Source organism: Streptomyces sp. NPDC020299 (genome assembly GCF_044387825.1).
Lineage (GTDB): Bacteria > Actinomycetota > Actinomycetes > Streptomycetales > Streptomycetaceae > Streptomyces.
On sequence record NZ_JBIRWL010000027.1, the window covers coordinates 1 to 57279 of the forward strand.

General features: G+C 70.4%; 50 protein-coding genes, 1 tRNA gene and 2 pseudogenes (1 of these 53 only partly in view). 35 read left to right on the forward strand and 18 right to left on the reverse strand.

Annotated elements, in window-relative coordinates:
- The first annotated feature begins 218 nt into the window (after positions 1–218).
- Complete coding sequence (locus ACH45E_RS41235) at positions 219–725, forward strand: hypothetical protein (protein ID WP_399042634.1); 507 nt, start codon at positions 219–221, stop codon at positions 723–725.
- Here ACH45E_RS41235 and ACH45E_RS41240 read toward each other — a convergent pair.
- Both ACH45E_RS41240 and ACH45E_RS41245 read right to left on the reverse strand, forming a co-directional pair.
- Positions 667–1374, reverse strand: a complete 708-nt coding sequence (locus ACH45E_RS41240) for an IS5 family transposase (protein WP_361454597.1) — start codon at positions 1372–1374, stop codon at positions 667–669. The two genes, ACH45E_RS41235 and ACH45E_RS41240, sit on opposite strands and share 59 nt — an antisense overlap.
- A gap of 436 nt (positions 1375–1810) precedes the next feature.
- Positions 1811–2557: pseudogene (locus tag ACH45E_RS41245) on the reverse strand (DUF1152 domain-containing protein); the annotation flags it as partial.
- On the opposite strand from ACH45E_RS41245, the pseudogene ACH45E_RS41250 reads away from it, so the two are divergent.
- Positions 2557–3093, forward strand: a pseudogene (locus tag ACH45E_RS41250) (site-specific integrase); the annotation flags it as partial. The pseudogenes ACH45E_RS41245 and ACH45E_RS41250 overlap by 1 nt on opposite strands.
- A gap of 135 nt (positions 3094–3228) precedes the next feature.
- Here the strand turns inward: ACH45E_RS41250 and ACH45E_RS41255 are convergent.
- Positions 3229–4473 (reverse strand): restriction endonuclease, encoded by a 1245-nt coding sequence (locus ACH45E_RS41255; protein WP_361454612.1) that lies wholly within the window; start codon positions 4471–4473, stop codon positions 3229–3231.
- Positions 4474–4904: 431 nt separating this feature from the next.
- Positions 4905–4976 (reverse strand) — tRNA-Arg (locus ACH45E_RS41260).
- Between the two features lie 65 nt (positions 4977–5041).
- Between ACH45E_RS41260 and ACH45E_RS41265 the strand changes: the two genes are divergently transcribed.
- The 26 genes from ACH45E_RS41265 (at position 5042) to ACH45E_RS41390 (ending at position 33364) form a co-directional block, all read left to right on the forward strand.
- Positions 5042–5599, forward strand: a complete 558-nt coding sequence (locus ACH45E_RS41265; protein WP_361454594.1) for a response regulator — start codon at positions 5042–5044, stop codon at positions 5597–5599.
- 92 nt (positions 5600–5691) lie between these two features.
- The gene (gene nrtL / locus ACH45E_RS41270; RefSeq protein WP_361454591.1) at positions 5692–6672 is read left to right on the forward strand and encodes an ArgS-related anticodon-binding protein NrtL; all 981 of its coding nucleotides are present in this window, start codon (positions 5692–5694) and stop codon (positions 6670–6672) included.
- Positions 6673–6687: 15 nt separating this feature from the next.
- Positions 6688–8079, forward strand: a complete 1392-nt coding sequence (gene lysA, locus ACH45E_RS41275; RefSeq protein WP_361454588.1) for a diaminopimelate decarboxylase — start codon at positions 6688–6690, stop codon at positions 8077–8079.
- A gap of 212 nt (positions 8080–8291) precedes the next feature.
- Entirely contained in the window at positions 8292–9584 is a 1293-nt protein-coding gene (locus tag ACH45E_RS41280) for a homoserine dehydrogenase (protein ID WP_361454585.1), read from the forward strand.
- A 6-nt stretch (positions 9585–9590) separates the two neighbouring features.
- The gene (gene thrC / locus ACH45E_RS41285) at positions 9591–10649 is read left to right on the forward strand and encodes a threonine synthase (RefSeq protein WP_361454582.1); all 1059 of its coding nucleotides are present in this window, start codon (positions 9591–9593) and stop codon (positions 10647–10649) included.
- A 428-nt stretch (positions 10650–11077) separates the two neighbouring features.
- Positions 11078–12007: a homoserine kinase gene (gene thrB / locus ACH45E_RS41290; RefSeq protein ID WP_361454579.1), complete on the forward strand. Its 930-nt coding sequence runs from the start codon at positions 11078–11080 to the stop codon at positions 12005–12007.
- Positions 12008–12411: 404 nt separating this feature from the next.
- The gene (gene rho, locus ACH45E_RS41295; RefSeq protein ID WP_361454576.1) at positions 12412–14466 is read left to right on the forward strand and encodes a transcription termination factor Rho; all 2055 of its coding nucleotides are present in this window, start codon (positions 12412–12414) and stop codon (positions 14464–14466) included.
- A gap of 187 nt (positions 14467–14653) precedes the next feature.
- Positions 14654–16474, forward strand: coding sequence for a trypsin-like serine protease (locus ACH45E_RS41300; RefSeq protein ID WP_399042607.1), 1821 nt, complete (start codon positions 14654–14656; stop codon positions 16472–16474).
- 206 nt (positions 16475–16680) lie between these two features.
- Positions 16681–17814, forward strand: a complete 1134-nt coding sequence (locus ACH45E_RS41305) for an LCP family protein (RefSeq protein WP_361454573.1) — start codon at positions 16681–16683, stop codon at positions 17812–17814.
- A 123-nt stretch (positions 17815–17937) separates the two neighbouring features.
- Positions 17938–18162, forward strand: a complete 225-nt coding sequence (rpmE, locus tag ACH45E_RS41310; RefSeq protein WP_014675000.1) for a 50S ribosomal protein L31 — start codon at positions 17938–17940, stop codon at positions 18160–18162.
- 112 nt (positions 18163–18274) lie between these two features.
- The gene (gene prfA / locus ACH45E_RS41315; RefSeq protein ID WP_361454570.1) at positions 18275–19351 is read left to right on the forward strand and encodes a peptide chain release factor 1; all 1077 of its coding nucleotides are present in this window, start codon (positions 18275–18277) and stop codon (positions 19349–19351) included.
- Between the two features lie 109 nt (positions 19352–19460).
- A complete protein-coding gene (prmC, locus tag ACH45E_RS41320; RefSeq protein WP_361454568.1) occupies positions 19461–20300 on the forward strand; it encodes a peptide chain release factor N(5)-glutamine methyltransferase in 840 nt (279 codons plus the stop codon).
- Positions 20301–20361: 61 nt separating this feature from the next.
- On the forward strand, positions 20362–21009 hold the full coding sequence (locus ACH45E_RS41325; RefSeq protein WP_361454565.1) for an L-threonylcarbamoyladenylate synthase: 648 nt from the start codon (positions 20362–20364) through the stop codon (positions 21007–21009).
- Positions 21006–21683, forward strand: a complete 678-nt coding sequence (locus ACH45E_RS41330; RefSeq protein ID WP_361454562.1) for a protein-tyrosine-phosphatase — start codon at positions 21006–21008, stop codon at positions 21681–21683. The genes ACH45E_RS41325 and ACH45E_RS41330 overlap by 4 nt, the downstream gene beginning before the upstream one ends.
- A gap of 232 nt (positions 21684–21915) precedes the next feature.
- Entirely contained in the window at positions 21916–23175 is a 1260-nt protein-coding gene (gene glyA, locus ACH45E_RS41335; RefSeq protein ID WP_361454559.1) for a serine hydroxymethyltransferase, read from the forward strand.
- Between the two features lie 117 nt (positions 23176–23292).
- Positions 23293–24648, forward strand: a complete 1356-nt coding sequence (locus ACH45E_RS41340) for an MraY family glycosyltransferase (protein ID WP_361454556.1) — start codon at positions 23293–23295, stop codon at positions 24646–24648.
- A 288-nt stretch (positions 24649–24936) separates the two neighbouring features.
- The gene (locus tag ACH45E_RS41345) at positions 24937–25383 is read left to right on the forward strand and encodes a hypothetical protein (RefSeq protein ID WP_361454553.1); all 447 of its coding nucleotides are present in this window, start codon (positions 24937–24939) and stop codon (positions 25381–25383) included.
- A gap of 210 nt (positions 25384–25593) precedes the next feature.
- Complete coding sequence (gene atpB / locus ACH45E_RS41350) at positions 25594–26430, forward strand: F0F1 ATP synthase subunit A (RefSeq protein ID WP_361454550.1); 837 nt, start codon at positions 25594–25596, stop codon at positions 26428–26430.
- A gap of 74 nt (positions 26431–26504) precedes the next feature.
- A complete protein-coding gene (locus ACH45E_RS41355; RefSeq protein ID WP_361454547.1) occupies positions 26505–26756 on the forward strand; it encodes a F0F1 ATP synthase subunit C in 252 nt (83 codons plus the stop codon).
- Positions 26757–26793: 37 nt separating this feature from the next.
- A complete protein-coding gene (locus ACH45E_RS41360) occupies positions 26794–27339 on the forward strand; it encodes a F0F1 ATP synthase subunit B (protein ID WP_361454544.1) in 546 nt (181 codons plus the stop codon).
- On the forward strand, positions 27336–28151 hold the full coding sequence (locus ACH45E_RS41365; protein ID WP_361454541.1) for a F0F1 ATP synthase subunit delta: 816 nt from the start codon (positions 27336–27338) through the stop codon (positions 28149–28151). Before ACH45E_RS41360 ends, ACH45E_RS41365 begins: the two co-directional genes overlap by 4 nt.
- 131 nt (positions 28152–28282) lie before the next feature.
- Complete coding sequence (atpA, locus tag ACH45E_RS41370) at positions 28283–29872, forward strand: F0F1 ATP synthase subunit alpha (protein WP_361454538.1); 1590 nt, start codon at positions 28283–28285, stop codon at positions 29870–29872.
- Between the two features lie 21 nt (positions 29873–29893).
- Entirely contained in the window at positions 29894–30832 is a 939-nt protein-coding gene (locus ACH45E_RS41375) for a F0F1 ATP synthase subunit gamma (protein ID WP_361454535.1), read from the forward strand.
- Positions 30832–32268: a F0F1 ATP synthase subunit beta gene (atpD, locus tag ACH45E_RS41380; protein ID WP_361454533.1), complete on the forward strand. Its 1437-nt coding sequence runs from the start codon at positions 30832–30834 to the stop codon at positions 32266–32268. Before ACH45E_RS41375 ends, atpD begins: the two co-directional genes overlap by 1 nt.
- Before the next feature lie 116 nt (positions 32269–32384).
- Positions 32385–32759: a F0F1 ATP synthase subunit epsilon gene (locus ACH45E_RS41385; RefSeq protein WP_361454530.1), complete on the forward strand. Its 375-nt coding sequence runs from the start codon at positions 32385–32387 to the stop codon at positions 32757–32759.
- A 158-nt stretch (positions 32760–32917) separates the two neighbouring features.
- Positions 32918–33364, forward strand: coding sequence for a DUF2550 domain-containing protein (locus ACH45E_RS41390; RefSeq protein WP_361454527.1), 447 nt, complete (start codon positions 32918–32920; stop codon positions 33362–33364).
- 9 nt (positions 33365–33373) lie between these two features.
- On the opposite strand, the gene ACH45E_RS41395 is transcribed toward ACH45E_RS41390, so the two are convergent.
- The 3 genes from ACH45E_RS41395 to ACH45E_RS41405 all read right to left on the reverse strand — a co-directional run bounded on the left by ACH45E_RS41395 (position 33374) and on the right by ACH45E_RS41405 (position 37123).
- Positions 33374–35197 carry a glycoside hydrolase family 18 chitinase gene (locus ACH45E_RS41395; protein ID WP_361454524.1) on the reverse strand — a complete coding sequence of 608 codons (1824 nt, stop codon included), beginning with the start codon at positions 35195–35197 and terminating at the stop codon, positions 33374–33376.
- 121 nt (positions 35198–35318) lie between these two features.
- A complete protein-coding gene (locus tag ACH45E_RS41400; protein WP_361454521.1) occupies positions 35319–35960 on the reverse strand; it encodes a response regulator transcription factor in 642 nt (213 codons plus the stop codon).
- A complete protein-coding gene (locus ACH45E_RS41405) occupies positions 35957–37123 on the reverse strand; it encodes a histidine kinase (protein WP_361454606.1) in 1167 nt (388 codons plus the stop codon). The genes ACH45E_RS41400 and ACH45E_RS41405 overlap by 4 nt, the downstream gene beginning before the upstream one ends.
- 165 nt (positions 37124–37288) lie before the next feature.
- Between ACH45E_RS41405 and ACH45E_RS41410 the strand changes: the two genes are divergently transcribed.
- Positions 37289–37822 carry a hypothetical protein gene (locus ACH45E_RS41410; RefSeq protein ID WP_361454518.1) on the forward strand — a complete coding sequence of 178 codons (534 nt, stop codon included), beginning with the start codon at positions 37289–37291 and terminating at the stop codon, positions 37820–37822.
- On the opposite strand, the gene ACH45E_RS41415 is transcribed toward ACH45E_RS41410, so the two are convergent.
- The 3 genes from ACH45E_RS41415 to ACH45E_RS41425 are packed head-to-tail and all read right to left on the reverse strand — an operon-like array spanning position 37819 to position 39950.
- Positions 37819–38391 carry a cob(I)yrinic acid a,c-diamide adenosyltransferase gene (locus ACH45E_RS41415; RefSeq protein ID WP_361454513.1) on the reverse strand — a complete coding sequence of 191 codons (573 nt, stop codon included), beginning with the start codon at positions 38389–38391 and terminating at the stop codon, positions 37819–37821. The genes ACH45E_RS41410 and ACH45E_RS41415 overlap by 4 nt on opposite strands.
- A 13-nt stretch (positions 38392–38404) precedes the next feature.
- Positions 38405–39154, reverse strand: coding sequence for an ABC transporter permease (locus tag ACH45E_RS41420; protein WP_361454510.1), 750 nt, complete (start codon positions 39152–39154; stop codon positions 38405–38407).
- A gap of 10 nt (positions 39155–39164) precedes the next feature.
- Entirely contained in the window at positions 39165–39950 is a 786-nt protein-coding gene (locus tag ACH45E_RS41425; RefSeq protein WP_361454505.1) for an ATP-binding cassette domain-containing protein, read from the reverse strand.
- A gap of 79 nt (positions 39951–40029) precedes the next feature.
- Between ACH45E_RS41425 and ACH45E_RS41430 the strand changes: the two genes are divergently transcribed.
- The 4 genes from ACH45E_RS41430 (at position 40030) to ACH45E_RS41445 (ending at position 44947) form a co-directional block, all read left to right on the forward strand.
- Positions 40030–40671 (forward strand): TetR/AcrR family transcriptional regulator, encoded by a 642-nt coding sequence (locus tag ACH45E_RS41430; protein ID WP_361454502.1) that lies wholly within the window; start codon positions 40030–40032, stop codon positions 40669–40671.
- Between the two features lie 124 nt (positions 40672–40795).
- Positions 40796–41644, forward strand: a complete 849-nt coding sequence (locus ACH45E_RS41435; RefSeq protein ID WP_361454499.1) for a 3-hydroxyacyl-CoA dehydrogenase family protein — start codon at positions 40796–40798, stop codon at positions 41642–41644.
- Between the two features lie 139 nt (positions 41645–41783).
- A complete protein-coding gene (locus tag ACH45E_RS41440) occupies positions 41784–42107 on the forward strand; it encodes an STAS domain-containing protein (protein WP_361454496.1) in 324 nt (107 codons plus the stop codon).
- 278 nt (positions 42108–42385) lie between these two features.
- A complete protein-coding gene (locus ACH45E_RS41445) occupies positions 42386–44947 on the forward strand; it encodes an ATP-binding protein (protein WP_361454493.1) in 2562 nt (853 codons plus the stop codon).
- A gap of 13 nt (positions 44948–44960) precedes the next feature.
- On the opposite strand, the gene nucS is transcribed toward ACH45E_RS41445, so the two are convergent.
- The gene (nucS, locus tag ACH45E_RS41450) at positions 44961–45641 is read right to left on the reverse strand and encodes an endonuclease NucS (RefSeq protein WP_361454490.1); all 681 of its coding nucleotides are present in this window, start codon (positions 45639–45641) and stop codon (positions 44961–44963) included.
- A 298-nt stretch (positions 45642–45939) separates the two neighbouring features.
- Here nucS and ACH45E_RS41455 point away from each other — a divergent pair, with 298 nt between their 5' ends.
- Positions 45940–46332 (forward strand): SCO5389 family protein, encoded by a 393-nt coding sequence (locus ACH45E_RS41455; protein WP_361454487.1) that lies wholly within the window; start codon positions 45940–45942, stop codon positions 46330–46332.
- Positions 46333–46444: 112 nt separating this feature from the next.
- Here the strand turns inward: ACH45E_RS41455 and ACH45E_RS41460 are convergent, their stop codons facing one another.
- Complete coding sequence (locus ACH45E_RS41460) at positions 46445–47473, reverse strand: LLM class flavin-dependent oxidoreductase (protein ID WP_361454484.1); 1029 nt, start codon at positions 47471–47473, stop codon at positions 46445–46447.
- A 224-nt stretch (positions 47474–47697) separates the two neighbouring features.
- Here ACH45E_RS41460 and ACH45E_RS41465 point away from each other — a divergent pair, with 224 nt between their 5' ends.
- On the forward strand, positions 47698–48039 hold the full coding sequence (locus ACH45E_RS41465; protein ID WP_361454481.1) for an ATP/GTP-binding protein: 342 nt from the start codon (positions 47698–47700) through the stop codon (positions 48037–48039).
- Positions 48040–48049: 10 nt separating this feature from the next.
- On the opposite strand, the gene ACH45E_RS41470 is transcribed toward ACH45E_RS41465, so the two are convergent.
- The 6 genes from ACH45E_RS41470 to scy all read right to left on the reverse strand — a co-directional run.
- Complete coding sequence (locus ACH45E_RS41470; protein ID WP_361454478.1) at positions 48050–48964, reverse strand: ABC transporter permease subunit; 915 nt, start codon at positions 48962–48964, stop codon at positions 48050–48052.
- Positions 48961–50232: an ABC transporter ATP-binding protein gene (locus tag ACH45E_RS41475; protein ID WP_361454475.1), complete on the reverse strand. Its 1272-nt coding sequence runs from the start codon at positions 50230–50232 to the stop codon at positions 48961–48963. The genes ACH45E_RS41470 and ACH45E_RS41475 overlap by 4 nt, the downstream gene beginning before the upstream one ends.
- A 163-nt stretch (positions 50233–50395) precedes the next feature.
- Positions 50396–51166, reverse strand: a complete 771-nt coding sequence (locus tag ACH45E_RS41480; RefSeq protein WP_361454472.1) for an ABC transporter permease — start codon at positions 51164–51166, stop codon at positions 50396–50398.
- 4 nt (positions 51167–51170) lie between these two features.
- Positions 51171–52127 carry an ATP-binding cassette domain-containing protein gene (locus ACH45E_RS41485; RefSeq protein ID WP_361454469.1) on the reverse strand — a complete coding sequence of 319 codons (957 nt, stop codon included), beginning with the start codon at positions 52125–52127 and terminating at the stop codon, positions 51171–51173.
- Positions 52128–52215: 88 nt separating this feature from the next.
- Positions 52216–53151 (reverse strand): cellulose-binding protein, encoded by a 936-nt coding sequence (locus ACH45E_RS41490; RefSeq protein ID WP_361454466.1) that lies wholly within the window; start codon positions 53149–53151, stop codon positions 52216–52218.
- Positions 53152–53451: 300 nt separating this feature from the next.
- On the reverse strand, positions 53452–57279 hold the 3' portion of the coding sequence (gene scy, locus ACH45E_RS41495) for a polarized growth protein Scy (RefSeq protein ID WP_361454463.1). Its footprint extends 54 nt past the window's final position; the window shows 3828 of its 3882 coding nt (coding positions 55–3882); the start codon falls outside the window, past its right edge — the gene reads right to left on this strand; the stop codon is at positions 53452–53454.

The following is a 57279-nucleotide window of genomic DNA, read 5'->3' on the forward strand; positions in this document are numbered from 1 at the left end:
CGAAGCGGACGCCCCTGAGTACTGGCACCGCCTGCGCGAGATGGCTCAACTTGTCGCGGAGTCCCCACATGTAGCCACCAAATGAGATGACCTCTAAGAGGTCGTTCTCTTTCCGAACCTGGTGTGCGGATTCCGCTGACCAGACATGAGGTGGCAGCTGTCGCGGAAGTCTCGGCTCGTTGTCGGCCGGGATGTAGTGGGGGTGGCGGATGCCGTCGATGCGGGCGGTTCTGGAAGCGCGGCGGAAGGCCGCGGTGATGCGGGTGGAGGAGCTCGAAGCCGAACTGGAGCGAGTGCGGACAGACTTGGCGGACGCGAAAGAGGTACTCAGACGCCGGGTGATCGGCCTCGAGCAGTATCTGGAGGCGCTGGCCGAGGAGGAAGCGCCCGCCGTGGTGGTCGGCGGGGTGTCGCAGAGGAAGCCGGTCGGACCGCGACGCGCGGTGCCTCACCGGGAGAACGCGGCCGGGGTCGAGGACCTGTCGGTGGATTACCAGGCGGTGATGACTGCCGCGACGGAGGCCGCAGCCGACGGGCTGGATGCCCGGCGGACGGCCGTGGTGCTCGGCTGGGACAGCGCGTCCGCCTCCCGTGTCGAGGGTGCGAGGGCACGTCTGAAGAGACTGGTGGAACGGGGCTGGCTGGTGGAGACGAAGCCGGGAAAATTCACGCTGCCGGCATCACAGCAGGTCGATGAGGTTGTGCGGCCAGGCGGCGGTTCATGAGTGCGATCATCGACCACCGGATGACGGCTTCGCTCGTGTCGGTGCGTCGCTCGTAGTCCCGGACCAGGCGCCGACTGCGCAGGAGCCAGGCGAAGGATCTTTCCACGACCCAGCGGCGGGGCAGTGCCTGGAAACCTTGGACGTCCTCATGGCGACGGACGACGTCGAGGACGAGCCCGAGGTGCTGAATGGTCCAGTCGGCGAGGTGGCCGGTGTAGCCGCCGTCGGCCCAGACCCGCGCCAGGTGCCGGAAGCGGCTGGTTGCTGCCGGCAGAAGTGTCCGGGCGGCGTCCCGGTCGGTCGTGGACGCCGGTGTGACCAGCACGTCCAGGAGAAGTCCGAGCGTGTCGGTGAGCAGGTGCCGCTTGCGCCCGTTGATCTTCTTTCCTGCGTCGAACCCGCGTGAGTCGTGGGCGACGGTGGCGTCCGCTTTCACCGACTGGGAGTCCACCACAGCCGCACTCGGCTCCGGTTCACGGCCCTCCGACCGGCGGACCGCCTGGTGCAGACGTTCATGCAGTTCGGACACCAGTCCTGTGTCTCGCCAGCGGGCGAAGAAGGCATACACCCGCGGCCAGGGCGGGAAGTCGGCAGGCATCGCCCGCCATTTGATGCCGTTGTCAACGAGGTAGCGCACCGCGTCGATCATCTGCCTGGTCGGCCGCGTTACCGAACCTGTGGGCGAGGCAGTCACACCCACGAGTGGACGAACTGGACCCGGCAACCGCGACCACGCGACACTTCGACAACAGGGCCTCTTGCTTCTCGCTGGACTCGACAACCGCGAGCTACCAAGAGGCCCTTCCTCTATGCGCGCAGCCCGGCCAACTCACCCGAACCAGGATGCTGTTCGAGCACCACCGACCACACGAACGGTTAGAGAACAGCCAGTAAAGCCGTGGAGCCGACCGCCCCAGCCACGACGTACCCCCTCTCTGGCATCAGGTGGCTGATCGCTGTAGAGCGCGGCACGGGCGCCGGCCGGGCTGGAGCGGGGCGGAGACAGGAGCGCAGGCCCGGCTGGGGGCCGGGCCGCGCGCGGGGAGCGGAGCGAGCCGCCTTGAACCCGTGAAGAAGGTTGTAACTCAGTCGTCGGCTGGGATGCGCCACAGGGGAGCGGCGTACTGCTCTGGGCGGCTGCCGATGAGGAGTTGGCGTAGTTCGTTTCGCTGGGAGCCGCTGAAGTTCAGGGCCTCGGTGATGTGGCGGAAGGTCGTGTGGGTGACTCCGCGGGCTCGGGCTGCGGCCTGGAAGTCGTCGAGCCGAGACAGCACGTCGGCGGTGTCGAGCTTCCGGAGTGGCTGCTCGGTGAGCCAGGCTGCCTTGTTGCGCTCGTAGTCGATTTCCGAGAAGCCGCAGATCTCGCGGCTATATACCTCGGCTTCTTCCAAGGTGGCGGTCGTCATGATGGCGCGGGCCAGGCTGTTGCGGCTGACCGCGTCGTCCAGGTCGACTTCGTGAACCGTGGGGCCCTCATCGGTAAGGGGGACGGGAAGGCCGGCGTCGCGCACCTCACAGATACCCCGGGCTCCGCGGGCTGTCGCCGCGAGCATCGCTGTTGCTTCGGAGGGGTGCCACTCCAAGACGTTGCCGATCACCTCCACGTCCTTCGCGGTGAAGGTATGGACGAGGGAGCCGAGCAGGGGGAGTAGGTCGTCGGGTGGGATCTCGCCGTCCAGCCCTGGGCCTGCGATCAGCAACCGGATCGGGGCGTTGACCTGGCAGCAGGCGGCGAGGGTGAGGGCGTCGGCGAGCGGGCTCTTGAGTGTCGGTTCGTCGCCTCGGGCGAGGATGTCGCCGCCGACGTCCAGCAGATCGATCGACGTGGGGGCCGGTCGGCCTCGTCGAGACGGACCTGGTCTTACCCGAGCAGGGCTGGGGATCGGCTTTGCTCCACCGGACCCGCCCCTCGGTCGGCAAGCAGTGGACCGATTCGGGGGAGACCCACGACGACCGCGGACTCAAGAATCGGCCGACCGAGGACGTCAGGCGGGTGCCGATCCCGCCTCACCTCGTCGCCGTACTCCGCGAGCACCTGGCCACCTTCGGTACGGCGGACGACGGACGGCTCTTCTTCAGCGAGAAGGGCTCGGTCGTCCCGTCCTCGACCTACTACCGCGTGTGGCAGGAGGCCCGGCTCCTCTCGCTCCCGCCGGCCGTCGCGGCCTCGCCGCTCGCGAGTAGGCCGTACGACCTTCGGCACTCGGCGCTGTCGACGTGGCTCAATGCTGGAGTGGATCCCACCGAAGTTGCCGAGCGCGCCGGCAACAGCGTTGAGGTCCTGCTGACCCGCTACGCGAAGTGCCTCGATGGACGGCAGGACGTCGCCAACCGCCGCATCGAGGACCTGCTCCGCGAGTACGAATGACGGTCACCTGACCGTGTCCGAGGCCCCTGATCCTGTGCAGGGGCCTCTTTGATTGCTGTTGAGGCTGCTCTCGCGCCGTGTGCGCCACCCTGAGGACGCGAGGGTGCCTAAGGCGCCACGCGCTGGAACAACTCCCTAGGGCGCCACGGTGCCGTCGTTGGTGGCCGCTGGGGTAGCGTCCGCAGCCTGGCTCGCTTGCTCGTCGGCTGCTTCCAGCAGGCTGAGGGCAGGCGGGTTGACAGGTTGTGGTGTTCCCTGCAGATCGTATTGAAAGAGTGCGATGCCCTGCTGAGATGCCCATGCGATGGCCGGCGGGGTGTAGCCGGCCATCGAGAAGAACAGCGCGGCACGCTGCTTGGCGGTCGCTACGCCGTGCAGTTGCTGGACGGTGGGACGAGTGGTGGGGCTTCCTTCCTTCTTCACCTGGGCCACAGCGCGCTCGGCAAGGACGTCGATGCCTTCGTCCGCACCGACTGGGGTGGCCGCGGCATCGGTGAAGCCCAGGTAGCGCATCCAGTCGACGGCAACGAGTTCCGCGTCCCGGGCGTCGCGGATCAGCCGTTGTACGGGGCGATGGACTGAGGCGGTGGGCGGGGCGGCCGCAGCGGCCTCTTCACGGGCTGCCAGAGCGACGCGCAGGCGCGGATACTGGGAGAACCGGAAAACCAACTCCCCGACCGTCAGATGTCCCCAGCTCCCTTCGGCCGCGTCGCTCACGTCCTCGGGCTGGGGGTCGAACCGGTAGGAGATGCCCTTGTCCGATACGGCCGCTCCCCGGTCGGTCAGGATCAGCAGGGCGGGGCGTGTGTTTCCCTCGGTCTCCGACTGGGCGACACACAGGATGCGTTCGTCCACGGCGACGTGCCGACGCGCCAGTCGCTCCGCCTCGGCCTGAAGGCGTGGATCGCGCGCCGCGAGCGTCCTCTCCAGGCAGTGGGCGATCGCCTGGTCCTGCGGCGTTCCCCGCGCCGGGAGATCATCGAGCAGTTCCCGCACCGCGCGTTGCAGCGTCCGCGCCGCTTCACGCGCGCGGCGCTCCGCGATATCGGCGGCAGCCTCCTGCCGCTGCTGCTCGGCGCGTGCAGCAGTCCGAGCTCTCATCCGGGCATACCGAGCCGCATCACGTTGATGGCGGGCGGTGTTGCGTCGACCGGCCGGGGTCTTGCCGAGCAGCCACAGAACCGATCCCGTGAGGACAAAGACGCCTGTTCCGCTCGCCCACACGGCGGGAGACACGAAGACACCCACGAGCAAAACGAGCATTCCGATCGCCATCACAAAGACGAGCACCGTCGAGATCAGCTCGACGCGGGCATCGCCCGGCGAACGCGGTGTCATCCCGCCCGGAGTGTCGCTGCCACCGGCCGCCGCTGTCTCCATCACCTCCACAGGCTGCCGCCCCGCGGCAGTCCTGCCGAGTCCCCTGCAGCCTCCGGCGCCCTGACCGTGATAGCCGATGATCCCCTCATTCACCGGTGCCTTGCGCCCGCACACCGGACATCTACCGCGATCCACCGAGCCCCCTCAACGTGCCCCCCTGTACGCAGAAGAATGAACAGTAGTGGACAGACCGGCAGTGGCTAGGGGGCATCCCGTCCGCCCATCTTCCAGGCTTGGCCTGCAAAGCATTGAGGTTCAAGGTCGTCGTACTCGTGGGGCGTCACCTGCGGGAATGTCTCAAGATCCCGTCCACGCCTCGTCCACAGACCCCGACATACGGCCGCTCCGGGCGGCACATGCCTGCACATACGCGAAGACCCCGGCCTCAGCGTTTCCGCTGGTGACGGGGTCTTTGGGCACCTCATGATGGGTGCCCCCGGCAGGATTCGAACCTGCGCACACGGCTCCGGAGGCCGTTGCTCTATCCCCTGAGCTACGGGGGCGTGTCGGTCGGGAGGTGTTCGCTCCTGGCGACGGGTGAAACACTACCAGCTCTGATGGGGTGTTCATGAACGGGTTTCCGGGGGGTGGGGGAGGGGCGCGTCGCTCGGAGGGGGTGGAAGTGGGGAAAACCCGGACGCGGTGGCCGGTCTCGACCTACTCTCGAGTTGTGCCAGGCGCGTCGGGTCGGGTGCTTGTTGTGGACGACAACAAGGTCATCCGGCAGCTGATCAGGGTCAATCTCGAGCTGGAGGGTCTCGAGGTCGTGACCGCGGCCGATGGTGCCGAGTGTCTGGATGTCGTTCATCAGGTGCGGCCCGATGTCGTGACGCTGGATGTCGTCATGCCCCGGCTGGACGGGCTGCGGACCGCCGAGCGGTTGCGGGCCGATCCGCGGACGCGTGAGCTTCCGCTGGCCATCGTCAGCGCGTGTACGCCGTACGAGGTCGAGGCCGGCCTCCATGCCGGGGTTGATGCCTTTCTCTCCAAGCCCTTCGAGCCCGCTGAGCTCGTGCAACTCGTCCGGCGGTTGATCGACCGGGGGAGGGCTGACGCCGTCGCCGTCGGTGGGGAAGTGCCGCAGGCGGCCGAGCCCGGTGAGCGGCAGGAGTATCAGGAGCGGTAGGAGGGCAGGGCTATAGGCCGCTTGTCCGTATCTCGGGACAACCGCCCAAACCGGCTCGCATACCCACCCCCCTCCTCCCCTACCCTTGTCCCGTGACCCCCGTCGAGCTCTCGCGCACCGTGTTGCACGCGGTGCGGTGTGCCGTCGATGAAGGGGAGCTGAGCGTCACCGTGCCGGAGCGGGTCGTGGTCACGCCTCCTGGGCCGGGCGGGTGTGGGGACTACGCCACCAACATCGCGCTGCAGCTCGCCCGGCCGGCCGGGCAGCCTCCCCTGCGGGTCGCCGAGATACTGCGTCCTCATCTCGTCAGTGCCGAGGGTGTCGATGACGTTGTCGTCACCGGGCCCGGGTTTCTCAATATCTGTCTTCGCGTGGACGCCGAGCCCGTCGCCGGGCTTGTGCGGGAAGTGCGTGAGCGGGGGGCGGCTTACGGGCACAGTGACGCCCTCGCCGGGCAGGTCGTCAGGCTGCGGGTGCCGTACTGCGTTCGGGCCGAGGTCATCGCCGACGCGCTCGTGCGGATCGTTGCCACGCAGGGGGGGCGGGTGGAAGTAGAGCACGGGGAGCCCGTCAATCTGCGGCCCGTGCCCGCCCCGGAGGACCCCGCCCCGCTCGGGGCCGACGCCGCCCAGTGGGCCCTGCTCCATCCCGCGCCGCACGACCGGCCCCGGATCACCGCCGACCATCTGGTCCAGCGTGAGGGCAATCCCCTCTTCCGCGTCCGCTATGCGTATGCCCGTACCCGGGCTCTCACCCGCAACGCCGCCCGCCTCGGCTTCCGCGCCGAACCCGGTGACCCCAGCCGCACAGAAGCCGGCGTACTCGTCGCCGCCCTCGCCGACCACCCCCGTATCCTCGCCGCGGCCGCCACCCACCGTGCCCCGGATCGGCTTGCCCGGCACCTCGTCACCGTCGCCGATGCCGCGCTGCCCTTTCTGCTGACCGTGCTCCCGCGCGGCGAGGAGAAACCCTCGGCCGCCCACCGTGCCCGGCTCGCGCTCGCCGAAGCCGCCGGGACGGTGCTGGCCGGCGGCCTGTCCCTGCTCGGTATCGACGCACCCGACCACCTCTGAAAGAGCACGCCCAAGATGAGTCGTTCCGCACACCCCGCCGGGCCCCGTCACGCCGATGTCCTCCCCGAGGGGCACTACTCCGCGCCGCCCACCGACCTCAACGCCCTCGACCCCAAGGTGTGGGCCCAGACCGTCACCCGGGACGCCGACGGGGTCGTCACCGTCGGGGGTACTGACGTCAAGGCCCTTGCCGAGGAGTACGGCACCCCTGCCTACGTCCTCGACGAAGCCGACTTCCGCTCCCGCGCGCGGGCCTGGCGCACCGCCTTCGGAGCCGACGCCGACGTGTTCTACGCCGGGAAGGCGTTCCTGTCGCGTGCCGTCGTGCGGTGGCTGCACGAGGAAGGGCTGAACCTCGACGTCTGCTCCGGTGGGGAGCTGGCCACCGCCCTGTCCGCCGGGATGCCCGCCGAGCGCATCGCCTTCCACGGCAACAACAAGTCCGAGAGCGAGATCCGGCGGGCCGTCGAGGCGGGGGTGGGGCGTATCGTGCTCGACTCCTTCCAGGAGATCGTCCGTGTCGCCCACATCGCGCAGTCCCTCGGCAAGCGGCAGCGCGTGCAGATCCGTATCACCGTGGGCGTGGAGGCGCACACCCACGAGTTCATCGCCACCGCCCACGAGGACCAGAAGTTCGGGATTCCCCTCGCGGGCGGGCAGGCCGCCGAGGCCGTGCGGCGGGCCCTTCAGCTCGACGGGCTGGAGCTGATCGGGATCCACTCCCACATCGGGTCGCAGATCTTCGACATGTCCGGGTTCGAGGTCGCCGCGCACCGGGTGGTCGGGCTGCTCAAGGACGTACGGGACGAGCACGGCGTGGAATTGCCTGAAATTGACCTCGGTGGCGGGCTCGGGATCGCTTACACCAGTGACGACGATCCCCGCGAGCCGCACGAGATCGCCAAGGCGCTGACCGAGATCGTCACCCGTGAGTGCGAGTCCGCGCGGCTGCGGACGCCTCGTATCTCCGTCGAGCCCGGGCGCGCCATCGTCGGGCCCACGGCCTTCACGCTGTACGAGGTCGGCACCATCAAGCCCCTCGACGGGCTGCGGACGTACGTCTCCGTCGACGGGGGCATGTCCGACAACATCCGCACCGCGCTGTACGACGCCGAGTACAGCGTCGCTCTCGTATCCCGCACCTCCGATGCCGCCCCGATGCTCGCGCGCGTGGTCGGCAAGCACTGCGAGAGCGGGGACATCGTGGTCAAGGACGCGTTCCTGCCCGCCGACCTGGCACCGGGTGACCTGATCGCGGTGCCGGCGACGGGGGCGTACTGCCGGTCCATGGCCAGCAACTACAACCACGTGCTCCGGCCGCCGGTCGTCGCCGTGCGCGACGGTGAGGCCCGGGTGATCGTGCGTCGTGAGACGGAGGAGGATCTCCTGCGGCTCGATGTCGGGTGAGGCCCGGAAGCTGCTCGATGTCGGTTGAGGGCCCGGAAACGACCGGAAACGAATCGACCGGAAACGAATCGAAAGGGCGGGGCCGGAAGATCTACGGCCTTTCCCGTGCCCCGAAATGAAATAGATGTCTCACGATCCGGACATGGCATAGAAAGTCCCGTCCGGTGAGTGAGACTGGTCCAACCGTAGACGGTATGAGGAAACGAGGTCGGATGATGCGTACGCGTCCGCTGAAGGTGGCGCTGCTGGGCTGTGGGGTTGTCGGCTCAGAGGTGGCGCGCATCATGACGACGCACGCCGCCGACCTCGCCGCCCGTATCGGCGCTCCCGTGGAGCTCGCGGGCGTGGCCGTGCGGCGGCCCTCCAAGGTGCGCGAGGGCATCGACCCGGCGCTCGTCACCACCGACGCCACCGCCCTCGTCAAACGCGGCGACCTCGATGTCGTCATCGAGGTAATCGGCGGGATCGAGCCCGCCCGTACGCTCATCACCACCGCCTTCGAGCACGGCGCGTCCGTCGTCTCCGCCAACAAGGCCCTCCTCGCCCAGGACGGCGCCGCCCTGCACGCGGCGGCCGAGGCGAACGGCAAGGATCTGTACTACGAGGCCGCCGTCGCCGGTGCCATTCCGCTGATCCGGCCGCTGCGCGAGTCCCTCGCCGGTGACAAGGTCAACCGGGTGCTCGGGATCGTCAACGGGACGACGAACTTCATCCTCGACAAGATGGACTCGACCGGGGCCGGGTATCAGGAGGCCCTCGACGAGGCCACCGCCCTCGGGTACGCGGAGGCCGATCCGACCGCCGACGTCGAAGGGTTCGACGCCGCCGCCAAGGCCGCCATCCTCGCCGGGATCGCCTTCCACACGCGCGTGCGCCTCGACGACGTCTACCGCGAGGGTATGACCGAGGTGACGGCGGCCGACTTCGCCTCCGCCAAGGAGATGGGCTGCACCATCAAGCTGCTCGCCATCTGTGAGCGGGCGGCGGACGGTGGCTCCGTGACCGCCCGGGTCCACCCGGCGATGATCCCGCTGAGCCATCCGCTCGCCTCCGTGCGCGGCGCCTACAACGCCGTGTTCGTCGAGTCCGACGCCTCGGGGCAGCTGATGTTCTACGGTCCCGGCGCCGGCGGCGCGCCCACCGCCTCCGCCGTGCTCGGCGACCTCGTCGCCGTCTGCCGCAACCGGCTCAGCGGGTCCACCGGGCCCGGCGAGTCGGCGTACGCCGCGCTGACCGTCTCGCCCATGGGCGATGTCGTCACGCGGTACCACATCAGCCTCGACGTCGCCGACAAACCGGGTGTTCTCGCCCAGGTGGCCACGGTGTTCGCCGAGCACGGAGTGTCGATCGATACCGTTCGGCAGCAGGGCAAGGACGGTGAGGCCTCCCTCGTCGTCGTCACCCATCGAGCGTCCGACGCCTCCCTGACCGGGACCGTCGAGGCGCTGCGCAAGCTCGACACCGTGCGGGGTGTCGCCAGCATCATGCGGGTTGAAGGAGAGTAACCAGCAATGACCCACCAGTGGCGCGGAATCATCGAGGAATACCGGGATCGGCTGCCGGTGTCCGACAGCACCCCCGTTGTGACGCTCCGCGAGGGCGGCACGCCCCTCGTGCCCGCGCAGGTGCTCTCCGAGCGCACGGGCTGCGAGGTCCACCTGAAGGTGGAGGGTGCGAACCCCACCGGGTCCTTCAAGGACCGCGGCATGACCATGGCCATCAGCAAGGCCAAGGAGGAGGGGGCGAAGGCCGTCATCTGCGCCTCCACGGGCAACACCTCCGCCTCCGCCGCCGCCTACGCGGTGCGCGCCGGGATGGTCTCCGCGGTGCTCGTGCCGCAGGGCAAGATCGCGCTCGGCAAGATGGGCCAGGCCCTCGTGCACGGCGCGAAGATCCTCCAGGTCGACGGCAACTTCGACGACTGCCTCACGCTCGCCCGGGCGCTCAGTGAGAACTACCCTGTGGCGCTGGTCAATTCGGTCAACCCGGTGCGTATCGAGGGGCAGAAGACCGCCGCCTTCGAGATCGTGGACATGCTGGGCGACGCCCCGGACATCCACGTCCTGCCGGTCGGCAACGCGGGCAACATCACCGCGTACTGGAAGGGGTACAAGGAGTACGCCGCGGACGGCGTCGCCGCGAAGACTCCTCGCATGTGGGGCTTCCAGGCCTCCGGCAGTGCTCCGATCGTGCGCGGCGAGATCGTCAAGGACCCGTCGACGATCGCCACCGCGATCCGTATCGGCAACCCCGCCTCGTGGCAGTACGCCCTGGCGGCGCGGGACGAGTCGGGCGGGGCCATCGACGAGGTGACGGACCGTGAAATCCTGCGCGCCTACCGGCTGTTGGCCGCGCAGGAGGGTGTTTTCGTGGAGCCCGCGTCCGCCGCGTCCGTGGCCGGTCTGCTGAAGGCGGCCGAGCAGGGCAAGGTCGACCCGGGGCAGCGGATCGTGTGCACGGTCACCGGCAACGGCCTGAAGGACCCCGACTGGGCCGTCGCGGGCGCCCCGCAGCCGGTCACCGTCCCGGTCGACGCGGCGACGGCGGCCGAGCGCCTCGGCCTCGCCTGAGGGCCTGGGCCAGGGCCTGCGGATCCGGCTCGGCCTCGCCTGAGATCCGCCGCAGGCCGAGCGGAGGCCCACCGTAGGCCCATCGCAGACCCGCGGCAGGCCACCCTCAGACCCACCCGAGAATCCGCGGAACCGCCGGAGAACCCGCCCGCACCGGGCAACCCGGCGGCTCCCCGCGGCGTCTGAACCCAGGGACGCCCTAGGGACTCCCTAGGGAGGGGGCACAAGGGGTCCACGACACGCATCGTGCGCCTCCTGTGCGCCCTATGTCGCCACAGAACCTTCCTTCGATAGGCTGTACTGAACCCGCCCGCTGCATATGCCTCCGCATATGGCAGGGTGCCGCGCCGTCTGCGCGGCCGGAGGGCGTTCACGTACGTATCGAATGTCATTCGACCATCACGCAGCTCAAGGAGAGTCATCGAGCGATGGCCGGTCCAGCTTTCCGCGCCGCCGCCGTCCGGGTGCGCGTCCCCGCCACCAGCGCCAACCTCGGCCCGGGCTTCGACGCCTTCGGCCTCTCGCTGGGGCTGTACGACGACGTGGTCGTCCGGGTGGCCGACTCCGGGCTGCACATCGACATCGCGGGGGAGGGCAGCGAGACGCTGCCGCGTGACGAGAGTCACCTTCTCGCACGCTCCCTGCGCACCGCCTTCGACCTGCTCGGCGGCCAGCCGCGCGGCCTCGAGATCGTCTGTGCGAACCGCATTCCGCACGGCCGCGGCCTTGGTTCCTCCTCCGCCGCCATCTGCGCGGGCATCGTCGCCGCCCGGGCGGTGACCATAGGCGGCGAGGCCAAGCTCGACGACACCGCCCTGCTCGAACTGGCCACCGAGATCGAGGGTCACCCCGACAATGTGGCGGCCTGTCTGCTCGGCGGCTTCACGCTCTCCTGGATGGAGGCCGGCTCCGCGCGGGCGATCAGGATGGAGCCCGAGGATTCCATCGTTCCGGTGGTTTTCGTGCCCGGAAAGCCGGTACTGACCGAGACGGCGCGCGGCCTGCTGCCGCGCACCGTGCCGCACGTCGACGCCGCCGTCAACGCGGGCCGCGCGGCCCTGCTCGTCGAGGCACTGACCAGGCGCCCCGAGCTGCTGCTGCCGGCCACCGAGGACCGCCTCCACCAGGAGTACCGCGCCCCGGCGATGCCGGAGAGCGCCGCGCTGGTGGAACGGCTGCGGGCGGACGGGATCCCCGCGGTGATCTCGGGTGCCGGACCCACCGTCATGGCGCTGGCCGACGCGGCCACCGCCGAAAAGGTGGAACGGCTGGCGGGGGCCGGCTGGGCCGCCAACCGGCTGAGGCTGGACGCCCAGGGAGCGAGTGTTCTGCCGCTCGCGAACCCCGGGGATATCTAAAAGCGTCCGGTTGCCGGATTTGGAGAGGGGGAATGTTTGTTGGATCCGGTAGTGTTAATCTCAAGTCTGCACCCGACCCCACCATGGCGAGGTGCTTCGTGTCCCCGTCCGGGACAGACATTCTTCCGGGAACCTCCCAAGCCACTCCGTGTTCCGTACGCCGTGCCTGGGCAGCACGTCGTACGCGGGCACTGAGCGGGCCGCTGGGCACGTTCCGGAATCGGTGCTCCCACGCCACGTGACACTGGGTGCCACGGCTCAGGAAGCACCATCACCAGAAATTTCCTCCGCCGTTTTGGCGGACCACCGCCCCGGCTTGGTTCACAGAGACAGAACCGAAGTCGGACAGCACAAACGGTCGCCGAGCCAGACAGGCCGACGTCCGCTCCAGGGAAGGACCCTTCGTGAGCGACACCACCGATCTGATGGGCGCACGTGTCGAGGAGACCGCTGCCGCGCCCGCCACGGACGCCTCCGCGCCTGCCACCGGTGCCGGCTCCCGGCGGCGCCGCGGTACCGGCCTCGAGGGCATGGTGCTGGCCGAGCTGCAGCAGGTCGCATCCGGCCTCGGCATCAGGGGCACCGCGCGTATGCGCAAGAGCCAGCTGATCGAGGTCATCAAGGAGGCGCAGGCGGGAGGCGGCGCCGCCCCGGCCGCAAAGGCCGAAGCCCCCGCCGAGGCCAAGCCGAAGCGCCGGGCCACCTCCAAGGCCCGTACGGGCGAGGAGGCCGCCGAGAAGAAGGCCGCGAAGGCCGCCGAGGCGCCCGCCGAGAAGGCCGTGGCCCAGCAGCAGATCGAGATTCCCGGCCAGCCCGCCGGGGGCAACGGGGACGACGCCCCGACCGAGCGCCGCCGTCGCCGTGCCACCGCCGAGGCGGGTGCCCCCGCGAGCAGCGGCACCGAGACGATCGCCGCCGAGGCGAAGAGCGAGCCCAAGGCCGAGACCCCTGCCCAGCAGGCCCAGCCGCAGAGCGACGCCCCCAAGGGCGACGCCGGTGACGGCGACGGCCGTGGCCGCCGCGACCGCCGCGACCGCGGCCGGGACCGTGGCGACCGCGGTGACCGTGGTGACCGCCGTGGCGGCAAGGGCGACGACCAGCAGCAGGGCCAGGGCGGCGGTGGCCGTCAGGACCGCCAGGACCGTCAGGACCGCCAGCAGGGCCAGCAGCAGGGCGGCGGCGGCCGTCAGGACCGCAACGCCGGTCCGCAGGACGACGACGACTTCGACGGCGGACGCCGTGGCCGTCGCGGCCGCTACCGCGACCGCCGTGGCCGCCGTGGCCGCGACGAGATCGCCGAGCCGCAGGTGGCCGACGACGACGTCCTGATCCCCGTCGCGGGCATCCTGGACATCCTCGACAACTACGCCTTCATCCGTACGTCGGGCTACCTGCCGGGTCCGAACGACGTGTACGTCTCCCTCGCCCAGGTCCGCAAGAACGGCCTGCGCAAGGGCGACCACGTCACCGGCGCGGTCCGTCAGCCCAAGGAAGGCGAGCGGCGCGAGAAGTTCAACGCGCTGGTCCGCCTCGACTCCGTCAACGGCATGGCGCCCGAACACGGCCGTGGCCGCCCGGAGTTCAACAAGCTGACCCCGCTCTACCCGCAGGACCGCCTCCGCCTGGAGACGGACCCGGGCGTGCTGACCACCCGCATCATCGACCTCGTGTCGCCGATCGGTAAGGGCCAGCGCGGTCTGATCGTGGCCCCGCCGAAGACCGGCAAGACCATGATCATGCAGGCGATCGCCAACGCGATCACCCACAACAACCCCGAGTGCCACCTCATGGTCGTCCTCGTCGACGAGCGTCCGGAAGAGGTCACCGACATGCAGCGGTCGGTGAAGGGCGAGGTCATCTCCTCGACCTTCGACCGTCCGGCCGAGGACCACACCACGGTCGCCGAGCTCGCCATCGAGCGCGCCAAGCGTCTGGTGGAGCTGGGCCACGACGTCGTCGTGCTGCTCGACTCGATCACCCGTCTGGGCCGTGCGTACAACCTGGCCGCGCCGGCCTCCGGCCGCATCCTGTCCGGTGGTGTCGACTCGACCGCGCTGTACCCGCCGAAGCGCTTCTTCGGTGCGGCCCGCAACATCGAGGACGGCGGCTCGCTGACCATCCTCGCCACCGCCCTGGTGGACACCGGGTCCCGCATGGACGAGGTGATCTTCGAGGAGTTCAAGGGCACCGGCAACGCGGAGCTCAAGCTCGACCGGAAGCTCGCCGACAAGCGCATCTTCCCGGCGGTGGACGTCGACGCGTCCGGCACCCGTAAGGAAGAGATCCTGCTCGCCAGCGACGAGCTCGCCATCGTCTGGAAGCTGCGCCGGGTGCTGCACGCCCTCGACCAGCAGCAGGCGGTCGAGCTGCTTCTCGACAAGATGAAGCAGACGAAGTCGAACGCCGAGTTCCTGATGCAGATCCAGAAGACGACGCCTACGCCTGGCAACGGTGACTAGTCGCCGTTGAGGCTGGGGTGCATCGTCGGCTGCGGCTTGTCTGTGGCTGATCGCGCAGTTCCCCGCGCCCCTACGGGGCGCTGAAGGCCGTCCCCCGTCACTGATGTGACGGGGGACGGCCTTTTGGCGCTGTGTAGGTCGGGGCGCATCATGCGTCCCTTCCATCTCATGCATCCCTGGGGAACCCTTGAGCACAACCCTGCCCCGCGGTGGCCGGCACAGACGCCGGATACGCATCGCCCTGCCCCTCGCCGCCGCCGGTGTGGCCGCGGCCGTCACCGCCGCGGTGATGACCTCGTCCGCCGGTGCGGCCACCACTCCGCCGACGCCGAAGGTCAAGCCGGCCATCAGCTCGCCGTCGCTCGGTGAGCTGGAGAAGCGGGTCGCGGGCGCCCTCGCCGGTGACGACACCGCGGGGCAGACGACCGGCAAGTCGTCCCTGAGCGCGAGCACGAACACGAACACCGCCACCGCCGACCCGAAGATCATCGGCGGCACCGACACCACCATCACCTCGGCCCCCTGGATGGCCCAGCTCTGGTACTACGACGACAAGGGCACCACCGACAAGACCGACGACCTCGGCTTCTTCTGCGGCGGCGCCGTCGTCGCGCCGACGAAGGTCCTCACCGCCGCGCACTGCGTCAAGGGCTACGACTGGCACGCCAACGGCGCCGTCATCACGGGCACCTCCCAGCTGGCCACCACGGACGACGCGGGCGACACCGACCTGCACGGCGGGACCGCCACCGGCGTCTGGCGGCAGTGGAACCACCCCTCGTACAGCGCGGCCACCATCGACAACGACCTCGCCGTCCTCACCCTGCCGGTCGCGATCAAGGCCACGCCGATCCGGATGACGACGTCCGGCGACACCACCTCGTACGCGGCGGGCACCAGCGCCAAGCTGTACGGCTGGGGCCGCACCAGCTCCACCAGCCAGGACATCTCCGACACACTGAAGACGGCCACGCTGCCCATCCAGTCGGACAGCACCTGCGCCGGCGCCTACGGCACGGACTTCGTCAAGGGCCACATGGTCTGCGCGGGCAAGCCCGCCACCGGCAGCGACACCGGCACCACCGCCTCCTGCAACGGCGACTCCGGCGGCCCGCTGATCGTGGGCAACAGGATCGTGGGCGTGGTCTCCTGGGGCGTGAAGGACTGCGTCGCGAAGGGCTCCTACAGCGTCTTCACCAAGGCGAGCACCTATGTCGGCGCCGCTTATCCGCGCATCGACGACACCAACCTCAGCGGCGACCACAAGGCCGACCTGTGGGTGCGGGAGTCCTCCACCAAGACCGGCTACGAGAAGGACTCCACGGGCAGCGCGTTCGGCGCCCGCCAGTCCTGGGGCGGCTGGAGCGGCGTCAACGTCGTCCTGCAGACCGACCTCGACCGTGACGGCTACCAGGACCTCGTCGTGCGCGACAGCACCTCCGGCGCCGTCTTCTGGAGCCACTACGTGACCTCCAGCGGGTCCTGGAGCACGCAGCAGATCTTCGACAACTGGAAGACCCGCACCCGCGTCATCGCCCCCGGCGACCTCACCGGCGACCACCTGCCCGACCTGCTGTCCGTCGACTCCGGCGGCACCATGTGGCTCTACCCGGGCAAGGGCAACGGCAGCTTCTCCGCCCGCGTGGAGGTCGGCACGGGCTGGAACCAGTACAACTCGGTACGCGGCCACGGCGACCTCAACGGCGACGGCAAGGCCGACCTGCTCGCACGCAAGAGCGGCTCCGACGACCTCTACCTCTACAAGGGCACCGGCAAGTCCGGCACCGGGGCGTTCTCCACCCGGGTCAAGGTGCGCAGCGCGTGGACCGGGTACAACGCCTTCGACGCGGTCGGTGACGTGACCGGCGACGGCAAGGCCGACTTCCTGGCCCGCACGCCCGGCGGCACGCTGTATCTGTACAAGGGCACCGGTAAGGCGACCAGCGAGATCTTTGCCACACGTGTCTCGGTCGGTACCGGTTTCGACAAGTACGACATCTTCGGCTGAACCCGCAGGTGAGCGGGGAGTGCTCCCGCTCGTTCGGCTACGGACCGTGCCCGCCGCCGTACGCGGTGGGCACGGTCCGTTGTGCAACCCTGTGCCGAGTTTCCCCGTCTGACCTCGGGGAGTGACGATGGTGCGGTAAGGGTCGCGAGACCAGGCCTGTCCCTGAAAACAGGGGGTAACCGACCGGACGAGAATTCGAGGAGCGCATGTCTGCCGAGAGCACGCCCGAGCCCGCGATAGCCCAGCCCGGCACGAAGGGCCGCCGAGCCAAGGGGCGCCGCCGCAAGGCGCCCAGCAGGCGTCACAAGGCCCTGGTGGTCACCGCCTGGACGGCCGGAGGCGTGCTGCTGCTGGGCGGCACCGGCATCGGGTACGTGTACTTCAAGCTCAACGGCAACCTCAAGAGCGTCGACATCAACCAGGCGCTCGGCACGGACCGGCCGGCCAAGGCCGACAACGGCTCCGAGAACATCCTGGTCCTCGGCTCGGACACCCGCGCAGGCTCCAACAAGAAGCTCGGCGGCGGCACCGACGACGGCAGCGCCCGCTCCGACACGGCGATGATCGTGCACGTCTACAAGGGCCACAAGAAGGCCTCCGTGGTCTCCATGCCCCGCGACACCCTCATCAACCGCCCCGAGTGCACCGACACCAAGGGCACCACCCACCCCGCGGCCAGAGGGGTCATGTTCAACGAGTCGTACTCCACCGGCGGTGCCGCCTGCACCGTGAAGACCGTGGAGACCCTCAGCGGCCTGCGCATGGACCACTACCTCGAGGTCGACTTCGCCGGCTTCCAGAAGCTCATCGACGAGCTCGGCGGCGTCCCGGTGACCACGACCAAGGCCATCAAGGACCCGCAGAGCCACCTGGACCTCAAGGCCGGCACGCACCAGCTCACCGGTCAGCAGGCCCTCGGCCTGGTCCGCACCCGGCACGGCGTCGGCGACGGCTCCGACCTCGGCCGCATCCAGCTCCAGCAGGCCTTCGTCAAGGCCCTGCTCGACCAGGTCAAGCACGTCGGCGTCTTCACCAACCCGAAGAAGCTGCTCGACCTCGCCGACACCGCCACCAAGGCCGTCACCACCGACTCCGACCTGGGCTCGGTGAACTCCCTGACGGACTTCGCCGACGGCCTCAGCGGCATCAGCTCCTCGCACATGCACATGGTCACGATGCCGGTCCAGTACGACCCCGCGAACCCCAACCGCGTCATCGTCCAGCAGGCCAAGGCCAAGCAGGTCTGGACGGCCCTCAAGAACGACCGGCCCATCCCGGCGAGCGCCACGAAGGGCACGGCGACGGGCGAGGCCAAGGGCGTCGTGACTGCGGGGGAATAGAAAACGCGAACCCCCGGTTTTGGGGGATGGCCCCAGTCCTGGCAGACTGGTACGTCGGCCCCGGTTCACGCCACCGCACCCCGCGGCAGCGACCCGGTGCCCTCCCGAAACCTAGGAGACACCTTGAAGCGCGACATCCACCCCGCGTACGTCGAGACGCAGGTCAGCTGCACCTGCGGCGCGTCGTTCACCACCCGCAGCACCATCGAGTCCGGCACCATCCGGGCCGAGGTCTGCTCCGAGTGCCACCCGTTCTACACGGGCAAGCAGAAGATCCTCGACACCGGTGGCCGTGTGGCCCGCTTCGAGGCCCGCTTCGGCAAGGCTGCCGCCGGCTCCAAGAAGTAGCGAGCCCCAATCCGCCGGTCCACGGCCGCGGCCCCTCCCCGGAGGGCGCCGCGCCGGGACCGGCGTTTTTGGTCGCCCGCCAGCCCTCCCCCCGCAGTATCAGGAGCCCAAGATGTTCGAGGCCGTCGAGGAACTCGTCGCAGAGCACGCCGACCTGGAGAAGAAGCTCGCCGACCCGTCGGTCTTCGCCGACCAGGCGAACGCGCGCAAGCTGAACAAGCGCTACGCCGAGCTCACCCCGATCGTCGCCACGTACCGCTCCTGGAAGCAGACCGGCGACGACATCGACACCGCGCGCGAACTCGCCGCCGACGACCCGGACTTCGCGGCCGAGGTCAAGGACCTGGAGAAGCAGCGCGAGGGACTCACCGAGAAGCTGCGCCTCCTGCTCGTCCCGCGCGACCCGAGTGACGACAAGGACGTCATCCTGGAGATCAAAGCGGGCGCCGGCGGCGACGAGTCCGCCCTGTTCGCCGGTGACCTGCTGCGCATGTACCTGCGGTACGCCGAGCGGATCGGCTGGAAGACCGAGATCATCGACGCCACCGAGTCCGAGCTGGGCGGCTACAAGGACGTCCAGGTCGCGGTGAAGACCAAGGGCGGCCAGGGCGCCACCGAGCCCGGCCAGGGCGTGTGGGCCCGCCTGAAGTACGAGGGCGGTGTGCACCGCGTGCAGCGGGTGCCCGCGACCGAGTCCCAGGGCCGTATCCACACCTCCGCCGCCGGTGTCCTCGTCACCCCCGAGGCCGAGGAGGTGGACGTGGAGATCAACCCCAACGACCTCCGCATCGACGTCTACCGCTCCTCCGGACCGGGCGGCCAGTCCGTGAACACCACCGACTCCGCGGTGCGCATCACGCACCTGCCGACCGGAGTCGTCGCCTCCTGCCAGAACGAGAAGAGCCAGCTGCAGAACAAGGAGCAGGCACTGCGTATCCTGCGCTCCAGGCTGCTCGCCGCGGCGCAGGAGGAGGCGGAGAGGGAGGCCGCCGACGCCCGTCGCAGCCAGGTCCGCACCGTCGACCGCTCCGAGAAGATCCGCACCTACAACTTCCCGGAGAACCGCATCTCGGACCACCGTGTCGGCTTCAAGGCGTACAACCTGGACCAGGTCCTGGACGGCGACCTCGACTCGGTGATCCAGGCCTGCGTCGACGCGGACTCGGCGGCGAAACTCGCGGCCGCGTAAGGGCACGTCACGCAGGTCACGACGCGGTTCACGCACGTGACGAAGTACTGAACACCGGAGGACGAGCGTGCAGCAAGATTTTGGGGGGCGACCCCCAAGCCCCCGCAGCGTGCTGCTCGCGGAGGTGGCGCAGGCCACCCAGCGGCTGGCCGACGCCGGCGTGCCCTCGCCGCGCACCGACGCGGAGGAACTCGCCGCGTTCGTGCACGGGGTGAAGCGGGGCGAGCTGCACGCCGTGAAGGACTCCGACTTCGACGCCCGCTACTGGGAGGTCATCGCCCGGCGCGAACAGCGCGAGCCGCTGCAGCACATCACCGGGCGGGCCTACTTCCGGTACCTGGAACTCCAGGTCGGGCCGGGCGTGTTCGTGCCCCGGCCCGAGACCGAGTCCGTGGTCGGCTGGGCCATAGACGCGGTGCGCGCCATGGACGTCGTGGAGCCGTGCATCGTCGACCTGTGCACCGGATCCGGCGCCATCGCGCTCGCCCTCGCCCAGGAGGTGCCGCGCTCCCGCGTGCACGCCGTGGAGCTGTCCGAGGACGCCCTCCAGTGGACCCGGAAGAACGTGGAGGGGTCCAGGGTCGACCTGCGCCAGGGCAACGCCCTGGACGCCTTCCACGACCTCGACGGCCAGGTCGACCTGGTCGTCTCCAACCCGCCGTACATCCCGCTCACCGAATGGGAGTACGTCGCCCCCGAGGCCCGCGACTACGACCCCGAACTGGCGTTGTTCTCCGGGGAGGACGGCCTCGACCTCATCCGCGGTCTGGAGCGCACCGCGCACCGGCTGCTGCGGCCCGGCGGGGTCGTCGTCATCGAGCACGCCGACACACAGGGCGGACAGGTGCCGTGGATCTTCACCGAGGAGCGGGGCTGGGCCGACGCGGCCGACCACCCGGACCTCAACAACCGTCCCCGGTTCGCGACCGCGCGCAAGGCGCTGCCGTGACCCCCACGATCCATCCCCACCAGCAGTTCGTGTACTTCGTGTACGAGGAGGCCCGCTAGACATGGCACGGCGATACGACACCAATGACGCGACCGACCGCGCGACCGGTCTGCGCGAGGCCGCGTCCGCCGTCCGCCGGGGCGAACTCGTGGTGCTGCCCACCGACACCGTGTACGGCATCGGCGCCGACGCGTTCTCCTCGCAGGCGGTGGCCGATCTGCTCGACGCCAAGGGGCGGGGCCGCAACATGCCCACTCCTGTGCTGATCGGCTCCCCGAACACGCTCCACGGTCTCGTCACCGACTTCTCCGAGCTGGCCTGGGAGCTGGTCGACGCGTTCTGGCCGGGGGCCCTCACGCTGGTCGCCCGGCACCAGCCGTCCCTGCAGTGGGACCTCGGGGACACCCGTGGCACGGTTGCCGTACGCATGCCGCTGCACCCGGTCGCGATCGAGCTGCTGACGGACGTCGGCCCGATGGCCGTGTCGTCGGCGAACCTCACGGGCCACCCCGCGCCGGAGACCTGCGACGCCGCGCAGGAGATGCTGGGCGACTCCGTCTCCGTCTACCTCGACGGCGGCCCCACCCCGGGCAACGTGCCGTCGTCCATCGTCGACGTCACCGGCGAGGTGCCGCTGCTGCTGCGCGAGGGCGCGATCTCACCGGACGAGCTGCGGAAGGTCGTACCCGACCTCGAGGTGGCGAATTGACGGCCCCTGACGCGGGGCGTGGCATAGGCGGCGGTGGATACAACGCGGAAGAGACGACGACGTTCGGGTTTCCGCGCGACAGCTTCCGCATCCTCCATGTCAGCACCGGCAACGTGTGCCGCTCGCCGATCACCGAGCGGCTGACCCGCCATTTCGTGGCGCAGCGGCTCGGGGTACTGGGCGGCGGGCTGATCGTGGAGAGCGCGGGCACCTGGGGGCACGAGGGTGCGCCCATGGAGGCCAACGCGGAGGCGGTGCTGGCCGACTTCGGCGCGGATGCCTCCGGGTTCGTCGGGCGGGAGCTGCTGGACGAGCACGTGATCATGGCGGACCTGGTGCTGACCGCCACGCGGGACCACCGGGCGCAGGTGATCTCCATGGGGCACTCGGCCGGCCTGCGCACCTTCACGCTGAAGGAGTTCACCCGCCTGGTGCGGGCCATCGACCCGGCGACGCTTCCCGGGCTGGAGTACGGGCTGGTCGCGCGGGCGCGTGCGCTGGTCCGTGCGGCGGCCGCGCTACGGGGGTGGCTGCTGGCGCCCACCGCCGAGGCGGACGAGGTGTACGACCCGTACGGGGCGCCGCTGCCGTTCTTCCGCTCGATCGGCGACGAGATACACGAGGCGCTGGACCCTGTGGTCACGGCGCTGACGGGCGTACCGGCGCGGACGTAGTGGCCTGTGGGTTTCGCCCCCGCCGCCCCTACCCTTCCCGTCCTCCAGGGGCTCCGCCCCTCCGACCCCGCTGGGGGCTGCCGCCCCCGGACCCCCGCTTCGGCCTGAACGGCCTCGTCCTCAAACTCCCCCAGAGGGGCACCCCCGGACGGGCTGAGAACCGCCGCGCGGCGCAGTCGTCGTCCCCGGCCTACATTGGACTCACGTCACCGTCGACCGCCCGGAGTGTGTCATGTCGGTCACCCATACCCTCGAGGCCGATGTCCTGCGGCGGCAGGACCCGGAGCTGGCCGGGATCGTGCTGGGTGAGGTGGAGCGGCAGGCGACGACGTTGCAGTTGATCGCGGCGGAGAACTTCGCGTCGGCGGCGGTGCTGGCGGCGTTGGGATCGGCGTTGGCCAACAAGTATGCGGAGGGGTATCCGGGGGCCCGGCATCACGGTGGCTGCGAGATCGTCGATGTCGCGGAGCGGCTCGCGGTGGAGCGGGCGAAGGGGCTGTTCGGGGCCGAGCACGCGAACGTGCAGGCGCACTCGGGGTCGTCGGCCGTGCTCGCCGCGTATGCCGCCCTGCTGCGGCCCGGTGACACCGTCCTCGCCCTCGGGCTGGCGCACGGCGGGCATCTCACTCACGGCTCGCCCGCGAACTTCTCCGGCCGCTGGTTCGACTTCGTCGGGTACGGGGTGGACGCGGAGACCGGGCTCATCGATCACGACCAGGTGCGGGCACTGGCCCGCGCGCACCGGCCCAAAGCGATCGTGTGCGGGTCGATCTCCTACCCGCGCCACATCGACTACGCCTTCTTCCGCGAGGTCGCCGACGAGGCCGGGGCCTATCTGATCGCCGATGCCGCGCATCCGATAGGGCTGGTCGCGGGCGGAGCGGCGCCCAGCCCGGTGCCGTACGCCGACATCGTGTGCGCGACGACCCACAAGGTGCTGCGCGGTCCCCGCGGCGGGATGATCCTGTGCGGCACCGAGCTGGCCGAGCGTGTCGACCGGGCCGTGTTCCCCTTCACCCAGGCAGGCGCGCAGATGCACACCATCGCCGCGAAGGCCGTGGCGTTCGGCGAGGCGGCGACACCGGCGTTCACCGCGTACGCCCATCAGGTGGTCGCCAACGCGCGCGGCCTCGCCGCCGGACTGGCCGCCGAGGGGCTGGCCGTCACCACCGGCGGCACCGACACCCACCTGATCACCGCCGACCCGGCCCCGCTCGGCGTCGACGGGCGCACCGCGCGCGGGCGGCTCGCCGCCGCCGGGATCGTGCTCGACTGCTGCGTACTGCCGCACGGCGACGCCCGCGGGCTGCGCCTGGGCACCGCCGCGGTGACCACCCAGGGCATGGGGGAGCGGGAGATGACGCGGATCGCGGCGCTGCTCGCCGGTGTGCTGCGCGGTGAGACGGATCCCACGGCGGCCCGTGGCGAGGTGCGGGAACTGGCGGCCGGATTCCCGCCGTATCCGGGCCGTATTCCGGCTGAGCGCGGGTAGGCGCACCCGCACACAGCCTTACGTGCAACCATCGTCGCTACCCGGCAGTCCCCACAGATATGCGTACGTCGCTAGGGTGTGGGGCTGAGATGGCCAGCGAGACCTGTGGGGAAGCCTGTGCGTGAATACCTGCTGACGCTCTGCATCACGGCCGCGGTGACGTATCTGCTGACAGGGCCGGTACGGAAGTTCGCGATCGTGGCCGGAGCGATGCCGGAGATCAGGGCCCGTGACGTGCACCGGGAACCCACTCCGCGGCTCGGCGGTATCGCCATGTTCTTCGGCCTGTGCGCGGGCCTGCTGGTCGCGGACCACCTCACCAACCTCAGTGCGGTCTTCGAGAAGTCCAACGAACCGCGGGCGCTGCTCTCCGGAGCGGCGCTCATCTGGCTGATCGGCGTCCTGGACGACAAGTTCGAGATCGACGCCCTGATCAAGCTGGGCGGTCAGATGATCGCCGCCGGTGTGATGGTCATGCAGGGTCTGACGATCCTGTGGCTGCCCATCCCGAGCGTCGGCAACGTGGCGCTGACCCAGTGGCAGGGCACGCTGCTGACGGTGGCGCTGGTGGTCATCACGATCAACGCGGTCAACTTCGTCGACGGCCTCGACGGCCTCGCCGCCGGCATGGTGTGCATCGCCGCCGGCGCGTTCTTCCTGTACGCCTACCGGATCTGGTACTCGTACGGCATCGAGGCCGCCGCCCCGGCCACGCTGTTCTCGGCGATCCTGATGGGCATGTGCCTGGGCTTCATGCCGCACAACATGCATCCCGCGCGGATCTTCATGGGCGACTCCGGCTCGATGCTGATCGGCCTGGTCCTGGCGGCGGGCGCGATCTCCATCACCGGCCAGGTCGACCCGGACGCGCTGAACCTTTACGCGGGATCCGAGAAGGCGGCCGTGCACCAGACGGTGCCGGTCTACATCCCGCTGCTGCTGCCGCTGACGATCATCGCCGTGCCGGCCGCCGACCTGGTCCTGGCCATCGTGCGCCGCACCTGGCGCGGTCAGTCCCCGTTCGCCGCCGACCGCGGCCACCTGCACCACCGACTGCTGGAGATCGGCCACTCGCACAGCCGGGCCGTGCTGCTCATGTACTTCTGGTCGGCGCTGATCGGCTTCGGCGCGCTGGCGTACTCCGTGAACTCCGCGTCGATGTGGATCGTGCTCGGGGCGGCCCTCCTCAGCGCGATCGGCCTCGTACTGCTCCTGCTGCCGCGGTTCACCCCACGCGCCCCGCGCTGGGCCGAGGGCCTGCTGCCGCCGCGCTACCGGCGCCGCCGCGCGACCGCGACGTCCGAGCAGCACGCTCAGCGCGCGGAGCCCGAGCAGCACGCTCAGGCCACCGGGCACGGCGAGGAGGAGGCCGCGGCGCACCCCGCTCCGGTCGCCGCCGCGGTGCCCGGGGCCAACGGAGCGACCGCCCTGGGGGCCCGTCCACGGCCCCGCGTCGGCGGCGGCTCAAGGTAAGAATCTGACTAGAGCATTGCCAAGTCGTGGGGGAGCAAAGCCCCCCAATACCAGACAAGACACCCCGGTTTCTGCACAGACGCGCACTGTCACTCTCATGTGTGACAGCAAGCACACCCTAGAGGTAAAGACCTCATCAAATAGTTTGTGATACGGTTCACGAGAACCCGGGATAGAGCCGAAGGACCGCGATGCGACGGTCCCTTGGCGTGAGGTCTCCAACCCTCGGACCGGGACTACGCTCGTCCATGACGACACCCTGCCCCCTGTGAAAGCGGAGTTGCCGCCATGCCGTCCAATGACGCCCGGATGCTGGCCCAGGCCGCCGTACCCACGGCTGCCGTCGGCGTGATCGCCGCCGTCGTGAGCGGCGTGGTCGCGGGCGGCAAGGGTGCGATCGGGGCGGCCGTCGCGACGGTGATCGTGGTCCTGTTCATGGGGATCGGGCTCTACGTGCTCCAGCGCACCGCCAAAGCGCTGCCGCAGCTGTTCCAGATGATGGGCCTGATGCTCTACGCGGCCCAGTTGCTGCTGCTCTTCATCTTTCTCTCCATTTTCAAGAACACGACGCTGTTCAGCCCCCGGGCCTTCGCCATCGTGCTGGTGGCCGGCACCCTCACGTGGATCGCCGCGCAGACGCGTGCTCACATGAAGGCCAAGATCCTCTATGTCGAGCCTGACTCGAACGCCTCCGCGAAGGGTGACAAGCCTGAGAAGTCGGGGCACTCGTCGTGAGAGGTAGGCCCGGGATAAAGGCGCACGAGAGATCCTGCTATCGTCCGGTGCCAACTGCGGCATCGCGGGCGCGGGCATCCGAGCTGACGCCTGCTCAATCGCGAGGCGAGATGCCCCCCAGCCGCCCCCACATCCGTAACACCAGTCCCGTGCCGAACCGCGGCTCCGCGCCGCGCCGACACAACGAGGTTGCCGTACCTATGCGCCACGATGAAGGAGCCCGCGGTGAGTGCTGACCCGACGCAGACGCTCGCTTTCGATACGAGCTGTCACCTGTTCGACGGGTGCGGCTTCCCGGCTCCGGGCCTGCACTCGTTCCTGTTCAAGCCGCTCTGGGGCGACGCGGACAGCAACGTGTACTTCAACAAGACGATGCTGCTGGCGCTGCTCGGGTCGATCATCATCGTCGGCTTCTTCTGGGCCGCCTTCGCTCGTCCGAAGCTCGTCCCGGGCAAGCTGCAGATGGTCGCCGAGGCCGGCTACGACTTCGTGCGGCGCGGTGTCGTCTACGAGACCATCGGCAAGAAGGAGGGTGAGAAGTACGTCCCGTTCGTCGTCTCGCTGTTCTTCTTCGTCTGGATGATGAACCTCTGGTCGATCATCCCGGTCGCGGCCTTCCCGGTCACGGCGATCATCTCGTATCCCGCCGTCCTGGCCGGCCTCGTCTACATCACGTGGGTCTCGCTGACCTTCAAGCGGCAGGGTTTCGTCGGAGCCTTCAAGAACTTCACCGGCTACGACAAGACGCTCGGCGGGGTGCTCCCGCTGTCGATGACCATCGAGTTCTTCTCGAACCTGCTGGTCCGGCCCTTCACGCACGCCGTGCGACTCTTCGCGAACATGTTCGCCGGTCACACGCTGCTGCTGCTCTTCACGATCGCCAGCTGGTACATGCTGAACGGCATCGGCATCGCCTACTCCGGTGTCTCGTTCGTGATGGTCATCGTGATGACCGCCTTCGAGCTCTTCATCCAGGCTGTCCAGGCGTACGTCTTCGTACTGCTGACCTGCAGCTACATCCAGGGCGCGCTCGCCGAGCACCACTGAGCACCCTGACCTCCCACCCAGAGACATCCGGTGGCCAACCCCCACCGGTACTTGAAAGAGAAGGAAGAACCGGCATGTCCGCTCTTGCGCAGGCCACCCTCGCCGCCACCCAGATCAAGGGCAACCTCGGCTCGATCGGTTACGGCCTCGCCGCGATCGGCCCGGGCGTCGGCGTCGGCATCATCTTCGGTAACGGCACGCAGGCCCTCGCCCGCCAGCCCGAGGCGGCCGGTCTCATCCGTGCCAACCAGATCCTCGGCTTCGCCTTCTGTGAGGCGCTCGCCCTGATCGGTCTGGTCATGCCGTTCGTCTACCCGACCTCCTGACCCGACCGTCGCGCACCAATAGACGAAAGGCACTGATATGAGCCCCCTGGTTCTGCTGGCGGCGGAGGAGGCCGAAAACCCCCTCATCCCGCCGATCCCAGAGCTCGTCATCGGCCTGATCGCCTTCGTCATCGTCTTCGGCTTCCTCGCCAAGAAGCTCCTTCCGAACATCAACAAGGTTCTGGAGCAGCGCCGCGAGGCGATCGAGGGCGGTATCGAGAAGGCCGAGGCCGCGCAGACCGAGGCCCACAGCGTCCTCGAGCAGTACAAGGCCCAGCTCGCCGAGGCCCGGCACGAGGCCGCGCGCCTGCGCCAGGAGGCTCAGGAGCAGGGCGCCGCGCTCATCACCGAGATGCGCGCCGAAGGCCAGCGGCAGCGTGAGGAAATCATCACCGCCGGTCACGCGCAGATCGAGGCCGACCGCAAGGCCGCCGCGTCCGCGCTCCGTCAGGACGTCGGCAAGCTCGCCACCGAACTGGCCGGCAAGCTCGTCGGCGAGTCCCTCGAGGACCACGCCCGCCAGAGCCGTGTGATCGACCGCTTCCTCGACGAGCTCGAGGAGAAGGCCGAGGCCACGCGATGAACGGAGCGAGCCGCGAGGCACTGGCAGCCGCACGAGAGCGGCTCGACGCGCTGACGGACACCACGTCCGTGGACGCGACGCAGCTCGCCGACGAGCTGGCGGCCGTCACCGCGCTGCTCGACCGCGAGGTGTCGCTGCGTCGGGTCCTCACCGATCCGGCGCAGCCCGGCGAGGCCAAGGCCACGCTCGTCCAGCGCCTGGTCGGCGGCCAGGTCAGCGGTGCCACCGCCGACCTGGTGTCCGGCCTGGTGCGGTCCCGCTGGTCGCAGACCCGCGACCTGGTGGACACGCTGGAGGAGCTGGCGAACATCGCCGACCTCACCGCCGCGCAGCGGACGGGCACGCTCGACGACGTCGAGGACGAGCTGTTCCGGTTCGGCCGGATCGTCTCCTCGAACACCGAGCTGCGCGCCGCGCTGACCGACCGCAAGGCCACCACCTCGGCCAAGGTCGAGCTGCTGCACCGGCTGCTCGGCGGCCGGGCCAAGGTGACCACCGAGCGTCTGGTGACGCGCCTCGTGACCGCGCCGCGGGGACGTAGCCTTGAGGCGGGACTCGAGTCCCTGTCCAGGCTCGCCGCCGAGCGGCGGGACCGGGCGGTCGCCGTCGTCACCTCGGCGGTGCCGCTGAGCGACCCGCAGAAGCAGCGCCTGGGCGCCGCTCTCGCGAAGCTCTACGGCCGCCGGATGCACCTCAACCTGGACGTCGACCCCGAGGTCGTCGGCGGGATCCGGGTGCAGGTCGGTGACGAGGTCATCAACGGCTCCCTCGCGGACCGGCTCGAGGACGCCGCCCGCCGCATGGCGGGCTAGCCGCAACTCAACACGCAAGACGTACACGACGGCCCTGGTTGGGCCGTGCAGAGGATTCACCTCTTATTGGGGGGAGTCCCACAACCCCCCAAGTGAAACTTCGGGCCCAACAAGGAGAGCAGGGAACCCAGATGGCGGAGCTCACGATCCGGCCGGAGGAGATCCGGGACGCGCTGGAGAACTTCGTCCAGTCGTACAAGCCGGACGCGGCCTCGCGCGAGGAGGTCGGTACGGTCACCCTTGCCGGCGACGGCATCGCGAAGGTCGAGGGTCTTCCCTCGGCCATGGCCAACGAACTGCTGAAGTTCGAGGACGGCACCCTCGGCCTCGCGCTGAACCTGGAAGAGCGCGAGATCGGCGCCATCGTCCTCGGTGAGTTCAGCGGCATCGAGGAGGGTCAGTCGGTGCAGCGCACCGGCGAGGTCCTCTCCGTCGCGGTCGGCGAGGGCTACCTCGGCCGCGTCGTCGACCCGCTCGGCAACCCGATCGACGGCCTCGGCGAGATCGAGACCACCGGCCGCCGCGCCCTGGAGCTGCAGGCTCCGGGCGTCATGGCCCGTAAGTCGGTGCACGAGCCGATGGAGACCGGCTACAAGGCCGTCGACGCGATGACCCCGATCGGCCGCGGCCAGCGCCAGCTGATCATCGGTGACCGTCAGACCGGCAAGACCGCCCTGGCCGTCGACACGATCATCAACCAGCGCGACAACTGGCGTTCGGGCGACCCGAAGAAGCAGGTCCGCTGCGTCTACGTCGCCATCGGTCAGAAGGGCTCGACCATCGCCTCCGTGCGTGGCGCCCTGGAAGAGGCCGGCGCGCTGGAGTACACGACCATCGTCGCCGCCCCGGCGTCCGACCCGGCCGGCTTCAAGTACCTGGCGCCGTACACCGGTTCGGCCATCGGCCAGCAGTGGATGTACGAGGGCAAGCACGTCCTCATCATCTTCGACGACCTCTCGAAGCAGGCCGACGCCTACCGCGCCGTCTCCCTGCTGCTGCGCCGCCCGCCGGGCCGTGAGGCCTACCCGGGTGACGTCTTCTACCTGCACTCCCGTCTCCTCGAGCGCTGCGCCAAGCTCTCCGACGACATGGGTGCCGGCTCGATGACCGGTCTGCCGATCGTCGAGACCAAGGCCAACGACGTCTCGGCGTTCATCCCGACCAACGTCATCTCCATCACCGACGGCCAGTGCTTCCTGGAGTCGGACCTGTTCAACGCCGGTCAGCGCCCCGCGCTGAACGTCGGTATCTCCGTCTCCCGAGTCGGCGGTTCCGCCCAGCACAAGGCGATGCGGCAGGTCTCCGGCCGTCTGCGTCTGGACCTCGCCCAGTACCGTGAGCTGGAGGCGTTCGCCGCCTTCGGTTCCGACCTGGACGCCGCGTCGAAGTCGCAGCTGGAGCGTGGTCAGCGACTGGTCGAGCTGCTCAAGCAGGCTCAGTACCAGCCGATGCCGACCGAGGACCAGGTCGTCTCCGTGTGGGCCGGTACCACCGGCAAGATGGACGACGTCCCGGTCTCCGACATCCGCCGCTTCGAGAAGGAGCTGCTCGAGTACCTGCACCGCAAGGAGCAGGGCCTCATGACCTCCATCAAGGAGGGCGCCAAGATGTCGGACGACACCCTCACCGCTGTTGCCGACGCCATCGCCGACTTCAAGAAGCAGTTCGAGACCTCGGACGGCAAGCTTCTCGGCGAGGACGCCCCGGCCGCGGCCAAGTGACGTAAGGAAGGGACCTGACTCATGGGAGCCCAGCTCCGGGTCTACAAGCGTCGCATCCGATCCGTCTCCGCGACCAAGAAGATCACCAAGGCGATGGAGATGATCGCCGCCTCGCGTGTCGTCAAGGCGCAGCGCAAGGTGCGGGCCTCCGCGCCGTACGCGACCGAGCTCACCCGCGCGGTCACGGCGGTCGGTACCGGGTCGAACACCAAGCACCCGCTGACCACCGAGGCGGAGACGCCGACGCGTGCCGCGGTGCTGCTCCTCACGAGCGACCGCGGTCTGGCCGGTGCCTTCAACTCCAACGCCATCAAGGCCGCCGAGCAGCTGACGGCGCGCCTCGAGGCGGAGGGCAAGGAGGTCGACACCTACATCGTCGGCCGCCGCGGTCTGTCCCACTACAACTTCCGCGAGCGCAAGGTCGCGGAGTCGTGGTCGGGCTTCACCGACGAGCCCTCGTACGCGGACGCCAAGAAGGTCGCGGCGCCGCTGATCGAGGCCATCGAGACGGAGACGGCGGACGGCGGCGTGGATGAACTCCACATCGTCTACACCGAGTTCGTGTCGATGATGACGCAGACGGCGCTCGACGCCCGGCTGCTTCCGCTGCGCCTCGAAGCTGTGACATCAGCGGCTACCGCCGCGGGGGCCGCGGAGAAGCCCCAGGGCGAGATCCTTCCGCTGTACGACTTCGAGCCCTCGGCGGAGGACGTCCTCGACGCCCTGCTGCCGCGGTACGTCGAGAGCCGGATCTACAACGCGCTCCTGCAGTCGGCGGCTTCCAAGCACGCCGCCACACGGCGCGCGATGAAGTCGGCCACCGACAACGCGGGCGAGCTGATCAACACGCTCTCCCGTCTTGCCAATGCGGCCCGCCAGGCCGAAATCACCCAGGAAATCAGCGAGATCGTCGGTGGCGCCAGCGCCCTGGCCGACGCGACCGCGGGGAGTGACCGCTAATGACCACCACTGTTGAGACCGCGACGGCCACGGGCCGCGTCGCCCGGGTCATCGGCCCGGTCGTCGACGTGGAGTTCCCCGTCGACGCGATGCCGGAGATCTACAACGCCCTGCACGTCGAGGTGGCCGACCCGGCCAACGCCGGCGAGAAGAAGACGCTGACCCTGGAGGTCGCCCAGCACCTGGGTGACGGCCTGGTCCGCACCATCTCCATGCAGCCCACCGACGGTCTGGTCCGCCAGGCCCCGGTCACCGACACCGGCGACGGCATCACCGTCCCGGTCGGCGACTTCACCAAGGGCAAGGTGTTCAACACCCTCGGTGACGTGCTGAACGTCGACGAGCAGTACGAGGGCGAGCGCTGGTCCATCCACCGCAAGGCCCCCAACTTCGACGAGCTCGAGTCGAAGACCGAGATGTTCGAGACCGGCGTCAAGGTCATCGACCTTCTCACCCCGTACGTCAAGGGTGGAAAGATCGGTCTGTTCGGTGGTGCCGGTGTCGGCAAGACGGTGCTCATCCAGGAGATGATCTACCGCGTCGCCAACAACCACGACGGTGTCTCCGTGTTCGCCGGTGTCGGTGAGCGCACGCGTGAGGGCAACGACCTCATCGAGGAGATGGCGGACTCGGGCGTCATCGACAAGACCGCCCTGGTCTTCGGCCAGATGGACGAGCCCCCGGGCACCCGTCTGCGCGTCGCGCTGGCCGGCCTCACCATGGCCGAGTACTTCCGTGACGTCCAGAAGCAGGACGTGCTGTTCTTCATCGACAACATCTTCCGCTTCACGCAGGCCGGTTCCGAGGTCTCGACCCTGCTCGGCCGGATGCCCTCCGCGGTGGGTTACCAGCCGAACCTGGCCGACGAGATGGGTCTCCTCCAGGAGCGCATCACCTCGACCCGTGGTCACTCGATCACCTCGATGCAGGCGATCTACGTCCCCGCGGACGACCTGACCGACCCGGCCCCGGCCACCACCTTCGCCCACCTCGACGCGACGACGGTGCTCTCCCGTCCGATCTCCGAGAAGGGCATCTACCCGGCCGTGGACCCGCTGGACTCCACGTCCCGCATCCTGGACCCGCGCTACATCGCGGCGGACCACTACAACACCGCCATGCGGGTGAAGACGGTCCTCCAGAAGTACAAGGACCTCCAGGACATCATCGCGATCCTCGGTATCGACGAGCTCGGCGAGGAGGACAAGCTCGTCGTCCACCGTGCCCGTCGCGTGGAGCGCTTCCTGTCCCAGAACACCCACGTCGCCAAGCAGTTCACCGGCGTCGACGGTTCGGACGTGCCGCTGGACGAGTCGATCGCCGCGTTCAACGCGATCATCGACGGCGAGTACGACCACTTCCCGGAGCAGGCGTTCTTCCTGTGCGGTGGCATCGAGGATCTCAAGGCCAACGCCAAGGAGCTGGGCGTCTCCTGATTCCGGCAGCCGCCTGAGTCGTGAGGGGACGGGCGAGTCCCGTCCCCTCCTTCACGCCTACTAGAATTGACCCCACACCCGGCACTACCGCCGGGTGGTGACCCGAGGAGCCACCCTTGGCTGCTGAGCTGCACGTCGCGCTGGTCGCGGCCGACCGAGAGGTCTGGTCCGGCGAGGCCACCCTGGTCGTCGCGCGCACCACGTCCGGCGACATCGGCGTCATGCCCGGTCACCAGCCGCTGCTCGGTGTGCTGGAGTCGGGCCCGGTGACCATCCGTACGAGTGATGGTGGAACGGTCGTCGCCGCGGTGCACGGCGGTTTCATCTCGTTCGCGGACGACAAGCTGTCGCTGCTGGCCGAGATCGCCGAGCTTTCGGACGAGATCGATGTCCAGCGCGAGGAGCGCGAGCTCGAGCGCGCGAAGGCCGAAGGTGACGCCACCGCCGAGCGCCGGGCGGACGTCCGCCTGCGCGCTGCGACGGCGCGCTGAACTGGAGGCCCCTCCCAGGCCCTTTAGGCTCTGGGGGAGAGCGTGATGACGCACCTCAGCCGCGGCTGGGACCGGAGCGATCCGGTGCCGGTCGCGGCTGAGGTGAATCAGGGTCTTTTTTACGTTCCGTTACCTAGGAGACGAGGAGGTCGGTGCCGATGGTCCTCGCTCTGACTGTGTGCGGGATCGTGGTCGTACTCGTGGTGGTGGGACTGTTCCTGTTCGGCCTGCGCCGCAGACTGATCCAGCGCTCCGGCGGCACCTTCGACTGTTCCCTGCGCTGGGACGTGCCGGAGAGTCCCGACACCGGCGGCAAGGGCTGGAGCTACGGCGTCGCCCGCTACAACGGCGACCGCATCGAGTGGTACCGCGTCTTCTCCTACGCCCTGCGCCCGCGCCGCGTCCTGGAGCGGGCGCGGATCGAAGTGGCCGGCCGCCGGCTTCCCGAGGGCGAGGAGGAGCTGGCCCTGCTCTCCGACGCCGTCGTCCTCGCCTGTATGCACCGGGGCACGCGCCTGGAACTCGCCATGAGCGAGGACGCGCTGACCGGTTTCCTCGCGTGGCTGGAGGCAGCCCCGCCCGGTCAGCGCGTCAACGTCGCTTAGGGCACTTCCTTACGACAGTCCGCTGTTGATCGCGCTCACCAGCTCGCCGCTCGCGGTGTCACCGCTGAACTCCCAGAAGAACGCGCCGCCCAACCCCTGGTTCTTGGCCCACGACATCTTGGTGCCGATGGTGGCGGGGGTGTCGTAGGACCACCAGTTGCTGCCGCAGTGGGCGTACGCCGTGCCCGCGACGGTGCCGGTGGCCGGGCAGGACGTCTTGAGCACCTTGTAGTCCTCGATGCCCTGCTCGTACGTGCCCGCCGCCGGGCCGGTGGCCGTGCCGCCCGGGGCGTCCTGGGTGACGCCGGTCCAGCCGCGGCCGTAGAAGCCGATGCCGATCAGCAGCTTGCTCGCGGGCACGCCCTTGGCCTTGTACTTGGCGATCGCGTCGGCCGTGGTGAAGCCGGCCTTCGGGATGCCGCTGTACGAGGTGAGCGGGGAGTGCGGGGCGGTGGGGCCCTGCGCGTCCCAGGCGCCGAAGAAGTCGTACGTCATCACGTTGTACCAGTCGACGGAGCTCGCGGCGCCCGCGTAGTCGGCCGCGTCGATCTTGCCGCCGGAGGAGCCGTCGGCCGTGACCGCCGCGGTGACCAGGTTCTTCGAGCCGAACTTGGCGCGCAGCGCGGCCATCACGTTCTTGTAGGCGGCGGCGCCGCTGGTGTCGCAGCTCAGCCCGCAGGCGTTCGGGTACTCCCAGTCGATGTCGATGCCGTCGAACACATCGGCCCAGCGCGGGTCCTCGACCAGGTCGTAACAGGACTGCGCGAAGGCCGCCGGGTCCTTGGCCGCCTCGCCGAAGCCGCCGGACCAGGTCCAGCCGCCGAAGGACCACAGCACCTTGATGTTCGGGTACTTGGCCTTCAGCTCCCGCAGCTGGTTGAAGTTGCCGCGCAGCGGCTGGTCCCAGGTGTCGGCGATGCCGCTGACGGACTGGTCGGCGGTGAAGGCCTTGTCGTAGTCGGCGTAGGAGTCACCGATCGCGCACTTGCCGCCGGTGACGTTGCCGAAGGCGTAGTTGATGTGCGTGATCTTGGAGGCCGATCCCGAGGTCACGAGGTTCTTGACGTTGTAGTTGCGCCCGTAGATGCCCCACTCGGTGAAGTACCCGAGCTTGACCTTGGAGCCGGTGGTCGGGGGAGTGGTGCCGCCCCCGGTGGTGTGTACGGCGGCCGCGCCGCTGACCGGTCCGGTCTGGTCGGCGGTGTCTCGGGCCTGGACGGTGTAGGAGTAGTCGGTGCCGGCGCTCAGGCCGGTGTCGGTGTACGAGGTGGTGGTCACGGTGGCGACCTTGGCCCCGTCCCGCAGGACGTCGTAGTTCTTGACGCCCTTGTCGTCGGTGGCCGCGCTCCAGCTGAGCTTCACCGAGGTGTCGGTGATGCCCGAGGCGGTCGGTGTGCCGGGCGCGGAGGGTGCCGCGTCACCGGGGACCGTCGTGCCGTCGCAGCTGTCGCCGTTCAGCTTGCAGTGGGACGGCGAGCCGGAGCCGGCGCCGTTGAAGCCGAAGGAGACGGAGGCGCCGGGGGCGAGGCTGCCGTTGTAGGACTTGTTCTTGGCGGTCCAGTGGGTGCCCGAGGACGTGACGTCCGCGTCCCAGGCCGAGGTGACCGACGTGCCGGAGGGGAAGTCCCACTCGACGGTCCAGGAGCTGATGGCCGTGGTGCCGGTGTTCTTCACCGTCCACTTGCCCTCGAAGCCGGTGCCCCAGTCCGACGCCTTGGCGTAGGTGGCGGTCGCGGTCGTGGCGGCCTGGGCGGGACCCGCCAGGCCGACCAGCCCGGCCACGGGGAGCAACAGGGTCGCGAACCCTGCCGCGGCTCTGTGTACGAAGCGCATGCTGCGCCTCCTCTGTGGGGATGTCAGGGGCATGACTGAGCCTTCATGCCCACGGTGCCGCGAGAATAGAAAGGTCTGGACCACCGGTCAATAGGTCTGGACCACTTGGTCTCGCGCGGCGCTAGATCCCCAACTCCTGCGCCAGCACGGCCGCTTGCACCCGGCTGCGCAGCTCCAGCTTCCCCAGCAGACGGCTGACGTGGGTCTTCACCGTCCCCTCGGCCATCTCCAGCCGCCCCGCGATCTGGGCGTTCGACAGCCCCTCCCCGATGCACGCCAGCACCTCGCGCTCGCGGCGCGTCAGCGTCTCCAGCACCGCCGGATCGACGGACGGCCCCCGCACCGGCCGGGCGGCGAACTCGGCGATCAGCCGCCGCGTGACCGCCGGGGCCACGATCCCCTCCCCGCGCGCCACCGTCCGCACGGCCTCCAGCAGGTCCCGTGCCTCCGCGTTCTTCAGCAGGAAGCCGGCCGCCCCGGCCCGCAGCGCCCCGAAGACGTACTCGTCGAGGTCGAAGGTGGTCAGCACGAGCACGTCCGCGAGCCCCTCCGCGACCACCTCCCGGGTCGCCGACACCCCGTCCAGCCGGGGCATCTGCACGTCCATCAGCACCAGGTCCGGCCTGAGCTCCCTGGCCAGTGCCACCGCCTGCCGGCCGTCCGCCGCCTCCCCGACCACCTCGATGTCGGGCGCGCTGCCCAGGATGAGGACCAGTCCGGAGCGGACGGCCGACTGGTCCTCGGCGACCAGGACACGGATCACGCGGGGTCTCCTTCGGTCACGGGGAGGGCGGCCCGTACGGTCCACAGCGCGCCGTCGGGCCCGGCGTCGAAGCTGCCGCCCAGCAGCGCGGCACGCTCCCGCATACCGACGAGCCCCGCGCCGGAGCCGGGGGCACGGGGGCCGTCGGCGTCGGCGTACGGACTGCTCACCCGGATGAGCAGGGCGCCGTCGGACTGCTTCAGCACCACATGGACGCGACCGGGCGAGGCATGCTTGAGCGCGTTGGTCAGCGACTCCTGCACGATCCGGTAGGCGGCGAGACCCACCGGTACGGGCACCTGGCCGGGGCCGGCGTCGAGCCGGACGTCGAGGCCGTTCGCGCGGGCGCCGTCGACCAGGGCGGCGAGACCGTCGAGGGTCGGTGTCGCGGCCGGCGCGTCGTCCCCCTCGCGGAGGATGCCGATCAGCCGCCGCATCTCGGCGAGTCCGTCCACGCTGTTCTCGCGGACGACGGACAGGGCCTGCCGTGAGGTGTCCGGGTCGTCGATGGACAGGGCGGCGGTGGAGTGGATGGCGATGGCCGAAAGGTGGCCCGCCACCAGGTCGTGCAGCTCCCGGGCCATCCGCGCCCGCTCGGCGGTGACCGCCTGGACCCGGTCGATCTCGGCGAGCAGCGCGGTCTGCTCGGCACGCAGCCGGGCGGCCTCGGCGGCGTCGCGGTGATTGCGCACGACCCAGCCGGTCGCCGCGGGGGCGAGCGCCACGACCCCGATGCCGACGCCGATCAGCAGACCCTGCGGATCGCGCCACAGCGCGGCCGGCACCACCCCGCCGATCACCGTGAGCAGACCGGTGATCCAGGGGATGCGGCGGGCGGCGGCGGGGCTGCCGTACAGGACGGCCGAGTACATCAGGTCCGTGTACAGCACGATCGTGACGATGCTGCCCAGGGTCACCGTGTCCACGACCAGCGCCGCCGTGCCGATCAGCAGGCCGGTCCGGGGCCGGGTGCGGCGCAGCGGCTCGCAGGCGGCGGTCACGGCCAGCGGCACCAGGGGCGCCCAGCGCTGGGGCCACAGCACGAGGCTGTCCGAGGGCACGCGCGGATGGATGCCCAGCGCCCACAGCAGCAGCCCCCCGAGCAGCCCGCCCACGGCGATGAGCACGTCGTCGCGGTGCGGGCGGGGCAGGCGTCCGGGCATGGCCCCATCCAACACGGGGCCGGCGCCGTCCGCGTGCTCCTCCGGACGGGTCTCCAGCTGCATCTTTCGATTACCGCGGATTCGTCACCCGCGACGACGATCCGCGCGGCCGTCCGGGCGAGCCTGGTGAGGTGAGCCGGGTGGGGCGAGCGAAAGGAGCGAGCCATGATCGTCGGACTGGTCGTCGCCTGTGAGGTGGCCTTCTGGGTGCTGCTGGCCGCTGGGCTGGCGTTCCGGTACGGGTTCAGGAAGCCCCGGGTGGGCCTCGCCCTGCTGCTGTGCGAGCCGCTCCTGGAGGTCGTGCTGTTCGTCGTCACGGCGATCGACCTGAAGAACGGTGCCGAGCCCGACTGGCGGCACGGCCTCGCCGCCGTGTACATCGGCTTCACCGTCGGCCTCGGTCACTCCACGATCAAGTGGGCGGACGCCCGGGTCGCCCACCGCTTCGCGGGCGGACCGCCTCCCGTGCGGCCCCCGAAGTACGGCACGGCCCGCGCCGTCCACGAGTGGAGGGTCGCGGGCCGCTGGATCGTCGCGGCGCTGGTCGCCATGGCCCTGTTGCAGGCCGCGGTCTGGTACGTCGGCGGCGACGGAGACACCGGTTCACTGCTGGAGTGGCAGCAGCGCATGCTGTGGCTGATCGGCATCAACGTGGCCATCGCCGGCAGCTACACGCTGTTCCCCAAGCGTGAGCGCTAACGCTCCCCGCCCGGCACCCACAGCACGTCCCCGACCTCCTTGTTCGCCGTCCGCGCCAGGATGAACAGGAGGTCGGACAGGCGGTTGAGGTAGGTGGCGGTGAGGGGGTTCATCGCCTCGCCGTGCTCGTCCAGGGCGGCCCACGTGGAGCGCTCGGCCCGCCGTACGACCGTGCACGCCTGGTGCAGCAGTGCCGCGCCGGGGGTGCCGCCGGGGAGGATGAAGGAGCGGAGCTTCTCCAGCTGCTCGTTGAAGTGGTCGCAGTCCGCCTCCAGCTTGTCGATGTAGAACTGCTCGACCCGCAGGGGCGGGAACTCAGGGTTCTCCACCACCGGCGTCGACAGGTCCGCACCCACGTCGAACAGGTCGTTCTGGACGCGGGTGAGGACCTTGACGATCTCCGCCTCCAGGTTGCCCAGCGCGATCGCCGTGCCGATCACCGCGTTCGCCTCGTTGGCGTCGGCGTACGCCGAGATCCTGAGGTCGGTCTTGGCGACCCGGCTCATGTCGCCGAGGGCGGTGGTGCCCCGGTCGCCGGTCCTGGTGTAGATGCGCGTCAGATTGACCATGCCACCAGCGTAATTACGGGCCGGCGGTCCGGAAGACCCGTGTGCCCACTGTCACGGCCAGCGCGGTGAATCCGACGGCCACCAGGGCCCCGTACAGCATGTGGGCGGACGCGTACGAGCCCACGTACGCGTCCCGCACCGCGTCCACCAGATAGCGGAACGGGACGAAGTGGGAGAGCACGTCCAGCCATCCCGGTGCCAGGGTCATGGGCAGCATCAGGCCGGACAGCAGCATCGACGGCATGGTCAGGGCGTTGATCACAGGCCCGAACTCCTGCGGGGTACGCACCTTCATCGCCAGCGCGTACGACAGCGACGCCAGCGAGACCGTCAGCAGCGCGACGAACGCGAAGCCGATGAGGACGCCGGGCAGCGGCGCGCGCAGGCCCATGACCACGGCGGCGAGCACGAGCAGCACGGCCTGGAACACGAAGACCGTGGCGTCGCGCAGCACGCGCCCCAGGAGCAGCGCGAGCCGGCTGACCGGCGTCACCCGCATCCGTTCCACCACCCCCTGCGCGTTCTCCATGATGATCGTGAAGCCCGCGAAGGCCGCGCCGAACAGGCCGAGTTGGAGCAGCAGCCCGGGCACCAGCACCTGCCAGGAACTGCCCCGCGCGCCGAGCGGCAGGTCCGTCAGGAGCGGCCCGAAGAAGAGCAGGTACAGGAGCGGCATCAGGACGCCGAAGAGCAGCGCGAAGCGGGAGCGCAGGGACTGGCGGAGGTAGCGGCCGTAGATCAGCGCGGTGTCGTGGAGAAGCATCCTGGCGGTCCTATACGGCTACGGGGGCGGTGTCGGCCGGGGAAGGCCCGCGGCCGGTGATGGCGAGGAAGGTGTCCTGGAGCGAGGCGTCGATCGAGCCGCCGTACTCGAGCTTGAGCGCGCTCGGTGTGCCCTCGGCCACGACCACGCCCCGGTCGACGACGACCAGCCGGTCGGCGAGGGCGTCGGCCTCGTCGAGGTAGTGGGTGGTGAGGAAGACCGTCGTACCGAGTTCGTCGCGCAGGCGGCGGACGAGGTCCCACAGGTCGGCGCGGCTGGCGGGGTCGAGGCCCGTGGTCGGCTCGTCGAGGAAGAGGATCTTCGGGCGGTGCATGAGGCCCATCGCGATGTCCAGCCGCCGCCGCTGGCCGCCGGACAGGGCGCCCGCCTTGCGGTCGAGCAGTCCGGTCAGGCCGAGGTCCCGTGCCAATTCCTCGGCCCGGTCGGCTGATTGTCGTCTTGTCAGACGGTAGAGGCGGCCCTGGGTGACCAGTTCCTCGCGTACCGAGATCTGCGGGTCGACGCCGCCGGACTGCGCCACGTACCCGCACGCCCCGCGCACCCCGCCCGGATCGGTCGCCAGGTCGTGGCCCGCGATCGTGGCCGTGCCGCCGGTGGGGGCCAGCAGGGTGGTGAGCATCCGCAGGGTGGTCGTCTTGCCGGCGCCGTTGGGGCCGAGGAAGCCGAGGATCTCGCCCTCGTGGACGGTGAGGTCGATGCCGCGTACGGCCTCGACCGTGCCGCCCTTGGTCCGGAAGGTGCGGGCCAGTCCGGCCGCGCTGATGACTGCTGTCATGGCGACAGAAAAACAGAGTCCCTGAAATTTTGCAACGACCCCAAAATTTCAGGGAGGCCAAGGAAGCTAGGATTCGGACATGGCCGAGGGACTCAGGGAGCGGAAGAAGCGGCAGACCCGGCAGTACATCTCGGATGTCGCCACGGGGCTGTTCATCGAGCGCGGGTTCGACGCGGTGACGGTCGCGGAGATCGCCGAGGCCGCCGACGTCTCCGTCAACACCGTCTACAACTACTTCCCGGCCAAGGAGGACCTCTTCTTCGACCGCTCCGCCGGCCTGGTCGGCCGGCTCGCCCGCTGGGTGCGCGGTCGCGGCACGGGTGAATCGGCCGCCGGGGCCGTCCTGCGTGAACTGCGCGAGGAGGTCGAGGCGGTTTCGCCCCGGGTCGGGCTGATCCCCGGATATGCCCGCTTCATGCGGGTCATCGAGGAGGCTCCCGCGCTGCGCTCCCGGCTGTGGGCCGTCGCACAGGAGGTCCAGGCGAACCTGGAGCAGGCCCTGCGGGAAGAGACCGGCGCGGCGGACGGCGACGAGGAGCCGTATCTGATGGCCGGTCAGATCGGCTGGATCAACAGTACGGTCATGGCGGTCATCGGGCGCGAGATGGTCAAGGGGCGCGATCCACGCGAAGTGTCACGAGAGGTACTGGACCTCCTCGACGACATAGAGGAGTTGTTGGGAGAGAAGGTGCTCAACTACGCCGTCCGAGGCGAGGCCTGACCCCTGCCGGTGTGATGTCCGTCAATTGAGACGTGACGCGCATTACTTACCGGTCACACGGCGACTCCCGAGCGCTATCGTCCGCCGAAGAGGCAACCGTAAACAGCGTGTAAGGGGAGTCGGAGTGGCACGGAAGCTCGCCGTCATCGGGGCCGGTCTCATGGGAGCCGGCATCGCCCAGGTCTCCGCTCAGGCGGGCTGGGAGGTCGTCCTGCGCGACGTCACCGACGAGGCACTGAAGCGTGGCACCGACGGAATCAAGGCCTCGTACGACAAGTTCGTCAGCAAGGGCAAGCTGGAGGCGCACGACGCCGACGCCGCCCTGGCCCGTATCACCGCGACCACCGACCTCGACGCCGTCGCCGACGCCGACATCGTCGTCGAGGCCGTCTTCGAGAAGCTCGAAGTCAAGCACGAGATCTTCCGCACCCTGGACAAGATCGTGCGCGACGACACCGTCCTCGCCTCCAACACCTCCGCCATCCCGATCACCAAGATCGCGGCGGCGACGGAACACCCGGAGCGCGTGGTCGGCGTCCACTTCTTCTCCCCGGTCCCGATGATGCAGCTGTGCGAACTGGTGCGCGGCTACAAGACCAGCGACGAAACCCTCGCCACCGCGCGGGAGTTCGCCGAGTCCGTCGGCAAGACCTGCATCGTCGTCAACCGGGACGTGGCCGGCTTCGTCACCACCCGGCTCATCTCCGCCCTCGTCGTAGAGGCGACGAAGCTGTACGAATCGGGCGTCGCGAGCGCCGAGGACATCGACATCGCCTGCAAGCTGGGCTTCGGCCACGCCATGGGCCCGCTCGCCACGGCCGACCTGACGGGCGTCGACATCCTGCTGCACGCCACCGGCAACATCTACACCGAGTCGCAGGACGAGAAGTTCGCCCCGCCGGAGCTGATGCGCCGGATGGTGGACGCCGGTGACATCGGGCGCAAGAGCGGGCAGGGCTTCTACAAGTACTGAGCCCCAGCGGGGGGATTCACCCCCGCGGGTGAATTCGGTATCGGTTCGCTCACAGACGGCAACCTCTGACCGCTCAACGCCGTCAGAGGTTGCATCACCAGACATCACCGAGCACGAGACGCACGCACGGGGAGCGCATATGTACATCAGGGGCGACCACGCCGAGCTGGTCGTCGGGGGCCGCCTCGACGTCGTCAGCGCGGCGGACGCCCGTACGGTCCTCCACTCGGCCGTCGACGACGGAGTCGGCGACCTGGTGCTCGACCTGTCCGAGCTGGACTCCTGGGACGCCACCGGACTCGGGGTGATCATGGGCGCCCACCGGCGGGCCGGCCGCTGCGGCCGGCGCCTGGTGCTGCGCGGCGTACCGCCGCAGATGCAGCGCCTGCTGGTGGCCACCCGGCTGCACCGGATCCTGGCGATCGAGGGCGGCATCGGCGTGGAGTCGCTGCCCCGGGTGTGACGCCCGCGCGGGACGCCGCGAGCGGGTGTGAAACGGGCGACGGGGGAGACCCGGGCGGTCCTGCCCGACCGCACGTCACATGCGATCCTCACGAGACTGTGACGTCGCGCACCGCGCGCCACCCCGGACTGTCGTAGATACTGTGCGAAGGTTTAGGGTTCGGTCGCCCGCTGCCTCGCAACCCTCGAGCGGGCCCGGACCAGAAGCGACAGCGCGGTGTGCAGCAGGCCGGGAGGGGCCGGACACGGGCACACGACGCTTTTGGGGGGCTAAAACCTATGGACCCGATCAACCGGGGACCCGAGGACCACGGCCATGACACAGCAGGCTCCGCGCCGCGTCAGCGCCCGCCCAGGGAATCCCTCACCAACGACTTCGGCCAGAGCACGCCGGCACTCGCCCGCACGGTGCAGCTCGTCACCGGCGACTTCCTGCTCACCGTCAACCCGGTCGACGGCAGCGAGATAGAGCCCTGCCCGCCGGGAGCACAGCCCGGCACGCCCGCCAAGCTCGCCACCGCCGAGCGCGCCGCCACCGACCGCGCGGCCCGGGCACCCGTACCGCCCGGGCCCACCCAGCCCCCGCTGCCGCTCCTGGAACGCCAGGACGAACGCGAGCAACTGGTACGCCTGCTCGCCCGCGGCCGTTCCGTACGCCTCACCGGCCCGGCGGGTTCCGGCCGCACCGCCCTGCTCGACCTGGTCGCCGACGACTGCTCGGACCTCGCCCCCGACGGCGTGGTCCGTCTCACCGGCTTCCACCGCACGACGGCCGACCTGCTCCACGACCTCTGCCACGCCGTCTACGACGCGCCCCTGCACCGCCCCAGCCCGGACGAACTGCTCGACCTGGTCCGCGAGATCGGCGCGGTCGTCGTCCTGGACGACATCGAGTTCGGCGCCGCCGCCCTCGACGAACTCCTCGACGCCACCCCCGAGTGCGCCTTCCTCATCACCGCCACCCCGGACGTGCCCGCCCCGTCCGCCGGCTCGGCCGTCGAGGAGGTCTTCCTCGGCGGGCTGGACCGCGCCGGCGGAGTGGAGATCCTGGAGCGCGCCGTCGGCCGCGTCCTCACCGAGGAGGAGGCCAACTGGGCCGGCGACCTCTGGTTCGAGTCCGAGGGCCTGCCCCTGCGGTTCGTCCAGGCCGGTGCCCTGCTCGGGCAGCGCGACCAACTGCGGGCCAGCGCGGACGCCGTGGACGCCCTCGGAGTCTTCGAGGACGTACGGCACCCGGTCGACGCGCCCCGCGACTCGCCGTACGACGCCCCTTACGACGCCCCGCTCGACACGGACGCCGGCAACGACGAGGACATCCCCCTCCCGTCGCTCGGCGAGGCCGCCGCGCCCGCACGGCTGCTCGCCTCCCGGCTGAGCGCCTCCGCCCGCGCCACCCTGCGCTTCGCCGTCGCCCTCGGCGGCGAGGTCCCGCACCAGGCCCATCTGCCCGCGCTGGTCGGCGACACCCACGCGGACGCCGCGCTCGGCGAACTCGTCTCCTGCGGACTGGTCACCCCGGTCGGCTCCCGCTACCGCCTCGCGGCCGGCGTGCGGACCCAGCTGGAGGCCGCCGGCTACGCCGACGACCTCACGGACGCCGCCCGCGCCGCCGCCCAGCACTACACCTGGTGGGCCGGACACCCCTCCGTCACCCCCGAGCGGGTGTGCGCCGAGGCCGACGCGGTGCTCGCCGCGCTGACCGTCCTGGTGCCGCTGACGACACCGCCCGCCGAGGGTGAGGAGAGCATCGCCGTCGAGCTCGCCCGCACCGCCGCGCCCGCCTTCGCGGCCGGACTGCACTGGAGCGCCTGGGAGCGGGCGCTGCGCGCCGGCGCCGAGGCATCCCAGCTCGCCGGAGAGGTGACCGAACAGGCCTATTTCCACCACGAACTGGGCATCTTCGCGCTCTGCGCCGGCCAGCTCGACCGGGCCCGCGCCGAACTCGAGGCGTCCATCGGGCTGCGCGGCGCCCTCGCCGACAAGCGCGGCACCGTCGCCGGCCGCCGCGCCCTCGCCCTGGTCGCCGACCGCGCGGGCGACGTGCCCGGGTTCGCGGCGATGGCGGGCGAGGAGGTCCCCGACGCCCGCTACGAGGAGTCGGCCTCGCCCCCGGGCGGGATCCTGTCCCCGTTCCCGCAGCTCCAGCTGCCCACCGACGACACGCTGATCACCCACCGGGCCGCGGCCACCGCGCCACTGCCCAAGGTCCAGGGCGGCGGCATCCGGCGGCTGGCCCGGCGCAACCTCGTCGCGGCCGGCTCGGGCGCGCTGCTCGCCGCCGTCCTCGGCACCGTCGTGACCCTCGGCATGACCTCGAACGACAACGCGGACAAGCCGGCGAACAACGTGAGCGTCAACCCCTCCGCCAGTGAGGGTGCCGACGAGGGCAACCTGGGCGCGGACACCCCGAAGAAGGACACCGGTGGCGGCGACGGCGACACCGGCACGGCGGTCAGCCGCCCGACCGATCCCGGCCCCGACGGCGCCTACGGCACGGCGGACGACCCGACGCCGAGCTCGGACCCGGCCCAGCCCTCGGACGACCCGAGCGGTACGAAGGGGACGGGCGGCGGCGGTTCGCCGAGCACGCCGTCGAAGCCGTCGTCGTCCAGGCCGTCGACTCCGACCGCGACGCCGACGAGGTCGACGCCGACCGCGACGCCGACCAGGTCCACGCCGACCGCGACCCCGACCACGACGCCCACGGCCACTCCCACGGACCCGCCGCCCTCCACCCCGTCCACGTCGGACACGGCCAGCGGCCCCGCCTCCAGCGCCCCGGCGGCGACGAGCGGTTCGGCGAGCGCCCCGCAGAGCAGCGGTTCGGGCCCGGTGATGTGACGCGCGGCGGGGCTCAGAACAGCCGCAGCTTGTCGTCCTCGATGCCGCGCATCGCGTCGTAGTCCAGCACCTGGCAGCCGATGCCGCGGTCCGTGGCGAGGACACGGGCCTGCGGCTTGATCTCCTGGGCGGCGAAGATGCCGCGGACGGGGGCGAGATGCGGATCGCGGTTCAACAGCTCCAGATAGCGGGTGAGTTGCTCCACCCCGTCGATCTCGCCGCGTCGCTTGATCTCCACGGCGACGGTCTGGCCGTCGGCGTCCCGGCACAGGATGTCGACCGGGCCGATCGCGGTCATGTACTCACGCCGGATCAGGGTGTAGCCGTCGCCGAGCGTCTCGATGCGGTCGGCGAGCAGTTCCTGGAGGTGCGCTTCCACGCCGTCCTTGATCAGGCCGGGGTCCACGCCGAGCTCGTGCGAGGAGTCGTGGAGGATCTCCTCCATCGTGATGATCAGTTTCTCGCCCGCCTTGTTGATGACGGTCCAGACGCCCGCCGTCTCCGCGGAGTCGCCCGCTTCCTCCTTCAGCGTGCAGGGCGGCGACATCCAGTTGAGGGGCTTGTACGCCCGGTCGTCCGCATGGATCGAGACGCTGCCGTCCGCCTTGACCAGGATCAGGCGGGGGGCCGTGGGGAGGTGGGCGGTGAGCCGGCCGGCGTAGTCGACCGAGCACCGGGCAATGACGAGACGCATGGTCGGCAACGCTACTCGACCCATCAGGCCCCACGCGATTCGCCCTCCCGTCTCCCACCACCACCCTCAACCGAGGCCCCATGGGCCGCCCCTGCTGATTTGGAAACACGCGTTCATCCATGGCCGATTGTGTGCCTAAAGGGATCGTCCCATGTACGCATTCTGCTGGTGCCGTCACCGTCCGCTGCCTACCGTAGTAAACGGGAGGTCGCCGTATGTGTACTCAGCGTGTTCGGTATCGCGAACTCCCTTACCTGTCCGGCAACCCCTGCTGTTCGGGGGTGCGAGAGGAGTACCCATGTCGCTCGACGTCTCACCGGCCCTACTCGAACAGGCCGAGCGAGGCGAGGTCGACGAAGCTGCCTTCGTCGACTGCGTCCGGACCTCCCTGCCCTACGCATGGGAGATGATCAGCTCCCTGGTGGCCCAGCTGAAGGTGGATGGCGGAGACTTCGCCGACAACCAGACGCCCCCGCCGGACGAGCAGGCACGCGGTCAGCTGCTGCGCGCGCTCGCCAGTGACGCGATACGCGGCGCGCTGCAGCGGCACTTCGGTGTGCGGCTGGCGTTCCAGAACTGCCACCGGGTGGCGGTGTTCCCGCCCGACGCCTCGGCCGACGCGCGTCTGGCCCGCTTCACCTCGGTACGCGGCCAACTGCTGAACCAGTCCCCGGACCTCAGGGACTGCTGACGCGGATCCCGCCGACTGCTGACGCAGTGAGCCGCCGCTTGCCGCTCCACCCGCGGAAGGTGCCATCAGTACTGGAGCGGCAAGCCCCACACCGGGAAGGGGAGTTGTCCGGTCAGCGCAGCTGAGGCAGTACCTCGGCACCCAGCCGTCGTACGTTCTCCTCCGTCGCCGCCAGGTCCCCCGAGCCCTCCACGAGCAGCGCGAAGCGGGAGATGCCGGTGCGCTCCGAGGTCGCCGCGAGGCGGTCCACGCACAGCCGGGGGGTGCCGACCGGGTGCAGGCCGCAGAGCAGTTCGGTGTAGGCCAGCGGATCGCGCATCGCCCGTGCCCGGCCGTCCACCGTCACATGGGCCTCGAGGCCCTGCTTCAGCCAGCCCGGCATCGCCTTCAGCAGCGTCTCCACCGCGTCGGTGCGGGTGTCCGCGATCTGGCAGACACCGGCCGACACATGGGAGGCGTGGGCGATCTCCTCGGCCGGCCGCCCGGCCGCCCGCGCGTGCCGCCGCCACAGGGCGATCATTTCGGCCTTCTCCTCGTCCCCGACGTGCATCCCGAGCAGCATCGGCAGTCCGCGCTCGGCCGCCAGCCGCACGCTCGACGGGGAGGTGCAGGCGACGACGACCTCGGGACCGGCGAGGTCCGTCAGCGCCTCCGACGGGCGCGGTACGACGGGGACCTCACGGAAGGAGAACCGTTCGCCCGAGGCCGCCACCGCCGGTTCGCGCAGCCAGCGCACCAGCAGATCGAGTGATTCCGGGAATCCGTGCTCGTAGGCCGCGAGGCCCGCGCCGAAGACCTCCAGGTCCACCCACGGGCCGCCGCGCCCCACGCCGAGCGTGAAGCGGCCGCCGCTGGTCACATGCAGCAGCGCGGCCTGTTCGCCGAGGGCGACCGGGTGCGCGGTGGGCAGCACGCTGACCGCCGTGCCGACCCCGATGCGGTGGGTGCGGCCCAGCAGTAAGGCGGCCAGGGTGATCGCGGACGGGCACGTGCCGTACGGCACGAAGTGGTGCTCGGCCAGCCAGACCGCGTCGAGGCCCGCCTCCTCGGAGACCTGGGCCGAGCGGACCGCCCGGTGCAGCGCCTCCCCCTGGCCCTGCCCAGGGAACTGGGCGGCCAGCACAAAACTTCCTACGCGCATCGCTTTTTCCTGCTTCCTTGGCTCCGACCCGGAGCTCCCCCACCCGGCATAACCGTGCGACACGTGCCGAGGACACGGCCTGGCGAAGGGATTTGCGGATTGTCTGCAGAATGAGTCGGCCAGCAGGGGGACTTGTGGGGGTTGGTTCCCTACGCGTACCCCCGTCCGTGACGCGTAGGCTGGGAAACAGCCCGTGCTTCCTGTATAGCCCCGTGAGGTGTCCCGTGTCCCCGCGTCGCAACCGTCCCAAGGGCCCCAAGGACACGGCCGGGTCCGGCCGGAGCGCCGAGGACGACCGCGCCGACCGGTACGGAGGCTGGCAGTCCACGGAGCACTGGCGGGGCGAGGAGTGGAGCGTGCGGCATGTGGCCGGGGCCAGCGCGCAGGGCAAGACCTACCGTTGCCCGGGCTGCGACCAGGTGATCGCCTCCGGCGTCCCGCATGTCGTGGCCTGGCCGGAGCACTCGGGCGTCGACGACCGCCGGCACTGGCACAAGGCGTGCTGGAACGCGAAGGACCGCCGCACCACGCGGGTGCAGCGGTCCCGAAACGCGCCGAGGTTCTAGAAGCTCCGGCTCACACGTCCCGCTTCTCCAGCAGCGCGTACGCCCCGCCGAACGCGACGGCCGTCACGACCAGCATGATCCACAGCGGGTCCCAGCCGGACGGGCCGGACTGGCTCAGGGAGTTGGAGTAGAAGACGCTCAACTGGTTCGGGATCGAGTACTCGACCAGCTTGTCGCGCAGGCTGGACAGCGACTCGGAGAACATGAACAGCGCGATCACCAGCGGGGCGAGCAGGACGCCGATCATGATGGTGATGGCGCCCGCCGAGTGCCGGATGATCGAGCCGATCACGAGCGACAGCAGGCCGAGCAGGGCGATGTAGAGGCTGACGCCGACGGTGGCCTTCAGCCACTCCCCGCCGGAGGGGTCCTTGGCGCCCTTGCCGCCGAGCATGGACACCTGGGTCATGGCGACGAAGGAGGCCGACGCCAGGGTGATGACGAACGCGACGACGAAGAACACGATCGCCTTCGCCGTGAGCACCCGCCCCCGGCTCGGGCAGGCGACCATCGTGGTACGGATCATGCCGGTGCCGTACTCCGACGCCGTGGTCAGCACGCCGAGCGTGATGATGCACATGCTGCCCAGCAGCAGCCCGAAGAAGCCCAGGCCGAGCGGGCTCTCGCCGTCCAGGTCGGAGGAGGAGTTCGACACCAGCGCGCCGGCGGCCAGCCCGATGCCGATCACGAGCAGCACGAACACGCCCAGCGTCCACATCGTGGAGCGCACCGACTTGATCTTCGTCCACTCGGAGGCGATCGCGTGCCCGAGGTGCGTGCGCACCACCGGGATCGGCGAGGTGTATCCGGGATACGAGGCCCCGGGCGCCGCCTGCCACTCGGGCGCGGATGGGGGTGCCCCCGCTCGAGCGGAGCCGAGAGTGGGGGAGGGTGCCTGCGGCATCGGGGGCTGGTGGGTGCTCATCGGGCGTCCTCGGGCTTGGTCAGGTCGGCGGGGGCGGAGTCGGCGGGCTCGGACGATTCTGCGGCCGGGGCGGCTGCCGGGGCCGCCGGAGCCGCGGGCGGCTGCTGCGGCGGGGTCGCCGGGGCGGCGGGCGCCTGCGCCGGCGGCTGGGCGTAGGGATTCGGCTGACCGGCGCCCGCGGGAGCGCCGTACGCCCCCGCGGGCGCCGCAGGACCGCCGTACGGCCCCACGGGCGCTCCGCCCTGCTGGGGCGGCGGCGGGGCGTACCAGCCCGGCTGGCCCTGGCCCGGGACCGGCATGGGCGGCTGGGCGCCGGGCGGCAGCGGCTGCTGCAGGCCCGCCTTCTGGTCGATGGTGGAGCGGTAGTCGACGGCGCCCTGGGTCATCCGCATGTACGCCTCTTCCAGTGAGGCCTGATGCGGGGACAGCTCCCACAGCCGTACGTCCGCCTCGTGCGCGAGGTCGCTGATGCGGGGCAGCGGCAGTCCGGTGACCCGCAGCGCGCCGTCCTGCTCCGGCAGCACGTGTCCGCCCGCCTCGGTGAGCGCGGAGGTCAGCTTCTCCCGCAGCTGCGGCTCGGTGTCGGGGGTGCGGACCCGCGCGAAGTCGGCCGAGTTGGCCGAGATGAAGTCCGTCACGCTCATGTCGGCGAGCAGCTGGCCGCGGCCGATGACGATGAGGTGGTCGGCGGTCAGCGCCATCTCGCTCATCAGGTGGCTGGAGACGAACACGGTCCGTCCCTCCGCCGCCAGCGCCTTCATCAGATTGCGCACCCAGAGGATGCCCTCGGGGTCGAGCCCGTTGACCGGCTCGTCGAACAGCAGCACCTGCGGGTCGCCGAGCAGCGCGGCGGCGATGCCGAGCCGCTGGCCCATGCCGAGGGAGAAGCCCTTCGACCGCTTCTTCGCCACGTCCTGAAGGCCGACGACGCCGAGCACCTCGTCCACCCGGCGGGGCGGGATGCCCGACAGCTGGGCCAGGCAGAGCAGGTGGTTGCGGGCGTGCCGGCCGCCGTGCACGGCCTTGGCGTCGAGCAGCGCGCCGACCTGGCGGGGTGCGTTGGGCAGCTTGCGGTACGGATAGCCGCCGATCGTCACCGTGCCCGCGGTCGGGTTGTCCAGGCCGAGGATCATCCGCATGGTGGTCGACTTGCCCGAGCCGTTGGGCCCGAGGAAGCCGGTCACGGCGCCCGGTCGTACCTGGAAGGAAAGGTTGTACACGGCGGTCTTGTCGCCGTAGCGCTTGGTCAGGCCGACAGCCTCGATCATGCTCCGCACCCATCGAAAGGATCAGGACAGCAGGGCACACGCCCCCGTAAGGGTTAGGAGGATATCCGGGCGCTGACGGTTCCGCCCAAGGGAGAGTAAAGCCAAAGCGCTCCGCTTGCCTCGTAGTACCTACCCGTTCCCACCTCAGGGCTCGGCCCGACGTTCAGGCGTCCCGCTTCCGCAGCAGCACATAGCCGCCCAGCACCGCCGCGGCCACCCACAGCACCATGATGCCCAGGCCGCCCCACGGGCCGTACGGCGTGTCGTCGCCGAGGCGGGGGACTACCTGCATGATGCGGCTGCCGGCCTGGTCGGGGAGGTAGCGGCCGAGCTTTTTCGTGGCGTCGACGTTGCCGAGGATGTTGGAGATGAGGAAGAAGAACGGCATCAGGATGCCGAGCGACAGCATCGGCGAGCGCAGCATCGCGGCGACGCCCATGGAGAAGACGGCGATCAGGGTCATGTAGAGCCCGCCGCCGATCACCGCGCGCAGCACCCCGGGGTCGCCCAGCCGTGCCCGGTGGGGGCCGAGCACGGCCTGCCCGAGGAAGAACGCGGCGAAGCTGGTGGCGAACGCCACGACCAGCGCGAGCCCGGCGGCCACCGCGATCTTGCTGAACAGGAACGTGCCGCGCCGCGGTACGGCCGCCAGCGAGGTGCGGATCATGCCGGTGCTGTACTCGTTGGACACGACCAGCACGCCGAACACGATCAGCGCGAGCTGCCCGAGGGTCATGCCCGCGAAGCTGACCAGGGTGGGGTCGTAGGAGAGCCGCTGCCGGACGGGCATCCTGTCGTACTGGCTCCTCGACAGCGCCGAGATCAGCATGCCGAGGGCGATGGTGACGACCACGGCGAGGGACAGCGTCCACACCGTGGATGCGACGGACCGGATCTTGGTCCACTCGGACCGGACGACCTCTACGGCGGCCATGACGTCACACGCCCTTCTTCCAGTCGGCGCTCCAGCCCCGCCGCGCGGGCGCGGTGTCGCTGTGCGCGTGGTACTCCACCGACTCCGCCGTCAGCCTCATGAACGCCTCCTCCAGGGAGGCCTGCTGCCCACTCAGCTCGTGCAGCGCGATCCGGTGCTCGGCGGCCAGCTCGCCGATGAGCTCGGCCTTCCCGCCGTCCACCTCCAGCGCCCCGCCGCCCGCCTGCACGGCCGTGATCCCGGCCCCGTGCAGCACGTCCAGCAGCCGCTCCTGTTCGGGACTGCGGACCCGGACGTACGCCCGCGAGTTCTGCCGGATGAACTCGGCCATGGCGGTGTCCGCCAGCAGCCGCCCCTGCCCGATGACCACCAGATGATCGGCGGTCAGCGCCATCTCGCTCATCAGGTGCGAGGAGACGAAGACCGTCCGCCCCTGCGCGGCCAGCGATTTCATCAGGGTGCGGATCCAGTGGATGCCCTCCGGGTCGAGCCCGTTGACCGGCTCGTCGAACATCAGGATCCGCGGATCGCCGAGCAGCGCCCCCGCGATCCCGAGCCGCTGCCCCATCCCCAGCGAGAACCCCTTGGCCTTCTTCCGCGCCACCGAGGTCAGCCCGACCGTGTCCAGCACCTCACGCACCCGGCTCTTCGGGATCCCGTTGCTCTGCGCGAGGCACAGCAGATGGTTGTACGCGCTCCGGCCCCCGTGCACGGCCTTGGCGTCCAGCAGCGCCCCGATGTACGTCAGCGGGTCCTTCAGTCGGTCGTAGTGCCTGCCGTCGATCCGGACGTCCCCGGCGGTGGGATGGTCGAGCCCCAGGATCATCCGCATGGTCGTGGACTTCCCGGCCCCGTTCGGCCCGAGGAAGCCCGTGACCATGCCCGGCCGCACGGCGAAACTCAGCCCGTCGACCGCCAGCGTCTCGCCGTACCGCTTGGTCAGCCCGTCCAGCTCGATCATGCGGTCACGCTAGAACGGGACGAAGCCCCCTGCCACCGGGGAGGTGGCAGAGGGCTTCGAAGGTGCTCGGTCGCCGAGCGTCCGGGTGTTACCGGGACTGCTGGGCCGGGACCCCGCGGGAGATCGGCTCGTCCTCGGCCGGCGAACCGGCCGCGGCCACCGCGGCACCCGTGAGCGTGGCGAGCATCTCGCGGACGTTCGTCAGCTGGGCGTTGATGCTGTCGCGGCGGTTGGTGAGCGCCGCGAGCTCGCGCTCGGATTCCGAGCGGATGCGGTCGGCCTTGGCGTTGGCGTCGGCCACGATGTCCTCGGCCTGGCGCTGAGCCGTCTCGACGGTCTGGCGGGCACGGCGCTCGGCGTCGGTGCGCAGCTTCTCCGCCTCCAGGCGCAGCTGCTCCGCGCGGTGCTCGATCTCCGCGAGGCGCTTCTCCGCCTTCTGCTGACGCGAGGCCAGGTCGCGCTCGGACTGCTCGCGGCGCTTGGCCAGGTTCGTCTCGAAGTCGGCGGCGGCCTGCGCGGCCTTGGCGCGGGTCTCCTCGAAGAGGGCGTCCGCCTCCTCACGCTTCGACTGCGCGTCCTTCTGCGCCTCGGAGCGCAGCTGCTGGGCGTCACTCTTGGCCTTCTCGACGATCCGGACGCCCTCGTCCTCGGCCTTCGCCTTGCGCTCCGCCGCGAACGACTCCGCGTCGTTGCGCACCTGCTGGGCCGCCGACTCCGCGAGCTCACGGTGCTGCTCGGCCGCGCGCCGGGCCTCCTCACGCAGATCCTTGGCCTCTTCCTCGGCGAGGCGGAGGATCTTCTCGACCCGCGCGCCGAGACCCGCGTACGACGGCTCCGCGTCGGTGATCTGGGCCTGGGCGTTCTGCGTCTCGAGGTGGAGCTCTTCGATGCGCTTTTCCAGAGCGGTGATGCGGGTGAGAGCGCTGTCACGGTCGGAGACGAGCTTGGAGATTCGTTCGTCCACCTGAGCGCGGTCGTATCCACGCCGCACAAGCTCGAAGCCGTAGGGGGAAGTGTCGCTCATGGGGTTCCTGTCGAATGAGACCGGTGAGGTGATAGGTCGAATCCTAGGGGCCGAAGCGGTGTGTCATCGAGCGGATACGTGTTTGATCTGGAGAATGACACCTCTTTTGAGTGGCTGACACCCGGACGACTTGCAAACGATCACCCCGGGGACAGGACCAAAGTACCCAGAAGGCATCAGAACCCACCCTTTCCGCAGGGCCTGTTCTGGGTTTCCCCGTCGTCCGTGCGGAGCACGGGCGCAGCGGCGTTCGGTGCGTGCCGGGCGTCGGGGCGCAGACGGGGAAACCCAGAACAGGCCCTAGCTGTCTGACGACTTGCCACCCGATCGAGGCGGCCCCACGGTGGCACCCGCCTTGACTCCGCCGTCCTTCCCGGACGACGGGGTCTCAAAGGACTCCAACGCCTCCAACACGTCCTGGACACGGGAGATCTCGGCGTTGATGTCCTCGCGCCGGCGCACCAGGACCTCCAGCTCGCGCTTGCCCTCCTCGACCGTCCGCCGCGCCTCGCGGATCGCCTCGGCCTTGAGCTCCTCGGCCTCCCGGACGAGCGAGGCCTTCTTCTGCTCGGCCTCCTTGAGCAGCCCCTCCGCCTTCTTCACCGCCGCGATACGGACCTTGCCCGCCTCGGAGTTGGCCTCCGAGACGATCTCCTTGGCCTTGGCCTGCGCCCTGGCGTGCTGCTCCTCGGCGGAGCTGATCAGCGCGTCACAGCGGTCGCCGGTCGACTTCATCGTCTCGGCGGCCTCACGGCGGGCCCGCTCGTGCAGCCCCTCGATCTCGGCCGTGATCCGCTCGCGCAGCTCCTCCGCGCGCTCCCTGATCGCCGTGGCGTCCCGGCGGGCGCCGACGAGCAGCTCGTCCGCGTCCGTACGGGCCTTCTCCACCGTCGAGTTGCCCTCGACCCGCGCCTCGGACACCACACGCTCGGCCTCCTGGCGGGCCACGCCCACCATCGTGTCGGCCTGCGCCTCGGCGTCCGCGGTGGTCTTCTGCGCCTGCTGCTGCGCCTCGGTCAGCAGCTTGTCGGCCTCCGCCGTGGTCTCCGTGATCAGCGTGTCGACCTGCTCGGCCGCCTCCGAACGCCGCTTGTTGGCGTCCTGGCGGGCCTCGTCCAGCGTCCGGTCGGCCTCCTCGCGGGCGGCCGACAGCATCCGCTCGGCCTCCCTCTCCGCGTCCGCCTTCACCCGCTGCGACTCGGTACGGATCCGCTCCGCGTGCGCCTGCGCGGACCCGACCGTCTCGGCCGCCTCGGCACGCAGCCGCTCCGCGTCGCCGGAGGCGTCCGAGATCAGCTTCTCGGCCTTGGCCACCGCCTCGGACCGGACCCGGTCCGCCTCGGCGGCCGTCTCCGACTGGAGCCGCTCCGCCTCGGCGATCGTCTCGGTCTGCAGCCGCTCGGCCTCGTTGCGCGCCTCGGTGATGAGCGTGTCCGCCTGCGTCGCCGCGTCCGAACGGATCCGGTTGGCGTCGTCCCGGGCCTCCGCACGGGCGCGCGCCGCCGACTGGTCGGCCTCGGCCAGCGCGTCCGACGCCTCCGTCCGCACCCGCTGCGCGTGCGCCGCCGCCTCCGTGCGCAGCCGCTCGGCCTCGGCGATCGCCTCCGCCGTCGTCCGCTCGGCGAGCGCCTTGGCGGCCTCCGACTCGTCCTGTGCGTCGCGGCGCAGCCGGCCCGCGTCCTCGCTCGCCCGCTCCCGCTCGGCGTAGGCGTCGGCGCGGACCCGGTCCGCCTCCTCCTCGGCCTCCCGCCGGGTACGGTCCGCCGCGTGCTCCGCGGCGGAGCGCAGGCCGGTGATCTCCTCCTGCGCCTGCTCGTGCAGCCCGGCGACGGAGTCCCGTACCTGCTGGGCGTGCAGCTCGGCCGCCGACACCATCTCGGTGGCGCGCCGGTCGGCCTCCTCCACCAGCCGGACCGCCTCGGCCTGCGCGTCCTCCACGCGCCGCCGCGCGGAGGCCAGCAGCTCCTCGCTCTGCTCGCGGGCCCGCTCACGCTCCTGGTCGGCCTCGGCGCGCGCGGAACCGAGCAGCTCCTCGGCCTCGCGGCGACGGCGGGCGGCCTCCTCCTGGGCGGCGGCCAGCGTCTCGGACGCCTCCGTGGCCAGCCGCTCGGCGGCGGCCTGCGCCTCCGCCCGCACCCGGTCGGCGGTGTCCTGCGCCTCCGACTTCAGCCGCTCCGCCTCGGCCGCGGCGTCCGACCGCAGGCGTACGGCGATGGCCTCGCCCTCCGCCCGGGACGCGGACGCGTCCGACGCGGCCTCGTCCCGCAGCCGCTCGGCCTCCGTCTCCGCCTGCTGCTGGAGCGTACGGATCCGCTCGGCGGCCTCCGCACGCAGCCGCTCGGTCTCCTCGCCGGTCTCCCGGCGGATCCGCGCGGCCTCCTCGCGGGCGTCCGTCAGGGCCTGCTCGGCGGACGCGAGCCGCGCCTGAGCCTCCGCGTGCAGCCGGGTCAGCTCCCCGGCGGCCTCCGCCTGCCGCGCCTCGGCCGCCCGCTCGGCGTCCTCGCGCAGCTCGCGCGCGGTCTGCTCGGCGTTCGAGGTGATGGTCTCGGCGAGCTCCACCGCCTCCTCACGGGAGCGCTCGGCCTCCGAGCGGGTGCGCTCCAGGGTCTCCTCGGCCTGCCGGCGCAGGGTCGTCGCCCGCTCGATGGCCTCCGTACGGACCTTCTCGCTGTCCGTCGTGGCCTTCTGCCGCTGCTCGTCCGCGTCCGCCTTCGCCTTGGCCAGCAGCTCCTCGGCGGACTTGGCCGCCTCCTCGATCTGCACCACGGCCTCACGGCGGGCCTCGGCGCGGATGCGCTCGCCCTCGGCCACCGCGTCGGACCGCAGCTGCTCGGCCTCGCCACGCAGTCGGCGGGCCTCCTCCTGGAGCTCGACCGTCTTGGCCCGGTACTCCTTGGTGTCGTCCTTCGCCGCGCCCTTGAGCTGCTCGGAGATGTCGTGCGCCTCGCCGCGCAGCCGGTCCGCCTCGGCCTCGGCCTCCCGGCGGATCCGCTCGGCCTCCTCGGACGCGGCCTTGGTGGTGTTCCGGGCCTCCTCGGACGCCTTGTTCAGCACGTCCTCGGCGGTCTTCGCCGCCTTCGACAGCTGGGTCGCGCTCTCCTCGGCGGTGAGCGTACGAGCCTTCTCCGCGGCCTCGTCGACGATCTTCTCGGCCTCGGCGCGGGCGTCCGCGACCAGCTGCTCGGCCTCGGTCCTGGTGTTCTCGGCCTCCTTGGTGGCCTCCTCGACCAGCCGGGCGACCTGCTCCTTCGCCGTGCGCGTGCGCTGCTCGTTGGTGGACTCGGCGCTGGAGAGCGCCTTGGCCGCGGCCTCCTTGGCCTCCGTGACCAGCTTCTCGGCCTCGGTCTGCGCCTTGCGCAGGGCGTCCTCCGCCTCGGCCATGCGCTGCTCGGCGGCCCGGCTGAGCTCGCCGGCCTGGCGGCGGGCCGTGTCCGACTCCGTCGCGGTGGAGCTGCGCAGCTGCTCGGCGTGGTCGGTGGCCTCCTGCGCCTGGGTGGAGGCGGCGTTCAGCAGCCGCTCGGCGTCCGTGCGGGCGCGGCGCAGCAACTGCTCGGCCTCCGCGCGGGCCGCCTCGGCGTCGCTCTGCAGCCGCTGCCGGGCCTCCGTGGTCAGCCGTTCGGCCTCGCTGCGGGCGGCGGCCATGGCCTGCTCGGCCTCGGCGCGGGACTCGTCGAGGAGCCGGCGGGCCTGGGACTCCGTACGTGCCCGCAGCTGCTCGGCCCACGCCACGTTCTCGTTGACGTGCGACTCGACCGTCTGGCGCCGCTCGGCGAGCTCCTGGTCCAGCTGCTGGCGCCGGGCCACGGCCTCCGCGTGCAGCTCGGCCTGGAGCCGGGCCGCCTGCTCGGCGTGCTCCTGGAGGATGCGCTGGGTCTGGGCGCGGGCCTGGCTCAGCTCCCGCTCGGCGTCCTGGCGCAGCTGGTCGGCCTGGATCTGGGCATTGCGCAGCAACTGCTCGGCCTGATAGCCGAGGTCGCCGCCGCCGAAGTCGGGCCGGGACATGATGGTGCGCCGCGCCTCGTGCAACTTGGCGCGCAGCACCTCGACCTGGTAGCCGAGGTCCTCGGCATGCTGGATCGCCTTTTCCCGCTCGGTCTTCAGCCGCTTCATCTCGGCCTCGAACCGAGA

Excerpts from the sequence above, each read along its gene's own strand:
- ACH45E_RS41480 (WP_361454472.1), bottom strand. The coding sequence starts at position 51,166 with ATGGCCGCCGTAGAGGTCGTCCGGTCCGAGTGGACCAAGATCCGGTCC.
- ACH45E_RS41425 (WP_361454505.1), bottom strand. The coding sequence starts at position 39,950 with ATGACAGCAGTCATCAGCGCGGCCGGACTGGCCCGCACCTTCCGGACC.
- ACH45E_RS41490 (WP_361454466.1), bottom strand. The coding sequence starts at position 53,151 with ATGAGCGACACTTCCCCCTACGGCTTCGAGCTTGTGCGGCGTGGATAC.
- ACH45E_RS41390 (WP_361454527.1), top strand. The coding sequence starts at position 32,918 with ATGGTCCTCGCTCTGACTGTGTGCGGGATCGTGGTCGTACTCGTGGTG.
- ACH45E_RS41395 (WP_361454524.1), bottom strand. The coding sequence starts at position 35,197 with ATGCGCTTCGTACACAGAGCCGCGGCAGGGTTCGCGACCCTGTTGCTC.
- ACH45E_RS41345 (WP_361454553.1), top strand. The coding sequence starts at position 24,937 with ATGCCGTCCAATGACGCCCGGATGCTGGCCCAGGCCGCCGTACCCACG.
- ACH45E_RS41265 (WP_361454594.1), top strand. The coding sequence starts at position 5,042 with ATGAACGGGTTTCCGGGGGGTGGGGGAGGGGCGCGTCGCTCGGAGGGG.
- ACH45E_RS41360 (WP_361454544.1), top strand. The coding sequence starts at position 26,794 with ATGAGCCCCCTGGTTCTGCTGGCGGCGGAGGAGGCCGAAAACCCCCTC.
- ACH45E_RS41280 (WP_361454585.1), top strand. The coding sequence starts at position 8,292 with ATGATGCGTACGCGTCCGCTGAAGGTGGCGCTGCTGGGCTGTGGGGTT.
- ACH45E_RS41365 (WP_361454541.1), top strand. The coding sequence starts at position 27,336 with ATGAACGGAGCGAGCCGCGAGGCACTGGCAGCCGCACGAGAGCGGCTC.
- ACH45E_RS41410 (WP_361454518.1), top strand. The coding sequence starts at position 37,289 with ATGATCGTCGGACTGGTCGTCGCCTGTGAGGTGGCCTTCTGGGTGCTG.
- ACH45E_RS41430 (WP_361454502.1), top strand. The coding sequence starts at position 40,030 with ATGGCCGAGGGACTCAGGGAGCGGAAGAAGCGGCAGACCCGGCAGTAC.
- ACH45E_RS41355 (WP_361454547.1), top strand. The coding sequence starts at position 26,505 with ATGTCCGCTCTTGCGCAGGCCACCCTCGCCGCCACCCAGATCAAGGGC.
- thrB (WP_361454579.1), top strand. The coding sequence starts at position 11,078 with ATGGCCGGTCCAGCTTTCCGCGCCGCCGCCGTCCGGGTGCGCGTCCCC.
- ACH45E_RS41475 (WP_361454475.1), bottom strand. The coding sequence starts at position 50,232 with ATGATCGAGGCTGTCGGCCTGACCAAGCGCTACGGCGACAAGACCGCC.
- prfA (WP_361454570.1), top strand. The coding sequence starts at position 18,275 with ATGTTCGAGGCCGTCGAGGAACTCGTCGCAGAGCACGCCGACCTGGAG.
- ACH45E_RS41415 (WP_361454513.1), bottom strand. The coding sequence starts at position 38,391 with ATGGTCAATCTGACGCGCATCTACACCAGGACCGGCGACCGGGGCACC.
- ACH45E_RS41305 (WP_361454573.1), top strand. The coding sequence starts at position 16,681 with ATGTCTGCCGAGAGCACGCCCGAGCCCGCGATAGCCCAGCCCGGCACG.
- atpA (WP_361454538.1), top strand. The coding sequence starts at position 28,283 with ATGGCGGAGCTCACGATCCGGCCGGAGGAGATCCGGGACGCGCTGGAG.
- atpD (WP_361454533.1), top strand. The coding sequence starts at position 30,832 with ATGACCACCACTGTTGAGACCGCGACGGCCACGGGCCGCGTCGCCCGG.
- ACH45E_RS41235 (WP_399042634.1), top strand. The coding sequence starts at position 219 with ATGCGGGCGGTTCTGGAAGCGCGGCGGAAGGCCGCGGTGATGCGGGTG.
- ACH45E_RS41460 (WP_361454484.1), bottom strand. The coding sequence starts at position 47,473 with ATGCGCGTAGGAAGTTTTGTGCTGGCCGCCCAGTTCCCTGGGCAGGGC.
- thrC (WP_361454582.1), top strand. The coding sequence starts at position 9,591 with ATGACCCACCAGTGGCGCGGAATCATCGAGGAATACCGGGATCGGCTG.
- lysA (WP_361454588.1), top strand. The coding sequence starts at position 6,688 with ATGAGTCGTTCCGCACACCCCGCCGGGCCCCGTCACGCCGATGTCCTC.
- ACH45E_RS41255 (WP_361454612.1), bottom strand. The coding sequence starts at position 4,473 with ATGGAGACAGCGGCGGCCGGTGGCAGCGACACTCCGGGCGGGATGACA.
- ACH45E_RS41440 (WP_361454496.1), top strand. The coding sequence starts at position 41,784 with ATGTACATCAGGGGCGACCACGCCGAGCTGGTCGTCGGGGGCCGCCTC.
- ACH45E_RS41485 (WP_361454469.1), bottom strand. The coding sequence starts at position 52,127 with ATGATCGAGCTGGACGGGCTGACCAAGCGGTACGGCGAGACGCTGGCG.
- ACH45E_RS41375 (WP_361454535.1), top strand. The coding sequence starts at position 29,894 with ATGGGAGCCCAGCTCCGGGTCTACAAGCGTCGCATCCGATCCGTCTCC.
- glyA (WP_361454559.1), top strand. The coding sequence starts at position 21,916 with ATGTCGGTCACCCATACCCTCGAGGCCGATGTCCTGCGGCGGCAGGAC.
- ACH45E_RS41455 (WP_361454487.1), top strand. The coding sequence starts at position 45,940 with ATGTCGCTCGACGTCTCACCGGCCCTACTCGAACAGGCCGAGCGAGGC.
- ACH45E_RS41445 (WP_361454493.1), top strand. The coding sequence starts at position 42,386 with ATGGACCCGATCAACCGGGGACCCGAGGACCACGGCCATGACACAGCA.
- ACH45E_RS41405 (WP_361454606.1), bottom strand. The coding sequence starts at position 37,123 with ATGCCCGGACGCCTGCCCCGCCCGCACCGCGACGACGTGCTCATCGCC.
- ACH45E_RS41325 (WP_361454565.1), top strand. The coding sequence starts at position 20,362 with ATGGCACGGCGATACGACACCAATGACGCGACCGACCGCGCGACCGGT.
- ACH45E_RS41470 (WP_361454478.1), bottom strand. The coding sequence starts at position 48,964 with ATGAGCACCCACCAGCCCCCGATGCCGCAGGCACCCTCCCCCACTCTC.
- atpB (WP_361454550.1), top strand. The coding sequence starts at position 25,594 with ATGAAGGAGCCCGCGGTGAGTGCTGACCCGACGCAGACGCTCGCTTTC.
- ACH45E_RS41420 (WP_361454510.1), bottom strand. The coding sequence starts at position 39,154 with ATGCTTCTCCACGACACCGCGCTGATCTACGGCCGCTACCTCCGCCAG.
- ACH45E_RS41240 (WP_361454597.1), bottom strand. The coding sequence starts at position 1,374 with ATGATCGACGCGGTGCGCTACCTCGTTGACAACGGCATCAAATGGCGG.
- nucS (WP_361454490.1), bottom strand. The coding sequence starts at position 45,641 with ATGCGTCTCGTCATTGCCCGGTGCTCGGTCGACTACGCCGGCCGGCTC.